This window comes from Nocardia implantans (assembly GCF_035544775.1).
Classification (GTDB): Bacteria; Actinomycetota; Actinomycetes; order Mycobacteriales; family Mycobacteriaceae; genus Nocardia; species Nocardia implantans.
The window spans coordinates 168845-225008 of sequence record NZ_JAYKYQ010000010.1 but is presented as its reverse complement, the minus strand read 5'-3'; the positions used below and the strand labels follow the sequence as shown (position 1 = coordinate 225008).

Genomic DNA, 56164 nt, shown 5'->3' with positions numbered 1-56164 from the left:
CTCCTTGATCGACACCAGTAGCGGAGTCGCGAAGAAGATCGAGGAGTACGTGCCGACCAGCAGACCGACCAACTGCACCAGCGCCAGGTCCTTCAGGGTGCCGACGCCCAGCATCCACACCGCGACCACCATCAGCCCGACGATCGGCAGGATGCCGATCAAAGCGGTGTTGATCGAGCGCATGAGCGTCTGGTTCACCGCGAGGTTGGCCTGTTCGCCGTAGGTGCGCCGAGTCAGGTGCAGAATACCGTGGGTGTTCTCCTCGACCTTGTCGAACACGACGACCGAGTCGTAGAGCGAGAAGCCGAGAATGGTCAGGATGCCGATCACGGTCGCCGGAGTGACCTCGAACCCGACCAGCGAATACACACCCGCGGTGACGGTGACGTCGAAGAACAGCGCCGCCAGCGCCGCGATCGCCATGTGCGTCTCGAAGCGGACCGCGATGTAGACCGCGACGAGCACGAGGAACACGGCCAGCGCGATGACCGCCTTGCGCGTGATCTGGCTGCCCCAGGTCTCGCTGACGTCCGAGGTGCTGATCGCGGCCCGGCTGGGATTGCCGGACTTGTCCTTGGGCTGGAACGTGGTGAACAGCGCGCTGTTGAGCGCCTCGACCTGCCTCTGGTCCAGCGCCTCGGAACGGATGAGCATGGTGGCCGAACCGCCGGTGCCGACGGTCTGCACCGAGACCGGATCGGTGCCGATCGCACCGCGGTAGACGTCCTCCACCGCGCTGGTGGTCGCGTTCCCCGCCGGGAACTGGATGCGCGAACCGCCCTCGAAATCGATGCCGAAGTTGAAGCTGCGGAAGAGGATGCTGCCCAGCGAGACCAGCACGATCACGGCGGTGATCAGGTACCACATCCGGCGCTTGCCGATCACGTCGATCGCGCCGGTGCCGGTGTAGAGGCGGTTGAAGAAGCCGTGCTTGGGCGTCTGCGGCTCGCCGACCGCGGCGAACACGTCGGTGATCTCGGTGGCGCTCGTCTTGTCCAGCGAGGGGGTGGTGTGGCTGTTGGTCATCGTCCTCACGCCTTCCCGAGTGCGGCCTCGGCCGCCTTCCGCTCGCGGGCGATCTGCTGGATCGCGCCGAGGCCGTTCACCGAGGGCTTGGACCAGAACGCCGTCCGCGAGGCCAGCAGCACCAGCGGCGAGGTGACCAGGAACACCACGACCACGTCGAGGATGGTGGTGAGGCCGAGGGTGAACGCGAAGCCCTTCACCTGGCCGACCGCCAGGATGTAGAGCACGGCCGCGGCGATGAAGCTGACGGCGTTGCCGGACAGGATGGTCCTGCGGGCGCGCTGCCAGCCGCGCGGAGCGGCGGAGCGGAAGCTGCGCCCCTCGCGCATCTCGTCCTTGATGCGTTCGAAGAACACCACGAAGGAGTCGGCGGTCATGCCGATACCGATGATCAGACCCGCGATACCGGCGAGGTCGAGAGTGAATCCGATCCAGCGTCCGAGCAGCACCATGATGCCGTACACCGCGAATCCCGAGGCCACCAGCGACAAGCCGGTGACGAAACCGAGCATCCGGTAGTAGGTGAGGCAGTACAGCAGCACCACCAGCAAGCCGACCGCTCCGGCGAGCAGGCCCGCCTTCAGCGAGGACAGGCCGAGCGTCGCGGACACGGTCTCGGCTTCCGAGGTCTGGAACGACAGCGGCAGCGAGCCGTACTTCAGCGTGTTCGCCAGTTCCTTCGCCGAGGTAGCGGTGAAGTTGCCGGAGATCTGGGTGCGGCCGCCCTGCTGCGGGCCCTGCTGCACGACGGGGGCGCTGACCACCTTCGAGTCGAGCACGAACGCGACGCGCTTGTAGACGTACTCGCCGGTCAGCGACGCCCATGCGTCGCTGCCGCCGGACTTGAAGTCCAAGTAGACCTCGTGCCTGGCCTGCTGCTGGTTCAGGCCCGAGCTGGCGTCCTTGATCTCCTGGCCGTCGATGCGGCTCTTGTCCAACAGGAACACCTCGTTGCCGTCGGTCGAGCAGGTCACCAGCGGCAGGGCCGGGTCGTCGTTGCCGGCGAGCGGATCGGCCTTGGTGCAGTCCAAGGCGGCCAGCGCGGCCTGCTGCACGGACGGGTCGGTGCTCTGTCGCACCGCTTTGGCCGCCTGGATCTCCTTGCTCGCCTCTTCGGTCGGCTCCAGGCCGGGAGCGGCGGGCGGCTGCGTCGGCTGCTGCGCGGGGAACACGCGCTGCTGCGGAGCGGGCTGGGTCGTCTCCGGCGCGGCGGGCTGCGTCGTCTCCGGCGCCGACGGCTGCGCGGCGGGCGCGGGCTCGGTGCCAGGCGCCGTCTGCGGGGTCGCGCCGCGTCCCGCCGCGGGCACGGCCTGCAGCACCGGTCGGATGTAGAGCTTGGCGGTGGTCGCCAGCGCGCGCGCCTGCTGCCCGTCGTCGCCGGGCACGGTGATCACGATGTTGTCGCCGTCGATGACGACCTCGGAGCCACCGACACCGAGGCCGTTGACCCGGTTCTCGATGATGTCCTGCGCCTTCTTCAGGCTGTCCTGGCTCGGCTTGCTGCCGTCGGGCGTGCGCGCGGACAGCGTGACGCGCGTACCGCCCTGCAGGTCGATACCGAGCTTGGGCGTCGGGGACTTGTCACCGGTGAAGAACACCAGCGCATAGATCACGGCCAGCAGCGCGGCATAGACACCGAGCAGCCGCAGCGGGTGCGCCGATCCCTGGGAAGGTGGCACAGTACGTCATCTCCTAGGCGGGAAGTCGAGGATGGAACATGCGGACGTGCACCAGCGACGCCGGGTGCGCGGACGGACGGCCGCGGCGACATCCGGCGAGCCGGGGCACAACCGCGGCGATCAGTCCTTGGTCAGGCGGGTCTCGGTCTGCTCGGCGGATTCCTCGACGGCGTCGGTGGTGTCCGAGCCGGTGGTCTCCGAGCCGGTCTCCTCGGTGCTCACCTGATCGTCGATGCGCACCTCACGGATGGCCTGGCGCAGCCACGTGGTGACCACGTCCTCGGCGATCTCGAGGTCGACCGTGGTGTCGTCGAGTTCGACCACGGTGCCGTACAGACCCGACGTGGTGACGACCTGATCGCCGATCTTCAGGCTGTCCTGCATCTGGGCGACCTTCTCGGCTTCCCGCTTCTGACGGCGGACACCGAGGAACATCGGCACGAGCAGGGCTACCAGTAGCAGCGGAAACAGCAGTTCCATCGTCGAAGTCAGTCCCTAGTTTCGTGGGTGGGATGGGCAAGTACCCCCACAGTCTGCCAGTTCGCCGCGCGGGCGCCACACCCGCACGCCGCTGGGCAGCCACAACTCCCTCATCGCACAACGGCTCGCCCGCCGGACACGCTCCTCGGGCGAGCCGCGCGACGGCCTCAGGCGGTCTTGCCGTAGACGTAGTCCTCCAGCGGGAAGCTCACCGCTTCGCGATGCGCGTTCAGCGTGCTGGTCGGCCGCAGCAGGGCGGCCTCGCCGTGCTGGTTGAAGTAGTAGCTGCGCGCGGTGGCGCAGTCGCCGCCGTAGAACACCGACGAGCCCAGCTTGTCGGTGACCCGGTCCAGGAACGCCGCGTTGGCCTGCTCGGTGACCTCGAAGGTGGTCTCGCCCCTACGGCGCAACTCGCCGAATAACCTGCCCATGTGCTTCATCTGGGCTTCGATGGTGGTGAAGTAGGACAGGCCGCTGTAGGAGTACGGGCTGTTGAGACTGAGGAAGTTGGGGAACTTCGGCACCGTGATGCCCTCATAGGCTTGGAACCGGTTGTCGCGCCAGAACTTTCCGAGATCCACCCCGTCCCGGCCGATAATCTCGATGGCCGGGAAGTTCACGTCCCACAGATTGAAGCCGGTGGCCAGGATCAGGGTGTCGATCTCGGTCTTGTGCCCGTCGGCGGTGACGATGCCGTCCGGCTCGATGTGATCGATCGAGTTCGTCTCCAGGCGCACGTGCGGCTGGTTGAACGTGGTGAAGTAGTGGTTGGAGAAGGTCGGCCGCTTGCACCCGAAGTCGTAGTGCGGTGTCAGCTGCCTGCGCGTCTGCTTGTCGCGCACCGACGCCCGCAGGTGCGCCTTGGCCAGCGCGCCCGCCCCCTTGTTCAGCAGCCGGGCCTGCTTGAAGTGCAGCACCCCCACCACCATCAGCGCCTCCAGCAGGCTGGTGTTGACCAGTCGCGCGGCCTTCTGCGTGGCGGGAACCCGCTCGAACAGCTTGCGCACCGGCGCGGGAATCGCGGTGTCGATCTTCGGGACCACCCAGATCGGGGTGCGCTGGAAGACCGTGAGCGCCCGCGCCTTCTTGGCCACCTCGGGAACCAGTTGCACGGCGGTGGCGCCGGTGCCGATGATCGCGGCCTTGCGGCCGGTGAGGTCGAAGTCGTCCTCCCACGCGGTGGTGTGGATGATCTTGCCCGCGAACGAGTCGATGCCGGGGAACGGCGGGGTGTAGGGCTGGGACAGGAATCCGGTCGCCGTGAGCAGGTACCGGCCGGTGACGGTTTCGCCGCCCGCGATCGAGACCGCCCAGTGCTGCTGCTCTTCGTCCCAGCGCGCGCCGTCGACGACGGTGCCGAAGCGCATGCGGCGGCGCAGGCCGTATTTGTCGGCGACGTGCGCGGCGTACTTCTTCAGCTCCTCGCCCGGCGCGAACAGCCGTGACCAGTGCGGATTCGGTTCGAACGAGTAGGAGTAGGTCACCGAGGCGATGTCGACCGCCAGACCGGGATAGTGATTGACGTGCCAGGTGCCGCCGAGATCGTCCTCCCGTTCCAGGATGACGTAATTGCTCAGGCCGAGCCGATCGAGCTGAATGCCAGCTCCCATGCCCCCGAACCCCGCACCGACTACGACCGCGTCGTATTGAGGCGCCACACCGAACCTCCTGCTATCTGAACCACATATCACGGAATGACACATCATTCCGTTTGTGATGACTGTATCATCGGGGAGGTGACGAAGCCATCCACGCGTGCCGAGCGACGCAAAGCCGAACTGCGCCAGGAGATCATCGACACCGCGTTCGTCTGTTTCGCGGAGAAGGGCTATCACGCCACCGGCATCGCCGACATCGCGGCACAGCTCGGCATCGGCCACGGCACCTTCTACCGCTACTTCAGCAACAAGCGCGACATCATCGACCACGTCATCGACGATCTGGCCGCGCGCATCATCGCCGCCCTCGGCACCGAGAACGCCCCGGACGCCGCCGCCTCCCTCGATGAATACCGCGCCCAGATCGACCGCATCGGCGTGGCCCTCACCGAGATCCTGCTCGCCGATCGCCGGGTGGCCCAGCTGCTGCTGTTCCATGCCACCGGCATCGACGACGAGCTCACGCAGCGGTTGTACGGACTGCTCGACACCGCCGACGCGCTCACCGCGGGCTATCTCGACCACGGCGTCGAGCAGGGCTACCTGCGCGCCGACCTGGACACGCTGAACACCGCGCGCGCGGTGACCGGCATGCTGATCGGGGGCATCGTCTACTCGCTGCGCGAACCCGACGAGGCCGCCATCGCCGGGCTGAACCAGGCCATCCGCCGCCTGCTCGTGGACGGCGTGCGCAAGGACTGAGCAACTCGGCAATCCCCCTGACATCGCCACCGGCGCTAGGGTGAGGCGCACTGATCCGACGCTCTCGCCAGGGGGACGGCCCTTGTTCGCAAAAGGCCATGCAATCGCGAAGTATTCCTTCCGAGCGGCCCGGGGCGGCGAGCCTGACAGAATGTCGCTCGTGACTCCGGAGGACGTGCGCAGCACCCGCTTCGCGACCCCGACGCTCGGGCATCGCGGCTACCACGCGGACGAGGTGGACGCCTTCCTCGAACTCATCGCCGCGACGCTGGCCGGACACGGCGATCTCGCCGCCGACGATCTGCGCCAGGTCCGTTTCGAAGCGCCCCGGCTCGGCCAGCGCGGCTACCGCGCCGATCAGGTGGACGAGTATCTCGACCAGCTGCGCGCCGAGCTGGAGTTCCGGCAACGCGGTGTCCGGCCGGTGCCCGCCGCGAACGGCGACGGCCAGGCCATGCTCACGTTCGACGACGTGCGGCGCATGCGATTCAGCCAGGCCCCGGTGGGCAGGCGCGGATACAACGAGGAAGAGGTCGGCGCGTTCCTCGATCTGGTCGCCGCGACCCTCGCGCACGGCGGGCCGGGCAGCCTCACCCTCGCCGATGTCGAGGCCGTTCGATTCACCGAGGCCCGGCGCGGCACTCGCGGATATCAGCGCGACGAAGTCGACGCCTTCCGCGATTTGGTCGCCGCCGCTCTGCGCCATCGCCGCTGACCGCGACCGCGATCCACCCCCGCGCGAATCATTCGAAGAGGTCGAGCGTGGGGTGCGGCTCGCGGCCGCGCACTTCGATGGAGCCGAACACCAGGTCGGGCGGCGGGACGAGACCGAGGTGCTCCCACGCGGCGGCGGTGGCGACCCGGCCGCGCGGTGTGCGCGCGACCATCCCGGCGCGCACCAGGAACGGTTCGCAGACCTCTTCCACGGTCGCGGCCTCCTCCCCGACCGCCACGGCCAAGGTGGACACGCCGACCGGACCACCGCCGAAACCACGGACCAGCGCGCCGAGCACCGCGCGGTCGAGCCGGTCGAGGCCGAGCACGTCCACGTCGTAGACCTCGAGCGCGGCCTGGGCGATGGGGCGAGTGATCCGGCCGTCGGCACGCACCTCCGCGTAGTCGCGGACGCGGCGCAGCAGGCGGTTGGCGATCCGGGGCGTGCCGCGCGAGCGGCCCGCGATCTCGGCCGCCGCCTCCTCCTCGATGACGACGCCGAGGATGTGCGCCGAGCGCTGCAGGATGCGCAGCAGCTCGCCGGGCTCGTAGAAGTCCATGTGGCCGGTGAAACCGAAACGGTCGCGCAGCGGGCCGGTCAGCGCTCCCGACCTGGTAGTGGCTCCGACCAGCGTGAACGGTGCGATGTCCAGGGGGATGGAGGTGGCCCCCGGCCCCTTGCCGACGACCACGTCCACCCGGAAGTCCTCCATCGCCAGGTAGAGCATTTCCTCGGCGGGCCGCGCCATCCGGTGGATCTCGTCGATGAACAGCACATCGCCCTCGACCAGATTGCTGAGCATGGCGGCCAGGTCGCCGGCTCGCTCCAGCGCCGGACCCGAGGTGATCCGCAGCGCGGTGCCGAGTTCGGCCGCGATGATCATCGCCATGCTGGTCTTGCCCAGGCCCGGCGGGCCGGACAGCAGGACGTGATCCGGTGTGCCGCCGCGCTGTTTGGCGCCGCGCAACACCAGCGCGAGCTGTTCGCGCACGCGGGGCTGACCGATGAAATCGTCCAGCGACTTCGGGCGCAGACTCGCCTCGATCTCGCCGTCGGACTTCAGATAGTTGGCGCTGACCTGCGACTCGCCGGGGTCCTCTGAATGATCCATGACGCCTTACCGGTTCTTGCCGAGCAGGCCGAGCGCGGCCCTGAGGGCGGCGGAGGTGTCGGCGGCGGGCTGTTCGGCCAGCACCGCGTCGATCGCCTGTTCGGCTTGTCTGGCCGCGAAGCCGAGGCCGACGAGCGCGTCGGTGACCTGCTCGCGCACGGGCGTGACGGCAGTGGGAGGTGCGGATCCGGGCGGACCGGACGGTACCGCAACCAGATTCACCTTGTCGCGCAGTTCCACCACCATGCGCTCGGCGCCGCGCTTGCCGATGCCGGGGACCCGGGTCAGCGCCGCCACGTTGCTCTCGGCCAGCGCTTTGCGCAGCGCCTCCGGCTCGAGCACGGCCAGCACCGCCATGGCCAGGCGGGGTCCCACGCCCGACACGGTCTGCAACAGGCCGAACAGGTCGCGGGCCTCGGTGTCGGCGAAACCGTAGAGGGTCATCGAGTCCTCGCGGACGATCATCGCGGTGTAGAGCCGGGTTTCCTCGCCCCGGGTGAGCCCGGCCAGGGTGGACGGGGTCGCGTTGAGCCGGTAGCCGACGCCGGCCGCCTCGATCACCGCGTGGTCGAGGGCGATTTCCAGCACTTCACCGCGTACCGACGCGATCACCCGTGCACCGCCTTCCGTTGTTCGGCCAGCCGCTCCTTGTATCGGCGCTGCGCCGCGGCCGCCTTGGCCTCCGCCGCCGCCATCCGCTCCAGCAGCGGCGCCCGCCAACAATGGCAGATCGCCAGCGCCAGCGCATCCGCCGCGTCGGCAGGTTTCGGCGCCGACGCCAGGCCGAGGATGCGCGTGACCATGGCGGTCACCTGCTTCTTGTCCGCGGCGCCGTTGCCGGTGACCGCGGCCTTCACCTCGCTGGGTGTGTGGAACGCGACCGGGATCCCCCGCCGAGCCGCGGCCAGGGCGATCACGCCGCCCGCCTGCGCGGTGCCCATGGCGGTACGGACATTGTGCTGGGCGAAGACGCGTTCGATGGCGACGGCCCCCGGTTCGTGGGTGTCCATCCAGCGTTCGGCGGCGTCGGCGACCGCGAGCAGGCGCTGCGCCAGCTCCATATCGCCGGGCGTGCGCACCACGCCGACGTCCACGGCGGTGACCTTCCGCCCCGATCCGCCGTCGACGATGCTGAGGCCGCATCGGGTGAGTCCGGGGTCGACGCCCATCACCCGCACGACAACCCCTCTCGCAGACACGAACAATTGTTCGAGAGTCTAGCGGAGGCTTCGCCTTTCACCCTCCAGCGACACAGCCCGGGCTATGCGCCGACGACCGTCGCCTCCCGCGCGGCGCCGGGCAATCCCAGCAACTCCGGACGGCTCGCGCGCGCCGCCCAGTGCCGCGCGGGATCGGCCACCATGCGCCGCGCCGTCAGATCCAGCAAGCCGCTGACGGTGGTCACCGTCGCGGCGACCACGCCGTCGGCGCGGGTCAGCACGTGCTCGACCCGGTAGGTCTTGCCCTCCCCCCACTGCCAGGCGCACGACACGTCCACGACGTCGCCACCGCGTAGTTCGCGCTGGAAACGCAGCACGGTCTCGAGGTTGACCGGGCCGAGGCCGGACGCGATCAGGTCCTCGACCGACACACCCGCCGCCTGCACACAGGCGAAACGCGCGTGATCGGCGTATTGGTGATAGGCCGCGCCGGTGACGTGCAACTGGGAATCCAGATCGGACACCCGGACTTCGATGCGGGTACTGAACGACACGCGCCGACTATGCCGGCGGGCACCGACAAGTTTCGCCCACCGGCGACGCGGCCGCCGGAGCCGAGGTGTCAGAGCCTGGAGACCTGCCGCGCGAACGCACCGTGCGCCCGCTCGTCGAAAAGGACGAACCGCACCTGCGAGACCTCCGTCTCGGTCGCGCGAACGGTTTCCACGGCGATCCGCGCCCCGTCGTCCATCGGCCAGCCGAAGATTCCGGTCGAGATCGCCGGGAACGCGACCGTGCGCGCCCCCAATTCGTCCGCGACACGAAGGGATTCGCGATAACAGGAGGCCAGCAGCGCGGAGCGGTCCTCGGTGTCCGACCACACCGGCCCGACGGTGTGGATCACCCACCGCGCGGGAAGCCGACCCGCCGTGGTCGCCACCGCCGCTCCGGTGGGCAGTCCCCTGCCGTAGTGCGACGCCCGCAATCGCCGGCATTCCGCCAGGATCTCCGGGCCGCCGCGCCGGTGGATCGCTCCGTCGACTCCCCCGCCGCCGAGCAGCGACGAGTTGGCCGCGTTGACCACCGCGTCGACCTCCTGTTCGGTGATGTCACCGCGCACCAGCATGAGTTCGACCATGGTCGCATTCTGCCTCGCACGCCACGCCGACGCCGAGGACCCCGCGCCGACGTCTCCGGCGCCACCGCAGGTTTCCCCGGCAGGCCCGGGGGCCGAACCAGCAGCACACCTTTCATCACGGGATCTCCCTGCTGCACGGCTGGCTGCCGGTGACCGTCGCGCTCTTGGCCGCGCCGATCATGCTGGTCGCCGTCGCCCGGCGCGGGAGACGATGGTGGCTGATCCAGCTGCCGCTCTGCGTCGTGGTCGGCGTCGCGGCGGCGCCGGCGGCCGAGTGGTACGTGGCCGACGAGGGATTCGCGTGTTCCCTGCCATGGCCGGCCGGTCGCGTGGGCCTGCCCGCGCCGGCCGCCGACTGAACGCCGGCCCGCGAGCGCACCGGCGTTCAGTTCGCCGCCAGGTCGGCTCGCGTGCGGAACGTGCGCCGATAGACCTGCGGTGACACGCCGATCGCGTCGGCCAGGTGTTGACGCAACGAGGTCCCGGTGGCGAACCCGACCTCGCCCGCGATGCGATCGACGGTCAAGTCGGTGGTCTCCAGCAGATGTCTGGCGCGGAAGACGCGCTGCTGGATCAGCCAGCGTCCCGGGCTCATGCCGACCTCGTCGCGGAAACGCCGGGCGAAGGTGCGCTTGCTCATCCGGGCGCGCACGGCCAGTTCGTCGACGGTCAGCGGATGACTGAGGTTCTCCAGTGCCCACTGCCTGGCCGCGGCGGTCCCGGCCGAGGTCTGCGGCGGCACGGGTTGCTCGATGTACTGCGCTTGACCGCCATCGCGCCACGGCGGTACGACGCAGCGGCGCGCGACCGCGTTCGCAACGGCACTGCCGTGATCGCGTCGCACCAGATGCAGGCACAGGTCGAGTCCCGCCGCCGCGCCGGCCGAGGTGAGGACGTCGCCGTCGTCCACATAGAGCACGTCCGGGTCGAGACGCACCCGCGGAAAGGCGCGCCGGAACAAACCGGCCTGATTCCAATGCGTGGTGGCCGGTCTCCCGTCGAGCAGGCCCACGGCCGCGGCGATGAAGGCGCCGGTGCAGATCGCGACGATCCTCGCCTGCTCCGGAATCCGCGCCAACGCGTCGAGCACCGGCTGCGGCAGCGTGCCGGTGACCGCCGTCGTGATGTCGCAGGCGGGCAGCACCACGGTGTCGGCGTCGCACAAGGCGCGGCTGTCGTGGGCCACCGCGATGTCGAAGTCGGCGGCGCTGCGCACCGGACGACCGTCCACCGTGCAGGTGATCACCTCGTATCTACCTGCGGCACTGCCGAACACGCGATTCGGGATACCCAGTTCGAAGGGGTAGACCCCTTCCAACGCCAGCACCACCACCCGATGGGGCGCGGTCGAAGTCATGGCACGATCATATCGAAGAATGGCAATCGTGCCATTTTCTTCGCCGCCGGGTCCCGGCAGGCTGACAGCCGTGACCGAAATCGACAGCACCGCGACCATGCGCGCGATCAGCCAGCAGACCCTTGGCGGACCCGAGGTGCTCACCGAAGTGAAACTGCCGCAGCCGGTGGCGGGCCCCGGCCAGATCCTCGTCCGGGTCCGCGCCGCCGGACTCAACCCGACCGATTGGCGCCACCGCGCCACCGCCGGACTTTTCCTCCCCGAACCGCCGTTCGTCCTCGGCTGGGACGTCTCCGGCGAGGTCGCGGCCACCGGCATCGGCGTGACCCTCTTCCGCCCGGGCGACGAGGTGTTCGGCATGCTCCCGTATCCGCACGGCCACGGCGCCTGCGCCGAATACGTCGTCGGTCCTGCGCGTGCTTTCGCCCCCAAACCGGGCACGCTCGACCACACCCAGGCCGCGGCGATCCCGCTCGCGGCGCTCACCGCATGGCAGGCGCTGGTCGACACCGCCGGGCTCGGCGCAGGACAGCGCGTCCTGATCCACGCGGCGGCGGGCGGCGTCGGCCACTTCGCGGTCCAGATCGCCAAAGCGCGCGGGGCGTACGTCATCGGCACCGCCAGCGCGCCGAACCACGCGTTCCTGCGCGGCATCGGCGCCGACGAGGTGATCGACTATCGCGACACCGACGTCGCCGAGGCCGTGCGCGACGTCGACGTGGTGCTCGACTCGATCGACGACGACAACAGCATCCGGTCGCTGCGCACCCTGCGGCCCGGCGGGCTGCTGGTGACGCTGCGGGCCTTCGGCGCGGTCGACTTGGCCGCCGAGGCGGAGGCGCTGGGCGTGCGTGCGATCCGGATGCTGGTGGAACACGATCACTCCGGCATGCTCGCCCTCGCCGGACTGGTCGAATCCGGCGCGCTGCGCCCGACGATCGCCCGGTCGTTCCCGCTGTCGGCGGCCGCCGAGGCACACGCGCTGGGCGACACCGGGCGAACCGTCGGCAAATTGGTACTCACTGTCCCATGAAATGTGCCACGATCAGGGCGTTCGCGCTTCTACCATCCGAGGATGAGCAAAGGCGCAAAAGCAGTCCTCGAAGGCGGGCCGCAAGATCTGCCCGCGCGCATCGTCCCGATCACCCCGCCGGGGGTGGAATTGAAGGTGCCGTTCCGCGGCGGATACGAGCACTTCAAGGTCACCCAGCGGGAACAGGACACGCCCGAAGGGCGGCTGCGCGTGTACGAGTGGTGCGATCGCACCAGGATCGCGGAGTGAGTCCGGCCCCACCTTCCCGGCGGCGGTGAAGCGCCGACCGGAAGGTGGCGGCGCGATCGCCGAACTACTCGGGGCGGCCCGTGCATGGACCGGCCGCCCCGATTTCGCGCACCCTCATCCCGCGGTGCGGGGATGCCGCGCGAGGTGGATCGCTCAGTCCTCGAGTTGGGCGAGCACGTCGTCCGGGATGTCGACGTTGGTGTAGACGTTCTGCACGTCGTCGCTGTCTTCGAGGGCGTCGACGAGCTTGATCACCTTGCGGGCGCCGTCGAGGTCCACCGCGACCGACACCGACGGCTGGAAACCGGACTCGGCGGAGTCGTAGTCGATGCCCGCGCTCTGCAGGGCGGTGCGCACCGCGATGAGATCGCCGGGCTCGCTGATGATTTCGAACGAATCACCGAGATCGTTGACCTCCTCGGCGCCCGCGTCGAGCACGGCCAGCAACACGTCGTCCTCGGACAGGCCGTTCTTCTCCAGGGTGACGATGCCCTTGCGATGGAACAGGTAGGCCACCGAGCCCGGGTCGGCCATATTGCCGCCGTTGCGCGTCATCGCGACCCTGACCTCGCCCGCGGCCCGGTTGCGATTGTCGGTGAGGCATTCGATCAGCACCGCGACGCCGTTGGGGCCGTAACCCTCGTACATGATCGTCTGCCAGTCGGCGCCGCCGGCTTCCTCGCCGCCGCCGCGCTTGCGGGCGCGCTCGATGTTGTCGTTGGGTACCGACGACTTCTTCGCCTTCTGGATGGCGTCGTACAAGGTCGGGTTGCCATCCGGGTCACCGCCACCGGTCCGGGCCGCCACCTCGATGTTCTTGATCAACTTCGCGAACAGCTTGCCGCGCTTCGCGTCGATCGCAGCCTTCTTGTGCTTGGTGGTGGCCCATTTGGAGTGGCCGCTCATTCCCTACTTCCTTCAGGTCGGTGGCACGTCTGGTCGTGTGTACGGTACCGGCACGGCCGGGCGGACAACTTCCCCAGCCTACTCGGGCCGCCGCCGCGGCCGTGCAGAGCGGCCCCGACTACGCGGCGGCCGAGCGGACCATCTCCACGAACATGTCGTGCACCCGCAGATCACCGGTGACCTCGGGATGGAACGACGTCGCCAGCACGTTGCCCTGCCGCACCGCGACAATCCGGCCCGCGGCGGGACCGTCCGGCACGGTGGCCAGCACGTCGACGCCCGCGCCTGCCCGCTCGACCCAGGGCGCGCGGATGAACACCGCGCGCACCGGCCCTCCGGTCAGCCCGGCGAACGGCAGGTCGGTTTCGAACGAGTCGACCTGACGGCCGAACGCGTTGCGCCGCACCGTCATATCGATGCCGGACAGATGCTCGGCGTCCGGGCGGGTGTCGAGCACCTCCGAGGCGAGCAGGATCATGCCCGCACAGGAACCGAACGCGGGCATGCCGTCGCGCAGGCGCGCGCGCAGCGGCTCCAGCAGTTCGAAGACCTGCAGCAGCTTGCTGATCGCGGTCGACTCGCCGCCGGGCAGTACGAGCGCGTCCACGGCCGCGAGTTCCGCCTCCCGCCGGACCAGCACGGGTTCGGCGCCGCATTGCGCGAGTGCGGCGACGTGCTCCCGGACGTCGCCTTGCAACGCGAGCACGCCGATCGTGGGACGGGACTGCTTCTGTCCGGCGCCCGCGGCGGGTGCGGCGACCGAGGTAGCGTTCACGCCGGAAAGTTTACGAGCCCTGCCGATGTGGGCCCGCTCACGGTCGGCTGCGTGCTGGTTCAGTCCCGCAGCGTGCGGATGAGGCCTTCCTGCACCACGGCCGCGACGAGCGTGCCCTCGCGGGTGAAGATTTTGCCGCCGGTCAGTCCACGGCCGAAGGCGGCCGACGGCGAGGACTGGTCGTAGAGCAGCCATTCGTCGGCGCGGAAGGGGCGCAGAAACCACATCGCGTGGTCGAGCGAGGCGTTCTGGGTCGGCTCGTCGGGATGGATGACCTTCGAGGAACCCAGCAGCGTCATGTCGCTCATGTAGGCGAGGGTGCACACGTGCACCAGCGGGTCGTCGGGTAGCAGGTGCCGGTAGCGGAACCACACCTGCTGCTGGGAGACCACGCCGTCGCGGCGGGAGACGTTCTCCTGCGGGACCATGCGGATGTCCCAGTGCTCCCACTCGCGCATCGCCCACAGGCGTTCGGGGGACATCGTGGTGCTGGCGTCGGGCAGATCGTCCGGCATCGGGACATCGGGCATGACGTCCTGATGCTCGGGGCCCTCGTCACCGACGTGGAACGACGCCGACATGGTGAAGATCGCGGCGCCGTCCTGGATGCCGGTCACCCGCCTGGTGCAGAACGACCGCCCGTCCCGGATGCGTTCGACCTGGTAGACCGTCGGCTCCTGCGGATTGCCCGGACGCAGGAAGTATCCGTGCAGCGAGTGCACCTGGAATCGCGGTTCCACCGTCCGGACCGCGGACACGAGCGCCTGGCCGGCAACCTGGCCGCCGAACGTGCGCTGCAGCTGGGTCTTGGTGGACGCGCCACGGAAGATGTCCCGCTCCAGCCGCTCTATCTCCAGCGCCTCTTCGATTGTCGCCATGCGCTGAGATTATCCCGGCCGCTGCCCGCGGCGCCGCTCGGCCGCCGGTGAACGCCCGGCAACGCCCACGCCGCACCGGCCGTGACGCTTTTGCTGAGATGGACGAGTGCCGCGCTTCCTGCCCATCACCCCCGACGCACTCGTCGAGCAGGTGATCCAGCCTGTGCTGTCCACGACGTCGCACACGGTGATCACCGTCGACGGGGCGGATGCCGCCCAGCCGGTGGCCCTCGCGGAGCGGATCACCGAGGCGCTGCGCGCGGCCGGCCGATCGGCCGACGTGGTCTCCGTGCACGACTACGTGCGGCCTGCGTCCCTGCGCATGGAGTTCGGCCGCACCGACGAGATGTCCTATCGCACCGCGTGGTTCGACTACGCCGCGCTGCGCCGGGAAGTGGTGGACGCGCTGCGCGAGCACGGCCGGTGGCTGCCCGCGCTGTGGGACGAAGCGACCGACCGCTCCGCACGCGCCGCGATCCGCACGGCGCCACCCGCCACCACCATCGTGGTCGCGGGCCCGATGCTCGCAGGCCGCCATATCGACCCCGATCTGAGCCTCCGGCTGGACCTGTCCGAGGCCGCGCTCCGCCGCCGCACCCCGGCCGACGCGCAGTGGACCGTTCCCGCCCTGCTGCGCCACGATGCCGAGAACCCATGTACACCGACATTCTTCGTGCGGTGGGACCATCCCGATCGCCCGGCGCTGCGGGTCGGTGAGGACCGGGCGGACTGAGTTCCGCCCGTCCTTGCCGATTCCCGTTCGTCACGGTGCGGGATGTTTCTCGGGACTTCTCATGTTTTGATGCGCATAGTCGCGTACCTATATGTGCGTCTCGACCACCGTCGCCCCGCGATCAGACCAACCGATGCCCGCCGTCCACGTGCAGGACCGTGCCGGTGATGAAGGGATTGCGCATCACGCCCAGCATCGCCTGCGCGATGTCGGAAGGGCGGCCGATGCGGCCGACGGGCAGCCGCGCGGCGAGCTGCTGATGACGTTCGGTTTTCGCGGGCCCGGCGATGGCGTCCCAGATCGGTGTGTCGACCCACCCCGGCGAGACCACGTTGACGCGGACCGGGCCGAGTTCGAGGGCCAGCGCGTAGGCCAGCGAGGCGAGGGCGCCGTTGACGGCCGCCACCATGGCGCCGCCCGGGGCGGGGCGATAGGCCGCGATGCCGGAAGTGAACGTCAGCGAGCCGCCGGGGGCCACCCGGGCGTGTTTGGCCAGCAGCATGGGCCCGATCAACTTGGCGGAGACGAGGTTTCGCGCCAGATCGGCGTCGAACCGGTCCAGCTGCTGATAGGCGCCGGTGACGTCGGCGGCGGTGGTGACGACATGATCGGCCGGTTCCGATCCGGCGAACAAGCGCTCGAGGTCGGCTTCGCGGGTGACGTCCGCGACGACCGAGCGCACCGTGCCCGGTCCCCCGGACAGAGTGCGCTCGGCCGCGGCCAGTCGTTCGGCGGAACGGCCCGCGATGGTGACCTGTGCGCCTTCGTCGATCAGCGACGCGGCCAGCGCCAGTCCCATGCCGGAGCCGCCGCCGACGATGACGACGCGTTCGGGTGTTGTACTGCTTGCTGTCATGACTCCACCCGACCATCGCCATGGTCGGGTGTCCATGTCGCGCTGCCGAATACGCCTTAGGCTCGGACTAACATCGCGGGTCCGTGGACCGATTCGGCCCAAGGATCTCGGTGGACGGCCACCGCGAAGCGACCCGTCAGGCGGCGCAAGCCGGGGATTGCTGGTTCAGGTTGGCCAGCGCCTGGCAGGCCCAGGCCTTCTGGACCTTCCACTTGCCGTCTTCGAGGACGAACGGAACGTCGACCTGGTTCGGCTGCCCGTTGATGGTGAACGTGGCCTGGGCGGTGACAGTGTCACCGAAGGCCGTCACACCCGTTACCACTGCCGTGGCGTTGGCCTGCTGAAACGCCTGGGCCAAGCGGTTGGGCAGGCTCGGGTCGGCCTGGATGCCCTGCACGAGGTCGAGCTTCTCCTCGTTCGGCACCGAGGGGTCGAGCGCGCGCTGCAGGTTGGCGTTGAGTTCCTCTTTGGTGGGCGGGGCGGGTACGTTCGCGGTCGCCGACGCGGCGGCGGTGGTGGTGGTGTGGCTGGAGCTGTGCGAGTCGCTCTTGTCGTCGCTGCCGCAGGCGGCCAGGCTCAGGGCGGCCGCAAGGGCCAGGCCCGCCGCTGCGATGCGTCCGGTCTCGAGAAGCTTCAACTGTTCGTCCTTTGCACTCGGATCGATCCGACGGTGGTGGGGCGCGATGTGGCCGGGGGGCCATCGAATGGCGAAGCTACTGAGCGTGATTGTGAGAACCATGAGACGACCTTCTGGCCGCCGTAAGAAGTGAACCTAGCATCGGAAGCGTCCCCGGCGGGCTCATTCCGGCGACAGTTCGGCCGTCAGTGCCGTGAGCAGCGCCGCCACGGCCGGATCGCGCACCGTGGCGCGCCAGGCGATCGCATAGGTCACCATCAGGGGCGCACCCCGCAACGGCCGCCAAACCAGACCGGGCAGTCCGTCAGCGCGCGCGGAGCTGAGCCCGATCGCGTCAGGGCGCGACGGCAGCACGGCCAGCATCTGGGCATGCCCCATCGCGCTGTCGCTGAGCCGTACCGCGGCGCCGTGGCCCGCGAGCGTCCGCAACAGCGAATCATGCAGCCCCGCAGCGGATTCCCGGGCGAACAAGATCAATTCCTGCCCGCTCAGCTCGGTGGGGTCCAGCGGCATGGCACCGGCGAGGGGATGCCGCTCGGACATCACGACGCCCAGTTCCTCGCGGGCCACCGGACGTTGCGCGAAGCGGTCGGGCAGGTCCACCGGGGCGCGCACCAAGGCGAGATCGACTTCGTCGTCGTCGAGAAAGCGAACCTGGTCGGCGGTGGTCCCCCCGGTGAGCACCATCCGCGCGCCGGGCAGCGCCGCGGCGAGCAGACTACCAATACGGGTGGGCAGCCAGGGCGGGACGCCGTTGAGCAGTCCCAGGCGCAGTACCGGGGCGCCTCCTACGGCGGCACGCCTGGTCGCGCGCATCGCCTCGTCCATCGCGCGCAGAACGTCGCGGCCGGAACGCAGCAGCACCGCGCCCGCGGGCGTCAATTCCACCCGCGGCTCCCGGACCAGCAGGGGACCGCCCACCTCCCGTTCCAGCACCTTGATCTGCTGGCTGAGCGTCGGCGTCGAGATGAACAATCGCTGCGCGGCCCGGCGGAAGTGCAATTCCTCCGCCAGAACCACGAAGTACCGCAACTGCCGCAACTCCACGCGGCAGACGCTACCGGCCGCGGATCACCAGCCGCGCTCGGCCAGGCGATGCGGCTGGGCGATCTCCTCGACGTTGATGCCGACCATGGCCTCACCCAGACCACGCGACACCTTCGCCAGCACATCCGGATCGTCGTAGAAGGTGGTGGCCTTGACGATGGCGGCGGCGCGCTGCGCCGGGTTGCCGGACTTGAAGATGCCCGACCCCACGAACACGCCCTCGGCCCCGAGCTGCATCATCATCGCGGCGTCGGCCGGAGTGGCGATGCCGCCCGCGGTGAACAGCACGACAGGCAGCTTGCCCGTCTCGGCGATCTCACGGACCAGCTCGTAGGGCGCCTGCAGCTCCTTGGCGGCGACGAACAGCTCGTCCTCGGGCAGGGACGACAGCCTGCGGATCTCCTGGCGGATCTTGCGCATGTGCGTGGTCGCGTTGGACACGTCACCGGTGCCCGCCTCGCCCTTGGACCGAATCATGGCCGCGCCCTCGGTGATCCGGCGCAGCGCCTCGCCGAGGTTGGTGGCGCCGCAGACGAACGGCACGGTGAAGTTCCACTTGTCGATGTGGTTGGCGTAGTCGGCGGGGGTGAGCACCTCGGACTCATCGATGTAGTCGACGCCGAGGCTCTGCAGGATCTGCGCCTCCACGAAGTGGCCGATGCGGGCCTTCGCCATGACCGGGATGGAGACCGCGTTGATGATGCCGTCGATCATGTCCGGGTCGCTCATCCGGGAGACACCGCCCTGGGCCCGGATGTCGGCGGGGACGCGCTCCAGCGCCATCACCGCGACCGCACCGGCGTCCTCGGCGATCTTGGCCTGCTCCGGCGTGACGACGTCCATGATCACCCCGCCCTTGAGCATCTCGGCCATGCCGCGCTTCACGCGGGCGGTACCGACGGTCTGGGTGGTCTCGGGGGTGGTCACAGCAAACTCCTCCAGGCATCGCGCCAATCGATCACTCGCATTCGAACGCCACGATTCTAGGTGGCCGCAAAAGGCCACCTGATAGCCAGTTGGAGCGCACTGGCCTGGTGCGATCCCGGTACGGACGCTTTACGCCGGGAAGGCTCGGCTGCCCAGCCGTCCCGGCGCCGCACCGGCCTTCCCGGTCCGCGCCCGGCGTCCGATCACAGCGGGCCGACCACCAGCAATTGCGCCCAGTACTCCGCGGCCGCGGGGCCGATCAGCGGCAACAGGAAATCGAACAGCAGGTACGACATGAATCAACTACCTCCACGACCGAACAGGAACAGCACCGCCGACGGCGGGACCACGACACCGAAATCACATGCGTCCCTGACATCGATACCCTCCGGCGCCCTGGATCATCGCGACGCTATCACGATCGTGAAGCACATCACATTCGTTCCCGGACCGGTCAGCGGATGGAGCGGACCTCCGGATCGCCGGTCCCCGACGCCGCCTCGGCCGCTCCGGCCAGCAGCTCGTCCAGGTGATACGGGTAGACCGTTTCGCCGGAGCGGTCCAGCGCGACGATGTCGGCGGCGGTGCACCATTTGTGCCCGGTGATGGAGCGGCGTTCGATGAGGGTCCGATTCGCCGCGTGCGGTTGGAATCCCCGCGTGCGCAGCGCGAAGAACAGCTCTTCGGAGCGGATCAGCTCACCGTCGAACGGAAAGACCGCGACCCGCCGCCAGATCGGGCCACGCAGGTCGGCCGGGTCCGCGCGATACCCGGTCTCTTCGTACAGTTCCCGGACCGCCGCCGCGCGCAGGGTCTCCCCCGGCTCGACGCCGCCGCCGACGGTGAACCAGAACGACACCTCGGGCGTCTTCGGATCGTTCCCACGCATCAGCAGGGTCCGGTCGTTCTCGTCGAACAGCACGACACGGGCAGTGGTACGGATGGTGTCCACCGCGAGACCCGTGGACGCGGCGGGTGTCGCGCGCTCGGTGATCTCGAAGTAGGACGGTAAGGGGGCGGTACCCCCGAGGTGCAGCATGCGGACCGGGCGGCGCGTGCGCAGCGCCAGCGTGTCGCGCACGGCGTCGTTGTGGAAGCGGCGGGCGATCAGCACCCTGGCCTCGGCGTCGGCCAGCTCGGCGACCAGTTGCGGGCGCAGCGTGCCGATGTCGACCGCCGACAGCGCCGTGGACAACCGGTTCTCCACCGTCTCCCGCTCGGCGCGGCCCGCGCGCTCGGCCCGGTCCGCCAGCGCCGCCAGTTGAGCGGCCTGCTCCGCCATGGCCGGATCGGACACCGGACCCGCGATCGCCATCGCGACCGACCTGGCCACCACCGCGCGCCGCGCCAGCGCCGCGTCGAGCGCCTGCCAGGACTGGTCGGAGCGCACGTGCAGCCGGTCGAGCCGGTTGGCGGTGGAATACGCCCACAAGCCGATCGCGACGACCACAGCGGCGATCAGCGCGAGGACGAGAACGGTGGTCGCGGAGAAGGTGATCATCCTGCGGCCCGCACTCTCGTGTCGCCCACGGTCACCGTCTCGTAGACGCGCAGGATCTGTTCGGCCACCACCGGCCAGTCGTACTCGCCGACGACCTGGGTGGCGGTACGCACCAAAGCCTCTCGGCGCACTTCGTCGGTGAGCACGGTGTGCAGCGCGGAGGCCAGGGCCGCGGAGTCGCCGACCGGGACCAGCATGCCCGCCGTTCCGTCCCGCAGCACCCGGCGGAAGGCGTCCAGTTCGCTGGCCACGACCGCGGTGCCCGCCGCCATCGCCTCGATCAGGATGATGCCGAAGCTCTCGCCGCCCAGGTTCGGCGCGACATACACGTCCGCGCTCCGCATCGCCGAAGCCTTCTCCTCGTCGGACACCTGCCCGAGGAAGCGCAGATGGCCGGCCAGCTCGCCGGCTTCGCGGCGCAACCGGTCCTCCTCGCCGCGGCCGACGATCAGGATCTCGACGTCGGGGTGCTCGCGCACCAGTTCGGGCAGCGCGCCGAGCAGCACCTGCATGCCCTTGCGCGGCTCGTCGTAGCGCCCCAGGAACAGCACCGTCCCGCCGGGCCGCGGATAGCCCGGCAGCATCGGCGCGCGAGCGAAGGCCGGGACGTCGACACCGTTGGGAATCTCGACGGCGTCCGAGCCGAGCGCTTCGACCTGCCAGCGGCGCGCGAGTTCGGACACCGCGATACGACCGAGGATCTTCTCGTGATACGGCCGCAGCACCCCCTGAAAAGTACTGAGCACCAGGGATTTCGTCGTCGAGGTGTGGAAGGTCGCCACGATCGGGCCCTCGGCGATCTTCAGCGCGAGCATGGACAGGCTGGGCGCGTTCGGCTCGTGGATGTGCAGCACGTCGAAGTCGTTGCCGTCGATCCATCGGCGAATCCTGGTGTAGGCCATGGGCCCGAACGACAGTCGCGCCACCGACCCGTTGTACGGGATGGCCACCGCGCGCCCCGCCGACACCACGAATTCCGGCAGTGGAGTGCCCTCCGAGGCGGGCGCCAGAACACTCACCTTGTGCCCGCGTTCGATGAGCACCCGCGCCAGTTCGACCACATGCGCCTGCACCCCACCGGGGACGTCGAACGAATAGGGGCAGACCATGCCGATCTTCATGGCGATACGTCTCCCTGCTCGGCTTTGATGCTCGCCTGCGCGGCGCCGATTCTGGCACGCCGCTGCGGCGAGAGATCGCTCTCCCACAATGGTTGCAGCATGTGCCAATCCGCGGGGTGCTCGGCGATATTCGCCGCGAAACGGTCGGCGAGCGCCTGGGTGGCCGCGGCCACGCCACCGGAAATATCCAGCGGCGCTTCGGTTTTCAGTCCCCAGTTCTCGCGGCCGTCGGCGTCCACCTCGAACCACGCGTGCACCGGCAGCAACGCCGCGCCGGTCTCGATGGCGAGTTTCGCCGCGCCCGCGGGCATCCAGGTGCGCTCACCGAAGAAGTCCACGGGCACACCCTTGCCGGTGAGGTCGCGTTCGCCCATCAGGCACACGATCTTGTTCTGCCGTAGGCGGTCGGCCAACCGGCCGAACGGCGGCTGCTCGCCGCCGGTCAGCGGGAACACCTCGAAGCCGAGGCTCTCCCGGTAGGCGACGAACCGCTCGAACAGCGACTCCGGCTTCAACCGCTCGGCGACGGTGGTGAAGCCGCCGTAGTGCTGCACCAGCCAGACGCCCGCCATGTCCCAGTTGCCGGAGTGCGGCAGCACCAGGATCACGCCCCGGCCGTTCGCGAGCCCGGCATCCAGGTGCTCGAGCCCGCCGACGTAGTAGTCGATCGCGGTGTGGTCCATCGTGGGCAGCCGGAACGCCTCCCGCCAATACCGTGCGTAGGAGCGCATACTGGCGACGATCAGTTCGTCGGGCACATCGGCGGGAAGGACGCCGAGCACGCGCGCCAGATTGCGCCGCAACTGGTCCGGCGCGCCGCCCGCGTGGAATTCCCGATTGGCGCGCCGGGCGATCCGGTCGGCGCCCCACTCGAACAGCCGCCGCGCCGTCGGCTCCGGCAGCGCACGCACCACCCGCCAGCCCGCCGCGTATCCGGCGGCGCCGAGTTGTTCCCCGATCGTCATCCCCGCTCCCGAGCCGCTGGTCCGCACGTGATCGTCGCGAATACCCGGGCGCCACCGTCGATCGGTTCGCGCCCGGCACCGAGTGCGGTCACGACGGAAGTCCCGAAGTGCCTGCGCTGCCCGCGCCGGGTCGCTGCACCTGCGCGGCCGGGATCACGGTGCGCGCCCCGGGCGAGTTGCGCACGGCCAGCACACGCTGCACCACGGTGACGATGCTCAGCACGGCGAGAATCCACATGGCCACATGCACGGCGTAGGTGAGCCACTCGATGCCCCAGTAGCCGCCGATCCCGGTGAGTCCGGCGCCAACCAGCACGATGATCAGCCGGTCCGGCCGCTCGATGATGCCGCCGTCCGCGGAAAGGCCGCTGGCTTCGGCACGCGCCTTGGCATAGGAGATCACCTGCGAGGTCACCAAGACGACGAGCGTCGCGGCGAACAACGGCCTGTGCTGCTCGTGGTACACCGCCCACCAGGCCAGCCCGCCGAAGATGGCGCCGTCGGCCAGCCGGTCACAGGTGGCGTCCAGCACCGCGCCGTATTTCGTGCCACCGCCACGCGCCCGCGCCATCGCCCCGTCGAGCATGTCGAACATGACGAACAGCCAGATCACCATGGTTCCCCAGAACAGGTGTCCGGTCGGGAAGAGGGTGACGGCGGCGAGGATGGAGGCGGTGGTGCCGATCAGCGTCATGCTGTCCGGTGTCAATCCGGTGGCGACGAGCGCGCGGCCCAGCGGAGCCGTCGCCTTGGCGAACGTCTCGCGGCCGAAGAAACTCAGCACGGCCGATCCGCTCGGTCGCTCATCTACGCCTCCTTCCAGGCCGCCGACAGCAGCGCCCTGGTCTCCCGCAGCAGTTGCGGCATCACCTTCGCCCCGCCGATGACCGTGATGAAGTTCGCGTCGCCGCCCCAGCGCGGGACGATGTGCTGGTGCAGGTGGTCGGCCAGCGATCCGCCTGCCACCCCGCCGAGATTCAGCCCCACGTTGAAGCCGTGCGGCCGGGACACCTTCTTCATCACCCGGATCGCCTGCTGGGTGAACGCCATCAGCTCGGCGCTCTCCGCCTCGGTGAGGTCCTCCAGGTTCGCCACCTTGCGGTACGGCACCACCATCATGTGTCCCGGGTTGTACGGGTACAGGTTCAGCACCGCGTACACCAGCTCACCCCTGGCGACGACCAATCCGTCCTCGTCCGACATCTTCGGGATGTCGGTGAAGGGATGGCCGGTCGAATCCTTGGGACCCGTGGCCGCCTCGGCGATGTAGGACATGCGATACGGCGTCCACAAGCGCAGCAGCCGATCCGGTTCCCCGGCGCCGGTGTCCACGATGCTGCCCGGATCGGCCGAGGCCGCGGTCCCGTCCAGATCCGCCAGCCCCTCCGGCACCGTCCGCTCGGTCATGCCCCACCCTTGTTCGCTGCTCGGATCTCGAAACCGTCGGCCGTCGGCGAGGCGTTCTCCCGATGGGCGATCCACTCGACGACGGTGGCCACCGCGTCGTCGACGGGCACGCCGTTGACCTGGGTGCCGTCGCGGAAGCGGAAGCTCACGGCGTTCGCGTTCACGTCGCGCTCACCGGCCAGCAGCATGAACGGCACCTTCTGGGCGGTGTTGTTGAAGATCTTCTTCTGCATCCGGTCGTCGCTGCGGTCCACCTGCGCACGGACGCCCTCGTCGCGCAACCGCTCGATCACCCCGTCCAGATGCGGCGCGAAAGCCTCCGCGACCGGAATGCCGACGACCTGCACCGGCGACAGCCAGGCCGGGAACGCGCCCGCGTAGTGCTCGGTGAGCACACCGAAGAAGCGCTCGATCGAGCCGAACAGCGCGCGGTGGATCATGACCGGCCGCTGCTTGGTGCCGTCGGAGGCGGTGTACTCCAGGTCGAAGCGCTCGGGCAGGTTGAAGTCCAGTTGGATGGTCGACATCTGCCAGGTGCGGCCGAGCGCGTCCTTGGCTTGCACGGAGATCTTCGGGCCGTAGAAGGCGGCGCCGCCCGGATCCGGCACCAGCTCCAGGCCGGAGGCCGAGGCGACCTTGGACAAGGTCTCGGTGGCCTCCTCCCAGATCTCGTCGGAACCGACGAACTTCTTCGGGTCCTTGGTGGACAGCTCGAGGTAGAAGTCGTCGAGGCCGTAGTCCTTCAGCAGGTCGAGCACGAACCGCAGCGTGTCGGTCAGTTCGCCGTGCATCTGCTCTTTGGTGCAGTAGATGTGCGCGTCGTCCTGGGTCATGCCGCGCACTCGGGTCAGGCCGTGCACCACGCCGGACTTCTCGTACCGGTAGACCGAGCCGAACTCGAACAGTCGCAGCGGAAGCTCCCGGTACGACCGGCCGCGGGCGCGGAAGATCAGGTTGTGCATCGGGCAGTTCATCGGCTTGACGTAGTAGTCCTGGCCGGGCTTGCGGACGGTGCCGTCCTCGTTGAACTCCGCGTCCAGGTGCATCGCCGGGAACATGCCGTCGCGATACCAGTCCAGGTGACCGGAGACTTCGAACAGATGGCCCTTGGTGATGTGCGGGGTGTTGACGAACTCGTAGCCGGCCGCGACATGCCTGCGACGCGAGTACTCCTCCAGCTCCTTGCGGATGATGCCGCCCTTGGGGTGGAACACCGGAAGACCGGAACCGAGCTCGTCGGGGAAGCTGAACAGGTCCAGCTCCAGGCCGAGCTTGCGGTGGTCACGCCGCTCCGCTTCCGCGAGCAGGTGCAGGTGCTCGTCGAGCGCCTCCTGCGACTCCCACGCGGTGCCGTAGATGCGCTGCAGGTCCTCGCGGCTCTGATCGCCGCGCCAGTAGGCGGCCGAGCTGCGGGTCAGTTTGAAGGCCGGGATGAATTTGGTGGTCGGGATGTGCGGGCCGCGGCACAGATCGCCCCAGATCTTCTCGCCGGTGCGCGGATCCAGGTTGTCGTAGATGGTCAGCTCTTTGCCGCCGACCTCCATGACCTCCGGGTCATCGATGCCGGACTTGTCGCTGATCAGCTCCAGTTTGAACGGCTCACCGGCCAGCTCGACCCTGGCCTCGTCCACCTCGACCACCCGGCGGGAGAACCGCTGCGCACCCTTGACGATCTTCTTCATCCGGGATTCCAGCTTGGCCAAGTCCTCCGGGGTGAACGGGCGCTCGACGCGGAAGTCGTAGTAGAACCCGTCCTTGATGTAGGGGCCGATGCCCAGCTTGGCCTCGGGGAATTCCTGCTGCACCGCCTGGGCGAGCACATGCGCGGCGGAGTGCCGGATGACGTTGCGGCCGTCGGGGGTGTTCGCCGCGACCGGCTCCACTTCGACGTCCTTGTCCGGAGTCCAGGACAGGTCTTTGAGCTCGCCGTCGGCCCGGACGACGACCACGGTGTCGGGCCCCTTGGTGGGCAACCCCGCCTCGCGCACCGCGGCGCCCGCCGTCGTCCCGGCCGGCACCCGGACGAGGGCGACTGGGCTGATGGCGGCTGAGGTGGTCACGGCTGCGCTCTCCTTGGCGTTTCGTGTGCGGGCGGAGGCCCGCTGGATGGTGGCCGACCGCATGTTCGTCCGGCGCGACCATGCTACTGTCCCGCCGCTTCGGCCCGTCCCTCCGGGTTTTGCGCCGTAGCGGCCGGGTGGCGATCGGGTTCCCGGTGGGCGCGCCGCGGTGCCGCGCGGCGGGCGGTCAGCCTTCGGCGGCCAGGTCCGCCAGCAGTGCGATGCGTTCGGCGGCCGGGCGTTTCGGGCAGCTGGTGCACATGTCGCAGCCCGGGACCTCGAACACCAGGCAGCAGGAGATGCGCCGCACGAAGGTGCGTCCGCCGATCTCCACGAAACGCGGAACCGGAAGTTTGCCGCCGATCGCGGCGGCCAGCCGCGCGCCCGCCTCCGGCGACCCGGCGTCCAGGGCGCGGTTGCCGATCGCGTCGGCCACGATCGCCCACAACGCGGGGACCCCCGCGCTCGAGACCCGGGCCACCGGTGGGATGACGGTCGCCAGCGTCTCGTGCAGCGCCGCCGCGCTTCCGGCGGCCCGGCCGCCGTCCGCCGGGATGCGCACCCGTTCGATGCCGCCGTCGGGGCGCACTTCGCACTCCAGCCGCTCCAGCGTGGCTTCGGGGGCCTCCTCGTCGTGCGCGTACGCCCGCGCGATCTGCTCCACCAGCGCGGACGCGACCATGCACCACCACAGCGTGCCCGCGATGCGCAGCGACGTGGTCCCCCAGGAATGGCCCATCTCCGCGATGCGCGCGGCCAGCCATTCCGGTCGGGTGAGCATGCGCCCGGGAACGGTGGTCACCGTTACAGGGGGCTGCGCAGCCATTCCCATTCGACTCCGATCCAACTACCCACAAGCCCGAAGGTTCCCAACACCCACAGCGTCGCCACCACCAGCGCGGCGGTGGCGACCGCCCCGGCCACCTGCACGACGCGGCCCTGCCGCGAGTACCAGTCCATCAATTGCCGGTACCGGTCCCGCAGCCAGGTCAAAACTCTGCGCGCCCAAGCGAATTCCGTGGCGAGGATACCCAATCCGGCGAACACGATCGCCCAGCCGGGACCGGGATAGGGGATCGCGAGCACGCCTGCCGCGAGCACGGCCACACCGACCACCGCGACCACGATGCGGTAGCCGAAGTACAGCGTAGGTCGGCGCTCGAGCCCGGCGCGGAAGGCGCGCCAGCGGGTCGGCCGATCGGTCGAACTCGTCTCCGGGTCTGCGGTCACGCCCCCAGGGTACGAGCGTTCGGCCTATCGGAGCCGCTCCCACGTGCCCGGATACGATGATCCCGCCCCGGGCGGGCTGCCCGGGGCGGGATCATCCATCCCCGTCGGTCAGACGAGTTCGCGAGCGGGCCGCTGGCCCGCGTCATCGATGTGCGCGATGCCGTTCTCGGTCACCTCGACCACGCGGGCGCTGGCGATGTCGAAGAACAGGCCCGACACCTTGACGCCGCGTTCGGCGACCGCCTTGCGCACCGCCGGGTGCCGGTGCAGCAGCTCGAGCTGCACCGCCACGTTCACCATGCTCAGCTGATCGACCTCGCCGAAACCGGCCTCCCGCGCCGCACCGGCCACCGGATGCCCGGCGCGGAAGCGCTCCAGGCTGGGTCGGGCATGGGAGAGCCAGGCGTCCACGCCGGGAACCTTCGCGCCGGTGTGCAACGCCGTCATCGCACCGCAGGACGAATGCCCGCAGACCACGATCGAGCGGACGTTCAGCTGTTCGAGCGCGAACACCAGCGCGGCCTCCACCGAGGCGTCACCGTCGGCGGGTGCGAGATTGCCCACGTTGCGCACGGTGAACAGGTCCCCCGGGCCGCTGTTGGTGATGATGTTCGGCACGATCCGCGAGTCCGAGCAGGTCAGGAAGAACGAATCCGGGTCCTGCTTGTCGCGCAGCTCGTCCAGGTGCGGCCGGACGACGTGCGCGTGGCTGCGGTGGTAGGCCGCGACGCCCGCCGCCACCGGGTTCTCGTGCCGCTCGTCATGCCGCCAAGGGCCGAGGATCTCGTCCCAGACCGAGCGCGCGAAGCTACGCGCGGGCGGCTTGGCCGCGGCGTGGGCCATCCTGGCGCCGCCGATCTCCACGAAATCGACGCAGCCGCCGTTGTTCACCTGCTGGCGGGCGAATTCCTCGATGGCCTCGAAAGCGGCGTGATCGAGGAAGTCGACGGTCATCTCCACCGTGACATCGGCTCCCGGCGGGATCTTCGCCAACTGCGCCGACAGCTTCGGCAACGCGAGGAAGGTGGCCGAACCGTCGATGGTGACCAACCAGCGCTGGGTGCCGGGGAGCTGGTCGGCCTTGATCGCCACGCGGACCACCCGCCACAGCAGCAGGCCGAACGCGAGGCCCAGACCGATCAGCACGCCCTCGAGCAGGTTCGCGAACACCACGCCGAGCACCGTCACCGCGTAGATCAGGAGGTCGCCGGTCCGCCGAGCCAGTTTGATGTGGGCCAGCTTCACCAGCTGGATGCCGATGACGATGAGCAGACCGGCCAGCGCGGCCTTCGGGATCTGCTCCACCACCGAGACCAGCGCCACCGAGAACACCAGCACCCAGACGCCGTGCAGGATCGCGGAGGCGCGGCTGTGCGCGCCCGCCTGCACGTTGGTGGCGCTGCGGACGATCACGCCGGTGACCGGCAGGCCGCCGAGCAGGCCCGACAGCACGTTCGCCGAGCCCTGGCCGATCAGCTCCCGGTCGAAGTCGGTGCGCTTGCGCGAGTGCATCTTGTCCACGGCCACCGCCGACAGCAGGCTCTCCACGCTGGCGATCAGCGCGATGGTGAGGATGGCCAGCGCCAGACCCGACCAGTCGCCGCGCGGCAGAGCGGGCAGGCCGATGGCGTCGAACAGCGATCCGTTGAGCACGATGCGCTCGGCGTTCAGCGGCAACACCAGCGACAACACCGTGCCCACCAGCACCGCGACCAACGGGCCCGGCACGACCCTGATGCGCGCGGGCAGGTACTTCCAGCCGAGCATGATCGCGATCACGACCGCGCCGATCAGCGTGCCGCCGCCCTCCAGCGACAGCAGCTGTCCCGGCAGTTCGATGATGTTGCGCCAGGCCGAGCTGTGCGAGGAACCGCCGAGCAGCACATGGATCTGCTGCAGGGCGATGGTGATGCCGATACCGGCGAGCATGGCGTGCACCACCACGGGCGCGACGGCGAGCGCCGCCCTGGCCACGCGGCTGAGGCCGAGCAGGATTTGCAGCACGCCGGCCGCGAAGACGATGAAACACGTGGTACGCCAACCGAATTGGTTGATCGTCTCGGCGACCACGACGGTGAGGCCCGCGGCGGGGCCGCTGACCTGCAGGACCGAGCCGCCGAGCGATCCGACGACGATGCCGCCGATCACGGCGGCGATGAGCCCGGCGGCGACAGGGGCTCCGGAAGCGATCGCGATGCCGAGCGAAAGCGGCAGGGCGACAAGGAAAACCACGATCGAAGAGGGCACGTCGTGGCGGAGGATATCGGTGAAGCGGTCGGACAACTGTCCGGAACTGCGGCCCGATCCCGCCGGTGCGGGCATGGACGGTGGCGGGGCTAAATCTTGATCGATAGCCATGACTCTCCTTCGCCGACTCGGCTGTCTCGCCGAGGTCGGTTGACGATCAACATGTCCAGCAGGGCACAAGACCGCGAACCGGCATCTCGCGGTGAAGCAGTCCCGACGCAGCGATGAGTCGAGATGTAAACGAGTGCAAGTGTATTGGTAAAGACTTAGCAAAGCCTGAGAAGTTCGCGGATTGTGTGTCATTCCCCACTGCCCTGCTGTCGCCGATCATCGTGATCCACCCCACAAGCCCGTTCAGACGGGCTCCGGCGCGATCCGGCGGCGGGGTTCGTCGCCGAACTCCGCGATGCCGTCCACCATGATCTCGATCACCCGCGCCGTGGCGAGGTCGAAGAACAGACCCGACACCGCCACGCCCCGCTGCTCGATAGCCCGGCGCACGACCGGGTGCGCGTGCAACGTCTCCAGCTGCACCGCGACGTTCACCATGCCCAGTTGGTCCACCGGCCCGAATCCCGCCTCGGCCGCCGCGGCGGCCACCGGATGTCCGAGCCGGTAGCGCTCCAGGCTCGGCCGCGCGTGCTCCAGCCAGTCGCCGAGCCCGGCCCCTGCCATGACCTCGCGGTGCAGCGCCTCCATCGCACCGCAGCCGGAGTGACCGCACACCACGACCGCGCGCACGTCCAGCCGCTCGAGCGCGTAGCTCAGCGCCGCCTCCACCGAGACGTCCCCACCGCGCGTCGGCACCAGGTTGCCCACATTGCGCACGGTGAACAGGTCGCCGGGGCCGCTGTTGGTGATGACGTTCGGCACGATCCTGGCGTCCGCGCAGGTGAGGAAGAACGAGTCGGCGGCGTGCCGATGCCGCAACCTGTCCAGATGCGGGCGCAGCAGGTGGGCGTGGCCGCGGTGGTAGGCGGCGATGCCTGCCGCGATGCGGTTGTCCCGGTCGCCCGTGGGCCGCCACGGGCCGATGACCTGCTCGACGACCTGCCTGAAGTGCCCGCGTTCGGGCGGTCCGGCCAATGTGGTGCTCATCCGTTCGCCACCGAGTTCGGCGAATTCGACCGTGCCGCCGCCGGTTTCGCGCTCGCGAGCCCACTCGGTGAGGAACTCGTGCGTGGCGTGGTCCAGGAAGTCGACGGCCATCTCGACGGTCACATCGGCGTCGGCCGGCACCTTCGCCAGCTCCGCGGTGAGCTTCGGCAAGGCCAGGAAGGTGCAGGTGCCGTCGATGGCGACCACCCAGCGACGCGAACCGGGAACCGGCGCCGCGACGATCATCACGCGCACCACCCGCCACAGCAGCAGCGCGAATGCCAGCACCAGACCGATCAGCATGCCCTGCAGCAGATTCAGGAACACCACGCCCAGCACCGTCGCCAGGTAGACGTACACCTCACCGGCCCGCCGGGCCAGCCGGATGTGCGCCAGCTTGATCAGCTGCACACCGACGAAGATGAGCAATCCGGCCAGCGCGGCGGTCGGGATCTGGCGCACGAGTCCGGCGAGGGCCACCGCGAACAGCAGGATCCACACCCCGTGCAGCACGGTCGCCGCCCGGCTGCGCGCGCCCGCGTTCGCGTTGGTGATGCTGCGCACGATGACGGCCGCGATCGGCAGGCCGCCGAGCAAGCCGGACACGACGTTGGCCGACCCCTGCCCGATCAGCTCCCGGTCGAAATCGGTGCGGTGCCCCGGCCGCATCTTGTCCACCGCGACGGCCGACAGCAGGCTCTCGATGCTGGCGATGAGGGCGATCGTGACCATGGTCGTGGCGATGGCCGTCAGGCCGCCGGAGGGGATGGCGGGCAGGCCCAAGGAGTCCGGCAACGAGCCGTCCAGCACGAGGCGTTCGACGTGCGTGGGCAGCACGAACGCCAGCAGGGTGGCGGTGACCACCGCGACGAGCGGTCCGGGGATCACGCGTATCCGCCCCGGCACGAAGCGCCACGCGATCAAGATGACGATGACGACCAGGCCGGCACACAGGTCGCCTGCGCGCACCGACAGCAGCTGCCTCGGCAGCTCGGCCAGCGCGGCGAACGACGAACTCAGCGAGTTGCCGCCGAGCAGCACGTGTACCTGTTGCAGCGCGATCACCACGCCGATGCCCGCCAGCATCCCGTGCACGACCACCGGTGCGATGGCAAGCGCGGCCCGCGCGACGCGACTGAGCCCGAAGAGGATCTGCAGCACGCCCGCGCCGACGGTGATGAAGCACGTTGCGGCCCAGCCGAATTGGTGCACGCTCGCGGCGACGACCACGGTGAGGCTCGCGGTGGGCCCGCTGACCTGGATCGAGGAACCGCCGAGCAGCCCGGCCACCACACCGCCCACGGCGGCGGCGATCAGGCCGGCGGCCACCGGAGCGCCGGAGGCCACCGCCACACCGAGCGAGAGAGGAAGCGCGACGAGGAAGACCACGATCGAAGCGGGCAGATCGGCACGTCCGATACTGGTCAGACGACCGGCAATGCCTGCGTGCGGCGACGTCCGTGGTGCGGAATCGGTGTCGGTGGACATATTTTCTCCTTCGCCGGGTGGACCCGGTTCATCGGTCAAACATGTTCTTGGCATCGAAAGCGAGCAGCGGGCGAAGCTCGGGCCTTCATTCGGTCGAGTGAAGCGCGACCCGTGAAGCGGTGGTCGAGATGGTTGATGGAAACGATAGTAAAGAGTTCACAAAGCGTGTGAAAAGGTTTCCGATCCGGCTGACCGCAACCGCTACCATAATGTGACTCAGGTCACAGCGCAACACGGTATGCCGCCAACCGGCCGGAAGGCAGCCCGATCATCGCCGCACGACGTCGAAGAGCAACCCCTCGATAGTGACGCCCGGCGCGAACGAGAACGCCACACCCGTCGAGATCGGCTTGTTCACGGCGGTCTCACCGGCGATGCGTTCCAGCACGAAGATCAGCGAGACGCTCGACATGTTTCCGTACCGGCCGAGAACCTTCCAGCTCGCCGAGGCGGCTTCCGGCGGAAGGCCCAGCGATCGCGCGGATTCGAGCAAGATCTTCGGGCCACCCGGATGGATCGCCCACACATCGATGTCCTGCTGCCGTAATCGGTTGCGGCGCAGCACGTCAGCGACCACAGGAGCGACGCCGTTGTAGATGTATCGAGGGACGTTCTCGGACAGCTCGCACGTGATGCCGTCGTGATTGACGCCGACCGCGATGCCGTCTTCGGTGGCCTCGAACAGGTGGGTGAAGGTGTCCCGCAGGACGATCATCCCGGGTTCGGCCCGTTCCGTGCCGCGTTTCGCTCCGATGACGACCGCGCCGCAACCGTCTCCGAACAAACTGTGGGTCACCGCGTCGCCGATGTCCCGGACGGGGACGGCATGCACCGAGTTGAGCTCGATGCACAGGACCATCGCCTTCTTGCCGGGGTTGGCCCGGACGAAATCGGAGGCGGCGCGGATTCCGTTCATCGCCGCAGCGCAGCCCATGAAGTTGACGACCAGGCGCGCGACCGACCGAGGCAGTCCGAGATTGTCCACGACCGCGACATCGACGCCGGGCGCGATGACGCCGGTGCTCGTCGCGAACACCAGGAGCCCGAGGTCGGCCGGATCGGTTCCGTCGAGCGCGCGCCGCGCCACGTCGACGGCCAGTGGAACGGCGTGGCGGTAGAACAAGCGCATGCGATCCTGGATCGTCGCCGGTTCGCCGTTCGGGGCATGGATCCGAGGGTCCAGCGGGTCGACCGCGAAGCGCCTGCTGCCGATCATGGTCTTGCGAAAGATCCGCCTGACCTGGGCCTGCCGCGCCGGATCGGTGAATTGCCCGGCCATCCACTCCGCCGCGACGGCCTGGTCGAGAACCAGACCGGGCGTACCGGTGGCAATTGCTTCGATGACGGGTACGGCCGGCGGAATCGCGTACTCGCGCGCGTGCGCAGCCCTGTGAATGCGAGGTGCCTGGTCGAGAACGATGGACATAGAGCCGTTTTTCCTCACTCGAGCGATGGAGAATGCGTCCTCCAATCGTCGAAGAGCTAACACTCGGCAACCAGACACCCCAGGGGTAGGGATCCCCCACCCCACAACTCCGCGACAGGATTCCGTGGCACACGCGGCCGAAGACGGCCCGACTCGAGCCGGAACGACCGGAAAGATAAAAATCCCCCCGACCAGGTAATTCGTCGAGGGGATGAAGTGGTCCCAGCTGGGATCGAACCAGCGACCTTCCGCGTGTGAGGCGGACGCTCTCCCGCTGAGCTATGAGACCTGACGGGCTTCCGAAGGCTCGCGAGGCGCCCTCCGGACGAGACGAAACATTAGCACGCGGCACCGGCGGTTCACCAAATCGCCCTCCGGACAGGGGTCGTTCAGCGCGGAACCACCGGCCGGGGCAGCCATTCCGCACGGTCGCGCTGTGGCGGTATGTCCGGTCGTTCCCGGTCGCCGACTGGACGCGCTTCGGGGATCGCGGGGACGACCGACGTCTCTGCTCCCCCACCCACCACAGAGGCCACGGGTGTCACAGTCGGCCACCTTCCGGATTTCTGCCGTTCTACCAGCGGATTTGTACCTTTCACCGAGCGTCGGCTAATGTTCTGTCTCGCACCACGGAGGCCGGAAACGAGCCCCGGGGAGGCAGAATGCGGATGTAGCGCAGCTGGTAGCGCATCACCTTGCCAAGGTGAGGGTCGCGGGTTCGAATCCCGTCATCCGCTCGAGAGGTAGGGCCAGGCAACTTTACGCCGTCCCCCTTTGCGCGGTGGAGTGGCCGAGTGGTGAGGCAACGGCCTGCAAAGCCGTGCACACGGGTTCGATTCCCGTCTCCACCTCGCGCGATTAGCTCAGCGGGAGAGCGCTTCCCTGACACGGAAGAGGTCACTGGTTCAATCCCAGTATCGCGCACCACCGTCTCACAACTCGGGCCCGGTTCTCACCGGGCCTTTGTTGTATTCCGGGACGGGGAGCGGGCGTCCCCTTCCCCGACCTTCCTGCAGCTGACCGATCGGCGTGCCTGCCGCGCCGCATCGGCGATTTGCCCGAGCTGACCATCGTTGCCGTGGCAAGGACTGCGGCGGGTGTCGGTAGGTGCGGATACGCTGTGGCGCACAGTGCCGGAGCCGAGTCAGGGGGTTGTCGCGTGACGATCAGTGCGGAGGTCGCGCGGGGTGCGGCGCCGGATGACGACGATCCCGAGTCGCTCGACCTGCGCGAGGACATCTCGTTCGAACTCGAAGAGGTCAACGAGGTGCTCGGCGAGTTGATCGCGCTGCGCGCCGACCGGAAGGCCAAGGACGGCGATCTGCTGACGGCTCGGCTTGGGGTCGGCGGCGAGAAGCCCGAGACGCTGGCCCGCATCGGCGCTCGCTACGACCTCTCCCGCGACCGGGTGCGCCAACTGCACACCAAAGCGGTCGGGCAGATGATCCGGATGGCGCAGCTGTCCGGGCATCGCGCCGCCGCCGTGCTGTCCGCGCGCTATCCGCTCGACGCCATGGACCGGCAGCTGACGCGGGCGCTGCTGGTGGAGACGTACGCGACCGACACCGATATCGCCGCGACCGAGCTGTCCTACCTCAAGCTGCGGCTGGCCGGGCACGCGGCCGAGGACGCCAAGCGGATCGCCGGTTTCGTCACCCAGCGCATCGCGGCGTGGCAGAAGAAGACCAACCGGCGCCTGGCGAAACTGCACGACGCCGAGCCGCGCGCGACGAGTCAGCTGAATCCCTGGCTGGGCCAGGTCGACTGGCCACGCGCCGGCGCGGCGGCGTCGATCCCGGCCGCCTCAGCGCGCACCGTGGACAGCGACGACGACGGACGCGGACGCTTCTACCTGGACAAAGTCGGTCGCGACGTACCGTTCGACTCCGGTTTGGAAGCCAGGCTGCTGTGGATTCTCAACGCCAGCGACCTGGTCGAGACCTTCCTGGAACAACCCGCGGCGGTCGTCTACGAGCTCGACGGCGCGCAGCGGGTGCACTACCCGAGCATCGTCGCGCGGCTCACCGACGGCCGCACGGTGCTGATCGACGTCGCGCCACTGGGCCATGTCGGCTTTCACGTCAACGTCGTGAAGTCCGCCGCCGCTCGGGCGCACGCGCACGCCAACGGTTGGGGCTGGCTGGTCTGGACGGGCAGCCGCATCGGCATCCCCGATCTCCTCGCACGCCCTGTCGACACCGCCGCCGAACGGATGCTGCGCGACCTCGTCGAGCGCGGCCCCGTGCAGTGGGCCGCGCTCGGCGAGGTACGCGCGAAGACCGGCCTGGAACTGCTGGACTTCCTCGCGCTGGTGCTGCGTCACCGATGGCGGTGGGACCGAGCGCCGTTCCGGCTCAGCGCACCACCATCGCCGCCGCCAGGAACGTGACGATCAGCAGCATCGCGCAGATGGTGATCAGCTGCCAGCGGCCGATGGTCACCTCCAGCTTCGCGATGGTGTTGCGCAGGGCCTTGTCGAGCCGGTCGTGATCGGCGATGGTGCGCTGAGCGGAGGCCAGGGCGTCGGCCCGTTCCTGCGCGGCCTGCTCCGCGCGCTCCAACCGCGTGGTGAGCTTCAGCAGGTGTTTCTGCTTGTCCCGCAGCGCCTTCCGGGTCACCGCCAGCGACGTGCGCTGGTTGACCAGCTCCTGGCGTTGCCGGGCGATGACCGTGGCCTGCGTCTTCGTGTGGTACTCCCAGTCGGTCACCGTGGCCCAGCCTCCCGTCTTCTCATCCCGATAGCCCCAGACGTACTCACCGCGTACCCAGCCCGCGATGAACTCGCGCAATTCGACCGGCTCGCGCCGCGGCGCCGCCATCGCGTGCTCGGTGTCCAGCACGCCGGTGACCGCGCGGTAGTCACAGGCGGCGGGCGCGAAGTCCGCGATGCCCAGAGCATGCAGGTACGGCACCCAGTAGCCGGGCGGGCACAGCCACAACACATCCGTACAGCCCTCGGCGCGTAACCGCTCGGTGTGCTCCTGGGCGAGTCCACGCTCCAGCGGTCCGCTGCGCACCTCGATCGCGTAGACACGGTCGCCTTTGCGCCAGACCACATCCACCGGCAAAGTCCCGATACGCCCATCCACTTCGGCTTCGTCGGCTCCGTAGGCGAGCAGCCTGCCGCACAACCAGTATTTGAGCCGCCGCATATCCCACTGGGCGGCGGAACATTCCGGACACCCACAGGCGTAACCGCGCTTCGATCCACGGACCCGGCCCGGAGCCTCTCCGATACCCAACTCGGCGAGCATCGCTCGGCGCCCGCAGGCGATCTCCGCCCGCTGCTTCGTTCTCACGCGACCACTCCCCTGCACAAACCACCGCAGGCCCGGCGACCTACGCCATAGATCAAGAGTGCGTCAGACTCGGCTACCTCGCCAGCCCCGTTCACCCCGCGCTCGGGTGTGCCACCCAGGTGGCCGGTCCGCGGAATCGGCGTTGTTCTCTGCGGCACAAGGACTTTCATCATGCCACGGATTGATGACCGGCACTGCGGGAACGATGGATTGACAGTTGCCGCCATCCCGCGACGCGCCCGGTGTCCCGGCCGCGCGGCAACCGGCGCGCGCTTCGCGGCGCCGGAGCGTGGACTCGCGGGGGAGGCGATTCCGGCGGATAATGACCGATCAGATGCGCCGGCCCGGTTCCGGACAAACCGGGTCGCCGCGTAATCCGCCCGCAGGGGGCCGATTCCGGGGGCCTAGGCTGCTTCGATCAGGTCATGGGTCGGCGCACCACCGAATCTTCGCGAGCCGCGGATGTCCAACTGGCGGATAGAATCGTCCGGCCGAGTGCGAGCTGGGCCGATACGGGGAAGTGGGTACTGGATGGAGCACGGTCAGCAGACCGGCGAGTCGATCGGCGCGATGTTGGCGAGTATCGCGTCGGCTCTCCGAGAGGTCAGTGAGAAGCTCGACGCGGTGGCGGCCCGGATCGATGGTGCGCAGCCCGTGGCGAGCGAACCGAGCGTCGAGGGGCGGTTGGCCAAGCTCGAGGCGTGGGCTTTCCGTGCCGGACAAGACATCTCGGGCCTCGATGCCAGGGTGGAGCGCCTGGAATCCGAGGACGACCCGGCGCGGGAGGATCGGCGAACGGCCGCCCAACGCCCGCTACCCCGGGCAGCCGCGGGCCGATCGAACGCGCGCCGGGCGGAGCCCGAGGGCGAATCGGCGGCGCAGAAGAGCGATTCCGGTGAACCGGCCGGTGGCAGGAACGGCGCGCGCCTCCAGGGCACACCGCGCGAGCCGGTGCACGCGGCCGCTGAACCGGGTTCGGCCGCGCAGACGAGCTTCACCCCGCCGCGCGAGCCAACGCTCGATCCGAGCGCCACGGCCGCGCAGAGCCTGACCGCGCCCCGCGACCCGGCATCGAGCTTCACCGCCCCGCCCGCGCGTGAGCCGGCTTTCACCGCTCCGGTCCAGCGGGAGCCCACATCGTCGTTCACCGCGCCGACCCCGCGCGACCCGGGCACGGAACGGCAGGAGGGGTTCACCGCCCCGCGCGAACCCGCCACCCCGTACGCCTCCGGTGAGAACGCCGCATACGAGAGCATCGTCGCCTCCGCATCCGCCCACACCGGCTCGGAGAACGGGACGGCTCCCGACGCGGGCGCCGGACCGGCCGGAGCGCATCGCGCCGGGGACGACGACCGCACCCCGGTCGAGAACACGCACGTGGACAAGCTGCAAGCCATGCTGGACGAACTCAAGCGCACGGCGGCGGCTCCGCTGAGCCGCTCCGACGTCTTCGGGCCCACACCGGGTGAATCGACCACGAACGGATATCAGTCCGAGCGCACCGAGGCGCAGCGCAGGCCCGCCGACTACCGGCTGTCCAGCCCGCCCCCGCTGTCCTGAAGCACCTTGGCCGGTCGCCGCTTCGGCGGACCCGCCGCCGCGAACGCACGCAGCAGGGTCTGCTGGACGAGATCGCGCAGCCAGCGATGGCCCCCGTCGGCGGTGTTGCGTGGATGCCACGCCATCCCGATGGCGACCTCGGGCAACGGCAGGGGTATCTCGAACGCGCGCAAGCCGATCGCGGGTAGCGTGGCGGCGCTCAGCAGGGCGGGCGCGGGGCACACCAGATCGCTGCCGCGCACCGCGAACAGCGCGCTGGTCAGCGTCGGCACGGTGGCCACCACCCGCCGGGTGCGGCCGTGCAGGGCGAGGCGGTCGTCGATCGGTCCGTGCGAACGTCCGGCGCGCGAGATGCTCAGGTGCGGCGCGGCGGCGTATGCGGCGACGGTGACGCGATCGGTGACCAGCGGATGGTCGGCGGCGGCGACTCCGATCACGCGATCGGTGAGCACTCGGCGCACGGTGGTCTCCGGATCGGTGTGATCGATCGGGCCGACCTCGAGGTCGACGCGTCCATCCCGCAGTGCGCCGGTGCCCTCGACGTTGTCGGGCAGGAAGCGCAGCGTCACGCCCGGCGCTCGGGCGCGCACCGCGGACAGCAGGGGCCCGGCCAGCTCGGTGAGCACCATGTCGTCCGCCTGCACCGCGAACGTCCGGCGCAGCGCCGCCGGGTCGAGATCCGCGCGCGGCGTCAGCAGCGCGCGTCCCTGCTCGACCAGCGTGCTGACCTCGTAACGCAATTCCAGCGCGCGGGGCGTCGGCACCAGATTGCGACCGGCGCGGACGAGCAGTGGGTCGCCGAGCACGTCGCGGAGTTTCGCGAGCGTCCGGCTCATCGCGGGCGGCGAGGTGTGTAGGCGCTCCGCGGCCAGGGTGACGCTGTTGGTGTCCAGCAGTGCGTCGAGGGCCACGAGGAGATTCATGTCCAGCGCTTCCACCCTTGGATTATCGCCAACGCAAACCGCGGCTCCCCGCATTGCGCACGCGATAACCGGGGCGAGTCCGCGCCGAATGTGCGCCGCCGGGTGATCGTCGACGGAACGGCCCCTGATCGAGGAGGTCCCCCGCCGCGGGTGGGTCACCGTCGCGAGCACCCGACCCGCTGGTGAGCAGGGGAAACGGCCTTGGACACGTCGGCTGCGGAGCCGCCGGACGGTCGTTGTCGAGACATCAGGCATCGCCGGGGACAGGACGGCCGACGGACGGCCCGGCACGATTTGCCGAACGTCATCCGCCGATTCGGCAGTCGATGCAAGTGTGCGCAGACAGTCGCCGAGCCGCGCCCGGCCGGGCCGCGCAAGCCGATCTCGCGGTGGCCCGCCGTGGGTTGCCGCTCCATGACGCGGATCTGACGCCGGTATCGGAGAGATCGCCACCCGGCGGGTCCTCGGCGCGCGAGACTCCAGCAGCCCGTTCCGAACCAGCCCATCCGGAAGCGGCCGGGCCGCCATCGGAACGGCCCGGAAGTCCTCAGTGGCTGACCCGGCCGCTGTCACCCTCGTACGGAAGCAGCTCCGCTTCGATCGGCTCCGGCGGGGTTGCCACCGGCCTTTGCCCTGATTTGCGACGACCGGCCAATCCCCGGTAGGACTCCGGTCTGATCCGGCGGAACACCTGGGCCGCGCGCGTGTGCAGCGGCAGCCGCCACTTCAGGTCGGCGAGCATCTCATCGATGTTCTGGATGGAGAACGGGACGACCGACGTGCCGTGCGCATGGTGGCCGTGCGTGCGTTCCTCCATCCAGCGCAGGCGGGCGTCGATCTCCTCCCGCATTTCGTCGGTGGGCGGCAGAACGAGCCCGCCGGTGAGCAGTGCAACGGTCCAATGTGCGGCGACCTCGGCGTTCAGTGTGCTGATCGCCGAGGAGTTGTAGCCGGCGAAGGTCAGATTGGGGACCTCCAACGGCAGGATGTTGCGGTGCAGGCGGAAGTTGCCGCGCTCGTCGGTCAGCCTGCGCTGGATGTACGGCGTGAGGAAGGGCACCCGCTGCTGGAAACCGGTCGCGCAGATCACGACGTCGGCCTGCAGCACCTGTCCGGTGGACAGCCGGACCCCGGGCGCCGACTTCTGGCCGCCGCCCAGCTCGGAGATCGTGGTGTCCCGGTGCACCGTGATGCGCCCGTTGGCGACCTGCTCGTAGAAGCCTTCGCTGACCAGGCTGACGGTGCTCTCGGCGATCTGCTCGAACCGCCCGCCGGGCACCAGGCCGAGTTCGCGCAGGTTCGAGTGCTTGGTGACAAGTTCCTGGATCAGATCGAAGTTGCTGATCCGCACCGACTCGCCGGGGCCGTCCAGGAACCGGTCCATCCAGCGCGCCCGCGGATGGTGGAAGTGGGCCTCGCCGAAGCGGGTCAGCATCAGCCGCTCGTAGTCGATCACCCGCGCCAGCTTGCGCGGCATCTTCCACAACAGCCTCCGGGCCACCACGGAGGTGGACGCCGCGACCTCGCTCACCGCGGTGGCGATGTCACAGGCGGACTTGCCGTAGCCGACCACGACGACCGACTTGCCGCGCACCGACTCCAGATCGGTGAACTCCGAGGAATGGCACAACTGCCCGCCCGCGGCGCGGAACCAGTCGGCGCCGTGGTACTCCGGCATCGCCGGGTCGCTGAAGACACCGTTGGCGATCACCAGGTGGTCGTAGGAGGCCCGATGGATTCCGCTCTCATCGCGAATTTCCAGCAACCAGCCGCTGTCCACCGGGTCGGCGGCGACCACCTCGGTGCGCAACCGCAGGTGCTCGGTCAGCCCGAAGTGTTCGGCGTAGGCGGCCAGATAGGCCTGCATGTGCTGTCCGTCGAGGACCCGCGGGTAGTCGGCGGGCATCGGGAAGTCGGAGAAGTGATACGTGTCCTTGGAGTTCTGCGTCTGCAGTCCCGGGTATCGCCGGGTCGCGCTCCACACACCACCGACATCGGGTGCACGGTCGAATACCTCGACCGGAAAACCCGCCTGTTTCAGCACTTTCGCGCAGGCGAGACCTGCGATACCCGCACCGACGATCCCGACGCGGCTTCCGCTTGTCATGCGCAGGAGATTACGTCGCCAGCGGCGCACAGCAAAGTCGGTCGACCGAATCCGCTCTTCAGCGCACCGCGGGCGTACCCACCGCAACGACGGGGAGCTCGAGCAGCCCGCGGATCAGGATGCTCTCTCGCCAGCGCAGGTCCGCGTCGTCGAACGCGGGGCGCAGCAGCGGATAGCGCCCGACCAGCCGGGTCAGCGCGATCCTGGCCTCCAGCCTGGCCAGGGCCGCCCCCAGGCAGTAGTGGATGCCGTGGCCGAAGGCCAGATGGCCGTTCGCGCCGCGGTCCGGGTCGAACGCCGCGGGCGCGGCGAAGTGCCGTTCGTCACGGTTGGCCGACGCCACCGAGACCAGCACCAGCTCCCCTGCCGGAATGACGTCGCCGCCCAGGTGGACCGGCGCGGTGGTGTAGCGCAGCGTCGCCACGTTGACCGGGCCGTTGTGGCGCAGCGTCTCCTCCACCAGCGGTGTGACGCCGGCCGGGTCCTCGCGCAGGGCCTGGTAGCGGTCCGGATCGGCCAGCAGTGCCAGCACGGCGTTGCCGATCAGGTTCACCGTGGTCTCGTGGCCCGCGACCAGGATCAGGAAGGCCATGGAGATCAGCTCGTCATGGCTGAGCCGGTCTCCGTCCTCGGTGGCGGGCAGCAGCTGGGAGATCAGATCCTCGCCCGGTGTCTCCGCGCGCCGCCGCGCGATCAGTTCGTCGAAGTAGGCGACGATGGCGTCGGTCGCGGCGCGCATGCCCTCCGGGGTGGACAGGGGGGAGTCGACCACGGCCGCCGACCACTCCCGGAAGCGGGCGCGGTCCTCGACCGGCACGCCGAGCAGTTCGCAGATCACCGTGATCGGCAGCGGGAACGCGTACTCAGCGAGCAGGTCGACCGGACCCGCACCCGCCGCACGGTCGATCGCGTCGAGCAGATCGTCCGCGATCGCCACGATCCGGGGGGCGATGGCCTCCATCCGGGCGGGCGCGAACGCCGGGGTGACGAGTTTGCGCAGCCGCGCGTGCCGCGGCGGGTCCGAGTTCAGCAGATGGTGGCTCAGGCGCTGGTTGACCGCGGTGAGGCCGCTGTCGCCCGCCGCTGAGCGCCGGGCATCGACGCCCAGGGGAGCGTGCGGATCCTTGCGGACGTCGGGATGGCGAAGCACCTCCTTGGCGGCGTCGTAGTCGACGACCAGCCAGGCGCGAACACCGGTGCGCAACCGGATCCGATGCACCGGCCCCTCGGCCCGCAACTGCTGGTAGAAGGCATACGGCGTGCGAAAGAAATCCGCGGGCAGCTCTCTCATCCGTTCGATTCCCCCTTGGTTCGCGAGTGTCGTTGCGGCCCTTCGATGGTGACACCGATCACGGATGGCGACCAGCCGCGCGACCGAACCCGTTCGCGCGATAGGCGTTCGCCCCGCCGTCGCGGCCCGGCACGCATCGTCGTCCGCTTCGGGCTACCCTGCACCGATGAGTTCGATCGCGCCGGTCCTGCGGCGTGCCCGGATCGCCAACTCGTTCGCGTTCGGCGCACAGGGTTTCTTCCTCGCCGTCGTGCTGACCGAATTGCCTCAGCAGAAGCAGCGTTTCGGGCTCTCGGACGGGATGATCGCGGTCTCGGTGGTGCTGATCTCGTTGCTGGCCGGTGGCGGCAGCGTCCTGGCGGAACGGCTGGCGCTGCGCTGGTCCAGCCGCGCGGCGGTGCGGATCGGGCTGCTGCTCGTGGCCGTCACCGGCTCGGCGGCGGCGTTCGCGCCGGACACGCCGCTGCTGGTGGCCGCGCTCGGCTGCTATGGGATCGCGGTCGGCATCGTGGACGCGAGCACCAACATGCAGGCGGTCTTCATCCAGCACGGGTACGGGACGTTCATCCTGTCGTCGTTCTATGCCGCGTGGAGCGCCGGAACGATAGCCGGGGCACTGTTCGTCTCCGGGTGTGAGGCGCTGGAGGTGACGCTGCGCGAATCGCTGCTCGCGGCCGCGGCGATCGTGTTGCTGCTCGGCTGGGCGCTCGGACGTGGGCTGCTCGGCGTGCGGGACGCGGAGACCGGTCCCGCCGAGACCACCGCGCCCGGCTCCATCGTCGCGCTGCGCGCGTATCTCGGGATCGGGATCGCGATGGCGTTCGTCTTCGCCGTCGACCTCGCGGTGGGCAACTGGTCGGCCCTGTACCTCACCGACGACCTGCTCGCCGGTTCGGCGACCGCGGCGCTCGCCTACGCCGCCTACCAGGGGGCGTCGCTGGCCGCTCGGATGGCCGGTGATTCGCTGGTGCGCCGTTTCGGTCCGCGTGGTGTGGTGCGGGCGGCGGCGGGCACGGGCGTCCTCGGCCTGGCGCTGGTGGTGGTCGCGCCGAGTCCGGCGGTCGCGATCGCCGGCTTCCTGGTCGCGGGCGCGGGCCTGCCCGTGATCGCGCCGCTGTGTTTCAGCGCGGCCGGACAACTCGCGACCGGACGGGAACTGGACGCGCTCATCGCGCGTCTCAACCTGTTCAACTACGCGGGGACGCTGCTCGGCGGCGGTGTGGTCGGCGTGGTCGCGGCGAGCGCCGGGCACCGTGTGGGCTTCGTGGTCCCGCTGCTCTTCGCCGGAGCCCTGATCGCGCTCTCCCGCGTCTTCCGCTCCCATCGGGTCGCGAGCGCGCCCGCCTCACTCCGTCCACAGAAGCAGCCGACGGAGTTCGGCCCCGCCGACGGGTAGGTCACGCCCGGCATCGCCCGTTGCGGTCGGTGTCCCGGCACGGCGATCAGCGGAGAGGTCCGTCCAGCGGATGGGCCAGGAAGAACTCCCACATGATCCGGTCGGCGCTGATGGAGGTGGTGGTGGCGCCGACCAGAGGCGCGGGCGATACCACGGACGGATTGCCGGGCCAGGTGTGCCCACCGTCGATGATCGAGTAGAACTCGACGGCGCCCGTGGCCGGGCACGGGTAGCTCGACAGCGTCACGTCGGCAGCGATCTGCCGCTGCACCGGCTCGCCAGCGCAACCGTTGCGGCGCGCCCAGGCCGCCGCCTGCGCCGGGATGCTCTCCGGGCCCGGCCCCTGGATCACCGGTCGGCCGGTACCTGCGTCCGGCTGCACCACCGAACCCGAGCCGTCCGGGGACGGCAGGAACCGAGCGTTCGGCCCCGCGCCGCCGGTGTAGGCGATGATCGGGTCCGCGGTGCCGTGGAAGGCGATCACGGGCACGGGACGTTCGGTGCGGCACCACGGGAAATCCTGCAGGCCCCCACCGGGGCTATCGCCGCGATCCGGTCCGACAGCTGACATGCCAGCGAGGACGTGGTGAAGGCGCCCATCGACAGGCCGGTGACGTAGATCCGGCGCCGGTCGACGCACAGCGAAGACTCGACGTGCGAGATCAGGTCGGACAGATAGGCGATGTCGGCGCTGCCCTCGCCGAAATCCCACCGGGGCAAGCCCGGTTGCTCGAGCTGCGGGGTGATCGTCACGAAGCGCTCGGCGGCGCCGAGCGAACTGATCCCGCTGCCGGCCCGCTCGAGTTCCGCCGGCTCGAGGTAACCGTGCAGATCGAACACCACGGGTATCGGCCTCCCCGTCTCGGTGACGGGGAGGTCTTGGATGTACGTGCCCGCTCTGTCTCCGGCGGCGAATCGCAGGGTCGATCGCCCCGGTCCGGCGGCGGGCGCCGCGCAGCCGGCGGAGGCGACGGGGTCGGACGATGCCGCCTGTTCGTCCGCCCCTGCCGTGCCCGCGCTAGACGCGAGCGTGCAGGCTGTCGCGACAGCGGCCGCGATGGCGCGCACGCCGATCCTCCGCCGAGACGCACCGGGAGCGCGCCCCGCCCGTGCGACGAAGAAGATAACCATGTTCCGAAGCATGAGAAGCATATTTACATCCGACTGAAGGCCGTGTCGGCCTTTCGGATCGATCCGCTGGCGACGCCTGCGCGAGTTCCGCCGTCGGCGTCCGCGCGAAGTCCTCGGCATGCGGAGCATGACATTCTCCGTCGCTCGTATGCTCTGATGGAGCCATGAGCGACCTCCCAGTCATCGTCGAGCGGGCCGGGCTCTGGGACGCGGAAGCGCTCAGTGACGTCGCGGCGGCAACCTTTCCGCTCGCGTGCCCGCCCGGGGCGACGCCCGACGACATCGAAATCTTCATCGGCGAGATGCTGTCGAGCGAGCGGTTCGGCGAATACCTGAGCGATCCGGACCGGATCGTGCTCAAGGCGGTCGTGGACGGCGACATCGTCGGCTACGCGATGCTGGTCACGGGCGTCCCTGCGCCGGTAGAGCCGGCCGAGCCGAGCCCGATGGCGGAGATCAGCAAGATGTACGTGCTGCCCGGCCTGCACGGCAGCGGAGTGTCCACCGCACTGATGAACGCCGCGCTGGACCGGGCGCGCGCCGCGGGCTGTCAGGGCGTCTGGCTGGGCGTCAACCAGGAGAACGTCCGCGCTCGGCGCTTCTACGCCAAACACGGCTTCACCGAAGTCGGCACCCGGACGTTCACCGTCGGCAACCAGGTGCATCACGACTACGTGCTGCGCCTGGTCTTCTAGCGCAGGAAGTCGACGAGCGCGGTGTGGAACGCCGGATTCACCACCGCCATCAGGTGATCGCCCGGCACGACGGCGAGCGCGCCGTTCGGCAGGGCGGCGGCGAGTCGCTCCGGTTCGGCGGCGAAGGGGTCGTCCTCGCCGGCCAGCACCAGCGCGGGCACGGTGATGTCCGCCAGCGTCTCGATGGGACGATCGTCCAGGCCGGTCGCCACGGCGTGGATGGCAGCCACGTCGGCATGGACCGCGTCGGCGAGCACCCGGAACATCTTCGCGGTCGGCGACGCTCCCGCGCCGTCTCCGGTCATCGCGGCCTGCAGATCGGGTAGGTCGATCACGCGGCGATCGACGCCGCCGCAGTCCAGCACCCCCGATCCGATGCCGCCGACGGCCAGCCGACGCACCCGCTGGTCGGCGGCGGCCACCAGCAGCGAGATCACCCCGCCCATCGAGTACCCCACCTGCACGACTTCCTCGAAACCCAGCTCGTCGTAGAGCGCGCGCACATCGCGCGCCATGGCCTGCCACGAGTACTTCGCCGGGTCGTGCGGCTTGCCGGAACGACCGTGGCCGCGCGCGTCCAGCGACACCACGGTGTGCCCGGCGGCCTGCAAGGCGGCGACCACCCCGGTGCTCATCCAGTTCGCGTTGGTGTCCGCGACCACCCCGTGCTGCAGGACGACCGGGACGCCCTCGCCCTCCCACACCCGGTAATTGAGTTCCAGGCCGTCCCATGTCTCAAACTTCGCCATGCCGGGATCGTAATGCACGGCGCGGCCCCGGACCGCCGAAGCGGACATTCGGTGCGGACGCCGCGCTCAGCCCAGCAGGCGTGCCCGCAAGGCGGCGATATCGCCGTCGGTGAGCCCCAAGCCGTCCCGGACATAGGCGTCGAAATTTCCGTAGCTCCGGTCGACCTGGTCGAAGGCGGCGTCGAGCCAGGCTCCCTGGACGCCGTTGAGCGGGTCGTGCTCGCTCGCGTGGCGAAAACGGTTGGACAGCAGATAGTCCTCGGTGACCGTGGCTCGATCGACGCCGAGCAGCGTGAGCAGCACCGCGGCCGTCCAGCCGGTGCGGTCCTTGCCCGCGGTGCAGTGGAACAGCACCGCGCCGTCGGCGCCGATGATGTCGCGCAGCACGGAAGCGAACGCCTCGTCGGCGCCGGGTGCGGTGATGAACGCCCGGTAGAGCCCGTCGCCTCCGGTGAGGGTGGTGGCGACGACCTCCGGCGAAGCCTGGCCGATCACGTCGGCCCAGTGCGCCGTCGCGCCCGCGGGGACCCGATCCGGCCCGAGCGCGCGTTCGTAGACCGTGCGCAGGTCGTGCACGGACCGCACCCGGCGGTCGGTCAGCGCGGCCAGATCCTCCGGCGTCGCGTTGTTCAGCTGCCCGGTCCGATACACGAGACCGGTGCGCACGGTCCTGCCGTCGGTCGTGCGATACCCGCCGATGTCCCTGGCGTTCTGCACCCCTTGCAAGTGCAGGGATGGATCGGCGACGACGGCCGCGGGCGGGTCGGCCTGCGCGATGGCGGATACCGGCCCGAAGGCGACCGCCAGGCCGGCCGCCATCGCGACCGGGGCGCGGAAACGAGTGGCCATTCGGCTGCTCCTGTCATCGGGACTGCACGGCTTGCTTACTCGTAGACCGGATCGGCCTTGGTCAGGCCGCGACCTCGAATCGCGACAGCGCGAGCAAACGGGAGATGGCGCGCAGGTACTTCTTGCGGTAGCCGCCCTCGAGCATCTCGGCGGAGAAGATCTCGTCGAGCTTCGCGCCGGATACCGTCACCGGCACGCTCGCGTCGTAGAGCCGGTCGGCCAGCACCACGATGCGCAGCGCCACGGCCTGATCGGTGACCGGATGAACGCCGGAGACGAACACCGACGACACCCCGGAGATGAGCGCGCCGTACTTCGACGGATGCAGGGTGCTGAGGTGCTTCAGCAGCGCGTCGAACTCGTCGAGCGTGGAACCCGGCGTGCTCGCCGCCCGTTCGGCCAGCACCTCGGGGGCGGTCGGCTCCGGCGCAGGCGGCAGGTCGCGGTGGCGGTAGTCGGGACCGTCCACGCGCACCGCCTCGAAGATGGCGCCCAGCTTCTTGATCTCGCGCATGAAATCCTGTGCCGCGAAACGTCCTTCCCCGAGCTGCCCCGGCAACGTGTTCGACGTGGCCGCGATCGAGACACCGGCCGCCGACAGCTCGGTCAGCAGGCGCGAGACCAGCATGGTGTCGCCGGGATCGTCGAGTTCGAACTCGTCGATGCACAGCACGCTGTTGCCCGACAGCCGTTCCAGGGCGTTGGCGAAGCCGAGCGCGCCGACCAGGTTGGTCAGCTCGCCGAACGTGCCGAACGACTTGGGCGCGGGCGAGCTGTGGAAGATCGAGGCCAGCAGGTGGGTCTTGCCCACGCCGAAACCGCCGTCCAGGTACAGGCCCGCGCCGCTGACCTGCTTCTTCTTGCCGAACAGGCTCTTCTTGCGCGCGGCCTTGCTGATCTTGGCGACCTGCCCGGCGAACTCCTCGGCCTTGCTCACCGCGGCCGCCTGGCTCGGTTCCTTCGGATCGGGGATGTAGGAGGCGAAGCTCACCTCGTCGAACATGGGCGGCGGCACCATCTGGGCGACGAGCTGATCGGCCGGGACCTCCGGGTGACGATCGACGAGGCGTTCTTGCATGGACGAAGCCTAAAGACGTGGTGAGATCTGATTTCATGCAGCGTAGCCAGAATGCGATCCAGCTCACAGCGCTCGGCCCGGACGACCTCGCGGGAATGTACGCGTTCCCCGCCGCGCTCGACGCGCCTTATGTCCGCGCCAATTTCGTCTCCAGCATCGACGGCGCCGCCACCAGCGGCAACCTGACCGAAGGGCTCGGCACGCCCGCCGACCGGACGGTGTTCATGTTGCTGCGCGAACTGGCGGAGGTGATCGTGGTCGGCGCGGGCACGGCGCGCGCGGAGAACTACGGCGGGGCGCGCACCGACCCGGCGCGGCGCCGCGCGTTCCACGAGCGCGGGATCGGCGGGCATCCCGACGGCGCGCCGCCGCCGATCGCCGTGGTGACCGCGAGCGCGGCGATCGACCCCGGCGCGCGTCTGTTCACCGATACCCGGGTGCCGCCGCTGATCATCACCACGGCCACCGCGCCCGCCGACCGCAAGCAGCGATTGGCGGACGCGGGCGCCGAGGTGATCGAAGCGGGTGACATCGCGGTGACACCGGCGGGCCTGCTGCGGGTGCTCACCGAGCGCGGCCTGCTGCGGGTGCTCACCGAGGGCGGCCCGCACCTGTTCGGCGAACTGCTGGAGGCCGACGTGGTCGACGAGCTGTGCCTGACCACGGCGCCGCTGCTGGTCGGCGGCGCGGCGCGGCGAATCTCGCTGTCCGCGCACGAGTTCCGCGTCCGCATGACGCGCGCGCACGTGCTGCTGGACGACGACGGCACGATGCTCACCCGGTGGGCCCGTCGATGAAAGAACCGCCCGAACCTGGCAGGCTGTAGCAATGCGCTGGACTCGGGCCGCCGTGCTTGCCGCCACCCTCTCGATCGTGACCGCAGGTTGCGGCGCGGGACCGTCGGATCGTCCCGGCGTCGCGGTGCAGCGTCCTCCGGTCGCGGGCACCGCGACCACCTCCGCCGCGCCCGCTCCCCCGCCGAACGCCGAGCTGCCCAGAACCGACCTCAGCTGGCGCGAGTGCACCCAGCCCACGTTGGATCAGCTCGGACTCGGCCCAGCGCCGGCCGGGCTGGTGCTCGACTGCGCCGAGTACTCCACCCCGATCGACTCGACGGGCGCGGTGCTTGGCAGCTTCCGCGCCGGCGCGTTGCGGGCCAGGCTGGCGCAGACCCCGGCCGACGCGCCGCCGCTGGTGCTCACCTCGGGTTCGGATCGCTCCTCGTCCGCCACCCTGGCCGGGCTGGCCGCGGGCCCGGCCTCGGCACTGCTGGCCGCGCGACCGATCGTCGCGGTGGACCGGCGCGGCATCGGCAGCTCGCAGCCGATCGACTGCCTGCCGCCGGAGATCCGCCGCGGCCTGGCCGACAACGCCCAGTCCGGGCCCGGCGCGGGCGACGCGGTGGCGCGGATGACGAAGCTGAGCCAGGACGGCACCATCGCCTGCCGCGACTTCCTGCAGCCCTACGAAGGCACCTTCGACGCGCCGCACGCCGCCGACGACATCGAGCAGTTGCGCAGGCAGTGGCAGGTGGACCACATCGCGCTGCTCGGCACGGGCAACGGCGCGAAGGTCGCGCTCAGTTACGCCCGCAAGTACGGCGACCACGTCGCCCGGCTCGTGCTCGACTCCCCCGAGCCGGTCGGCACCGATGCCGTCACCCGCGCCGAACAGGCCGTGCAGGGCGCCGAGGCCGCGCTGACGGCGTTCGCGCAGCGCTGTGTCGGCGTCGGGTGCTCGCTGGGGGCCGATCCGCGCGCCGCCGTCACCGATCTGGTGAACCGGGCCGCGACCGGCGAATTGGGCGACATCTCGGCGAACGCGTTGCTGACCGCGGTGTCGGGCTTCCTCGGCAGCCCGCGCGCCGACCAGGCCACCCGGGTCACCGAGCTGTCCGACGCGCTGGCCGCGGCCGGACGCGGCGACCGAGGACCGCTGAACACCCTGATCACCCGGGAGGCCGCGGCCACCGAGAGCGACGGCCAGTTCGTCAACCGGTGCACCGATACGCAGCTGCCGCCAACGCCGGACAAAGCCAACGAGCTCGCGGGCACATGGGCGGGCAAGTACCCCGTCTTCGGCAAAGCCGCGGCCATCGCGCTGATGGAATGCGCGGCCTGGCCGGTGTCGGCTGCGCCCGCGCTGCCGGAAAAGCTGGGTATTCCGGTGCTCGTGCTGGGCGGGGTCGCCGATCCGGTTGTCGGCAACGGCGGTCAGTCGTCGGTGACCGGCGCGATCGGTTCGGCGGGCGCCAGGCACGCGGCGGTGTCGTGGCAGGGCTTCGGGCATCCGGTGTCCACGCATTCCGGCTGCGCGCAGCGGGCGGTGCTCGACTATCTGAAGGATGGCAAACTTCCCGCAGACGGTACCGCCTGCCCGGCGTAGCCCGGCGGGAAGAGCCGCTCGAGCGGCGCGCCGGGCAGGTCCGGCCAACCACCGGTAACCCGTCCGGTGTACCGTGCCCCAGTGTTCCTTCGACAGCTCGAGCCCCGGACCGCTCGCACCACCGCCGAGGTGATCAAGTTCGCACTCTGGCCCCTTGCGGTCATGACCGTGCTGAACCGGGTTTTCATCAAGGCTGTCAACGGCTTCATCACCGACGACTACAAGCCGGTTTACCAGGCGTCCTTCGACTTCCTGAACGGACGGCCGGTCTACACCGCCAACTTCGACTCGGTGGACCCGCACTACCTGTACCCGCCCAGCGGCACCCTGCTGATCGCGCCGATCGCGGCGATCGACTACGAGAAGTCGCGCTGGCTGTTCATCGCCCTGAACGCGATCGCGATCCTCATCGCCTGGTATCTGCTGCTGCGGCTGTTCCGGTACACGCTGAACTCGGTCGCCGCGCCCGCGCTGTTGCTGGCGATGTTCTCCTCCGAGACCGTGATCAACACGCTGGTGTTCACCAACGTCAACGGCTGCGTGCTGCTGGCGGAGCTGATCTTCATCCACCTGCTGCTGAAACGACGCGACCTGTGGGCGGGCGCCGCGCTCGGATTGAGTATCGCGGTCAAACCGACGCTGGCTCCCTTGCTGTTGATCGCGCTCGCGCGGAGGCAGTGGAAGGTGTTCGTGACGGCGCTCGGCGTGCCGCTGGCGATGAACGCGATCGCCTGGCCGCTGGTGAAGGATCCCGAGAAGTTCATCACCCGCACGGCGCCCTACATCTTCGAATCCCGCGACTACTTCAACAGCGCGATCGTCGGCAACGGCGAGTACTACGGCTTGCCCGCGTGGCTGACCTGGGGGATGCGCGTGGCGCTCGGCGTGCTCGTGCTGATCTCGCTGTGGTTGCTGTATCGCTACTACCGCGAGGACGAACTGTTCTTCGTCAGCACCGCCTCCGGCGTGCTGCTGACGGCGTCCTTCCTGCTCAGCTCGCTGGGGCAGATGTACTACTCGATGATGCTGTTCCCCTTCCTTATGACCGTGGTGCTGCGCAATTCGGTGTTGCGCAACTGGCCGGCCTGGCTGGCGATCTTCGGGTTCATGAGCTACGACAAGTGGCTGTCGGATCGCTGGCAGCACATCGGTCGCAACCTGGAGTACCTGCGCATCACCTTCGGCTGGGGCCTGCTGCTCATCGTCGTGTTCTGCGTGCTGGGCGACCGCTATCTGGCCGCACGGCGGGCGGGCAGGCTGCCGTTCGGGATTGATCCCGCGTGGATGAGTTCCGCACCGGACCCGCGCGGTGAAGAACCGCAGCCGCCGGTCCCCGCGGCCGTCCCGGCCGGAACCCCCGGACCGCAGAACGGTCCGGCGCCCGCGGAGCAGAATCGTATTAGCGTGGAGCCATGAGTTCCGAAGCCGATACGTCCCTGCCCGCGCCGCGCATCCAGCTCTCGCCGCAGGAATGGCGATCGAAGCTGAACCCCGAGGAGTACGCGGTGTTGCGCGAGGCCGCCACCGAGCGGCCGTTCACCGGCGAGTACACCGACACCAAGACCGAAGGCGTCTACGTGTGCCGGGCCTGCGGCACCGAACTGTTCCGCAGCACCGAGAAGTTCGACTCGCACTGCGGCTGGCCGTCGTTCTTCGATCCGGCGGCGTCCGACGCGGTGATCCTCCGCTCGGACGACTCGCTCGGCATGCACCGGGTCGAAGTGCTGTGCGCGAATTGCCACAGCCACCTCGGCCACGTGTTCGAGGGCGAGGGGTACAACACGCCCACCGACAAGCGCTACTGCATCAACTCCATCGCCCTGCGACTGCACCCCTCGGACAGCGCAGCGGAGTAACCAGCCCGACGCTCACCGGCAGCGTACGAAGCCCCGGCGCTGGGCGCATGCCCCGAAAACTCTGGGCAAGCGTTTGCCTGCGCCGAGGCGGGACGCGTCAGGGCAGGGCGGCGATCAGCTTCTCGATCTCCACGCGAGGACCGGTGAAGAACGGGATCTCTTCGCGCACGTGCCTGCGGGCGTCGGTGGCCCGCAGGTCGCGCATCAAATCCACGATCCGGTGCAATTCCGGCGCCTCGAAGGCCAGGATCCACTCGTAGTCGCCGAGCGCGAACGAACTGACCGTGTTCGCCCGCACATCCGGGTAGCCGCGCGCCGCCTTACCGTGCTCGGCCAGCATCCGGCGGCGCTCGTCGTCGGGCAGCAGGTACCACTCGTAGGACCGGACGAACGGGTACACGCAGATGTAGGCGCCCGGCTCCTCACCGGCCAGGAACGCCGGAATGTGGCTCTTGTTGAACTCGGCGGGACGGTGCAGCGCCACATTGCTCCAGACCGGCGCACTGGCCCGGCCCAGTTCGGTGGTGCGGCGGAAGTCGGCGTAGGCGGCTTGCAGGTCCTCGACGCGCTCGGCGTGCGTCCAGATCATGAAGTCGGCGTCGGCGCGCATCCCGGCCACGTCGTAGACGCCGCGGACCACGACCTCGCGGTCGGCCAGACCGTCGAAGAACGCCGTGGCCTCCTTGGTCGCCGCGTCCCGGTCCTCGCCCAGCACTCCTGGCTGCACCTGGAAGACCGAGAACATCAGGTAGCGAATGGTGGAGTTGAGAGCCTGATAGTCGAGTCGCGCCATAGCACTATCGTGCCACTCGCTCGGGAGCGCCCGCGTCGCCGGGCGTGAACTGCTCGATGTGCACGCGGGCGTCGGGGATGTCGAGGGCGCTCAGTTGGCGTCGCATATCGCGCAGGAACCCGGTCGGGCCGCAGACATAGACGTCGGCGTCCTCCGGCATGGCCAGCACCGAGAGGTCGGCCCGGCCGTGCCGAGCGCCCGCGGTCTGTTCCTCGTACCAGATCTCGACCTCGGCCTGCTCGAGCCGGGCGGTGAGCTCCGAGAGCCGATCGCGCAGCGGGTGGGTGCGCGGCGCGCGGTCGGCGTGCACGATCAGCGTGCGACGGCATGGAGCATGGGCGGCGAGATAATCCAGAACGCCGATCGTCGGGGTCACACCGATGCCCGCGGAGATCAGCACCAGTGGCGTCTGCGCCGCGGTATCGAGGACGACGTCACCGAACGGAAGGGTGACCTGCAGCGGATCGCCAGGGCGTAGGTGCTCGTGCAGCCAGGAGGACACCTCGCCCTCGGGGCAACCGCCGGCCGCGTCGACCCGCTTGACGGCGAACGACAACGCGCCGTCGCGCGGCCTGCCCACCAGGGTGTACTGACGCAACTGGCGCGCACCGTCGGGCAGCCGCACACCGACCGAAACGTACTGGCCCGGCGCGAATCCCGGCAGCTCCACGCTCGGGTCCGCGGATTCGACGGTGAAGACCGCGACGCCGGAGGGGTCGTCCCGGCGGGTCACGACGCGGGCATCCCGGAACACATCGCCGGAATCCACACCCGCCTCGGCGTAGAGCCCTTTCTCCTGGTCCATGAGCGTGTCGGCCATCATCCAGTAGACCCGATCCCACGCCGCCGCGACCGCGTCGTCGACCACGTCGGCGCCGAGCACTTCCACGATGGCCGCGAACAGATTCTCGTGCACGATCCGGTACTGCTGCGGAGTCACCCCGAGCGAGGCGTGCTTGTGCGCGATGCGCGACAGCATCGTGGCCGGGTGCGGCAGCGCGGGGTCGACCAGGTAGGCGGCGAAGGTGGCGATGGACGCGGCCAGCGCCCGCTGCTGACTGCCCTGTGCCTGATTGCCCCGGTTGAACGTGTCGCGCAGCAGCTGCGGGTGCGCGCCGAACATGGTGCGGTAGAACACGGTCGTGATGCGATCGATGTTCGCCGCCACCAGCGGCAGGGTCGCGCGGACGACCTCGGCGTGCCGCGGTTCGAGTTCCGGTTCGGCGCGGACAACGCTGTCCAGGTTCATGAAACTTCCTTCATCTCAGGGGTGACACCCGCCGTGGAGCGGACGAGTAAATGCAGCAACCCGGTCGCCTGCGAGGTGACCAATTCCTCTATCGAATAGCGGTCGAGTTCGGTATAGAAGGCTTTCTTGGCGTCGGCGAGAATTCGACGCAGCTTGCACGCGCCGACCAACGGACACGGATCAGGTTCTCCGCACTCCACCACGTCGCGGTCGCCTTCCAATTCCCGGACGAGCGCACCGACCGACACCGCGCGCCCGGCCGCGGTGATGAACAATCCGCCGGACCGTCCGCGGTGCGCCTCGACGAGGCCCAGCTCGACCAAGCGCGAAACGGATTTGGCCACATGCTTTTCCGATGCGCCGACCTGTCGCGCGATCAGTTTTGTGGTGACCCGGGAATTGTTCTCGTCCTCCACCGCGAGCCGCATGATGGTGCGCAAACCGATATCGGTGAAGTGCGAGAGCTGCATGGTTATCACGCTACCGGCGAATTCCGCCGATCCCGCACGTCTGACGAGTGTGCTTAATTACGCCGATTCGTGCGTAATTTCAGTGCGTTGCGCACGAATCGACTAGGACCGTCGAAAATCGGCCCGATCGGGGCGACGCGGCAATTGCGCGATCGGTATCGCATCGCGCTTGCGCGAGGACCACCGACAAGTGGGGCGGACCGGTCAGCGTGCGGCGCCCGCGCCGACCTCGGTCGCGATGCGTTGCGCGGCGGCCGTGCCGGACGCGACGCAGGCGGGCACGCCGACGCCGTGCAGGTACGCGCCTGCCACCGCGAGCCCGTCCAGCGACGTGACCTCGGCTTCGACGGCCGCGATGCGGGCCGGATGGCCGGGCGCGTACTGGGCGAGGCCACCCGGCCAACGCTGGACGACGGCCGCGACCGGCTCGATCGCGGCCCCGGTGACGGTGGCCAGATCCGCGGTGGCGGCGGCGACGAGATCGGAGTCGGGCCACGAGAGTGGTGAGTCGTCGCCGAACTTGCCGAAAGAGACGCGCACGAGCGCCGTCTCACGGTGCGCGAGATGGGTCCATTTGCGGCTGGAGAGCGTAAAGGCTTTGGCGCGCAACGGCTCTCCGGTGGCCACCAGGATGCCGGAGTTGCGCGGCAGAGCGGTCGCGCGGGGTAGCGCCAGCGCGACCACGGCCGAGGATGAGAGTTCGACGCCCGCCAGTTCCGCCGA

The 56164-nt window shown here is 69.5% G+C and carries 55 protein-coding genes and 4 tRNA genes (2 of these 59 cut by a window edge); 17 read left to right on the top strand and 42 right to left on the bottom strand.

Features of this window, described 5'->3' with window-relative positions:
- From secF to U3653_RS24015, 4 genes are all read right to left on the bottom strand, one after another.
- Positions 1-1026, bottom strand: the 5' portion of a protein-coding gene (secF, locus tag U3653_RS24030; RefSeq protein ID WP_195082284.1) for a protein translocase subunit SecF. 210 nt of this gene lie to the left of the window's left edge; the window shows 1026 of its 1236 coding nt (coding positions 1-1026); it begins with the start codon at positions 1024-1026; the stop codon falls past the left edge of the window.
- Positions 1027-1031: 5 nt separating this feature from the next.
- Positions 1032-2705, bottom strand: coding sequence for a protein translocase subunit SecD (gene secD / locus U3653_RS24025; protein WP_195082283.1), 1674 nt, complete (start codon positions 2703-2705; stop codon positions 1032-1034).
- Between the two features lie 120 nt (positions 2706-2825).
- Positions 2826-3185, bottom strand: a complete 360-nt coding sequence (gene yajC / locus U3653_RS24020) for a preprotein translocase subunit YajC (protein ID WP_195082282.1) — start codon at positions 3183-3185, stop codon at positions 2826-2828.
- 167 nt (positions 3186-3352) lie between these two features.
- Positions 3353-4843 (bottom strand): flavin-containing monooxygenase, encoded by a 1491-nt coding sequence (locus U3653_RS24015; RefSeq protein ID WP_195082281.1) that lies wholly within the window; start codon positions 4841-4843, stop codon positions 3353-3355.
- A gap of 36 nt (positions 4844-4879) precedes the next feature.
- On the opposite strand from U3653_RS24015, the gene U3653_RS24010 reads away from it, so the two are divergent.
- Complete coding sequence (locus U3653_RS24010) at positions 4880-5545, top strand: TetR/AcrR family transcriptional regulator (RefSeq protein ID WP_195082280.1); 666 nt, start codon at positions 4880-4882, stop codon at positions 5543-5545.
- 151 nt (positions 5546-5696) lie between these two features.
- Positions 5697-6260, top strand: coding sequence for a DivIVA domain-containing protein (locus U3653_RS24005; protein WP_195082279.1), 564 nt, complete (start codon positions 5697-5699; stop codon positions 6258-6260).
- A 28-nt stretch (positions 6261-6288) separates the two neighbouring features.
- Here U3653_RS24005 and ruvB read toward each other — a convergent pair whose 3' ends face one another.
- From ruvB to U3653_RS23980, 5 genes are all read right to left on the bottom strand, one after another.
- Positions 6289-7371 carry a Holliday junction branch migration DNA helicase RuvB gene (ruvB, locus tag U3653_RS24000; protein ID WP_195082278.1) on the bottom strand — a complete coding sequence of 361 codons (1083 nt, stop codon included), beginning with the start codon at positions 7369-7371 and terminating at the stop codon, positions 6289-6291.
- Positions 7372-7377: 6 nt separating this feature from the next.
- Entirely contained in the window at positions 7378-7983 is a 606-nt protein-coding gene (ruvA, locus tag U3653_RS23995; protein ID WP_195082277.1) for a Holliday junction branch migration protein RuvA, read from the bottom strand.
- Positions 7980-8549 carry a crossover junction endodeoxyribonuclease RuvC gene (ruvC, locus tag U3653_RS23990; protein ID WP_195082404.1) on the bottom strand — a complete coding sequence of 190 codons (570 nt, stop codon included), beginning with the start codon at positions 8547-8549 and terminating at the stop codon, positions 7980-7982. The genes ruvA and ruvC overlap by 4 nt, the downstream gene beginning before the upstream one ends.
- Before the next feature lie 83 nt (positions 8550-8632).
- Positions 8633-9085 carry an acyl-CoA thioesterase gene (locus U3653_RS23985; RefSeq protein ID WP_195082276.1) on the bottom strand — a complete coding sequence of 151 codons (453 nt, stop codon included), beginning with the start codon at positions 9083-9085 and terminating at the stop codon, positions 8633-8635.
- Between the two features lie 68 nt (positions 9086-9153).
- On the bottom strand, positions 9154-9669 hold the full coding sequence (locus tag U3653_RS23980; protein ID WP_195082275.1) for an O-acetyl-ADP-ribose deacetylase: 516 nt from the start codon (positions 9667-9669) through the stop codon (positions 9154-9156).
- A 149-nt stretch (positions 9670-9818) separates the two neighbouring features.
- Here U3653_RS23980 and U3653_RS23975 point away from each other — a divergent pair, with 149 nt between their 5' ends.
- Positions 9819-10028, top strand: a complete 210-nt coding sequence (locus tag U3653_RS23975) for a hypothetical protein (RefSeq protein ID WP_195082274.1) — start codon at positions 9819-9821, stop codon at positions 10026-10028.
- 26 nt (positions 10029-10054) lie between these two features.
- Here the strand turns inward: U3653_RS23975 and U3653_RS23970 are convergent, their stop codons facing one another.
- Complete coding sequence (locus tag U3653_RS23970) at positions 10055-11026, bottom strand: GlxA family transcriptional regulator (RefSeq protein WP_195082273.1); 972 nt, start codon at positions 11024-11026, stop codon at positions 10055-10057.
- 97 nt (positions 11027-11123) lie between these two features.
- Here U3653_RS23970 and U3653_RS23965 point away from each other — a divergent pair, with 97 nt between their 5' ends.
- The gene (locus U3653_RS23965; protein WP_195082403.1) at positions 11124-12059 is read left to right on the top strand and encodes an NADP-dependent oxidoreductase; all 936 of its coding nucleotides are present in this window, start codon (positions 11124-11126) and stop codon (positions 12057-12059) included.
- Between the two features lie 42 nt (positions 12060-12101).
- Positions 12102-12308: a DUF5988 family protein gene (locus U3653_RS23960; RefSeq protein WP_195082272.1), complete on the top strand. Its 207-nt coding sequence runs from the start codon at positions 12102-12104 to the stop codon at positions 12306-12308.
- 153 nt (positions 12309-12461) lie between these two features.
- Here U3653_RS23960 and U3653_RS23955 read toward each other — a convergent pair whose 3' ends face one another.
- The 3 genes from U3653_RS23955 to U3653_RS23945 form a co-directional block, all read right to left on the bottom strand.
- Complete coding sequence (locus tag U3653_RS23955) at positions 12462-13214, bottom strand: YebC/PmpR family DNA-binding transcriptional regulator (protein WP_195082271.1); 753 nt, start codon at positions 13212-13214, stop codon at positions 12462-12464.
- A gap of 118 nt (positions 13215-13332) precedes the next feature.
- Positions 13333-13989 (bottom strand): pyridoxal 5'-phosphate synthase glutaminase subunit PdxT, encoded by a 657-nt coding sequence (pdxT, locus tag U3653_RS23950; RefSeq protein WP_195082270.1) that lies wholly within the window; start codon positions 13987-13989, stop codon positions 13333-13335.
- Between the two features lie 59 nt (positions 13990-14048).
- A complete protein-coding gene (locus U3653_RS23945) occupies positions 14049-14867 on the bottom strand; it encodes an acyl-CoA thioesterase (RefSeq protein ID WP_195082269.1) in 819 nt (272 codons plus the stop codon).
- Between the two features lie 106 nt (positions 14868-14973).
- On the opposite strand from U3653_RS23945, the gene U3653_RS23940 reads away from it, so the two are divergent.
- The gene (locus tag U3653_RS23940; protein WP_195082268.1) at positions 14974-15600 is read left to right on the top strand and encodes a nucleoside/nucleotide kinase family protein; all 627 of its coding nucleotides are present in this window, start codon (positions 14974-14976) and stop codon (positions 15598-15600) included.
- A gap of 121 nt (positions 15601-15721) precedes the next feature.
- Here the strand turns inward: U3653_RS23940 and U3653_RS23935 are convergent, their stop codons facing one another.
- The 16 genes from U3653_RS23935 to U3653_RS23860 form a co-directional block, all read right to left on the bottom strand.
- Positions 15722-16456, bottom strand: coding sequence for an SDR family oxidoreductase (locus U3653_RS23935; RefSeq protein WP_195082267.1), 735 nt, complete (start codon positions 16454-16456; stop codon positions 15722-15724).
- Between the two features lie 136 nt (positions 16457-16592).
- Positions 16593-17093, bottom strand: a complete 501-nt coding sequence (locus U3653_RS23930; protein WP_195082266.1) for a WKL family lipoprotein — start codon at positions 17091-17093, stop codon at positions 16593-16595.
- A 162-nt stretch (positions 17094-17255) separates the two neighbouring features.
- Positions 17256-18140: a LysR family transcriptional regulator gene (locus tag U3653_RS23925; RefSeq protein WP_195082265.1), complete on the bottom strand. Its 885-nt coding sequence runs from the start codon at positions 18138-18140 to the stop codon at positions 17256-17258.
- 24 nt (positions 18141-18164) lie between these two features.
- Positions 18165-19067 carry a pyridoxal 5'-phosphate synthase lyase subunit PdxS gene (gene pdxS / locus U3653_RS23920; RefSeq protein WP_195042546.1) on the bottom strand — a complete coding sequence of 301 codons (903 nt, stop codon included), beginning with the start codon at positions 19065-19067 and terminating at the stop codon, positions 18165-18167.
- A gap of 454 nt (positions 19068-19521) precedes the next feature.
- Complete coding sequence (locus tag U3653_RS23915; RefSeq protein WP_195082402.1) at positions 19522-20565, bottom strand: NUDIX hydrolase; 1044 nt, start codon at positions 20563-20565, stop codon at positions 19522-19524.
- Positions 20565-21689, bottom strand: a complete 1125-nt coding sequence (locus U3653_RS23910) for a glycosyltransferase family 4 protein (protein WP_195082264.1) — start codon at positions 21687-21689, stop codon at positions 20565-20567. Before U3653_RS23910 ends, U3653_RS23915 begins: the two co-directional genes overlap by 1 nt.
- Positions 21686-22654 carry a phosphatidylinositol mannoside acyltransferase gene (locus tag U3653_RS23905; RefSeq protein WP_195082263.1) on the bottom strand — a complete coding sequence of 323 codons (969 nt, stop codon included), beginning with the start codon at positions 22652-22654 and terminating at the stop codon, positions 21686-21688. The genes U3653_RS23910 and U3653_RS23905 overlap by 4 nt, the downstream gene beginning before the upstream one ends.
- 88 nt (positions 22655-22742) lie before the next feature.
- The gene (gene pgsA, locus U3653_RS23900) at positions 22743-23438 is read right to left on the bottom strand and encodes a phosphatidylinositol phosphate synthase (protein WP_195082262.1); all 696 of its coding nucleotides are present in this window, start codon (positions 23436-23438) and stop codon (positions 22743-22745) included.
- Between the two features lie 23 nt (positions 23439-23461).
- On the bottom strand, positions 23462-24061 hold the full coding sequence (locus tag U3653_RS23895; RefSeq protein WP_067809841.1) for an ATP adenylyltransferase: 600 nt from the start codon (positions 24059-24061) through the stop codon (positions 23462-23464).
- Positions 24058-26121: a threonine--tRNA ligase gene (thrS, locus tag U3653_RS23890; RefSeq protein WP_195082261.1), complete on the bottom strand. Its 2064-nt coding sequence runs from the start codon at positions 26119-26121 to the stop codon at positions 24058-24060. The genes U3653_RS23895 and thrS overlap by 4 nt, the downstream gene beginning before the upstream one ends.
- A 187-nt stretch (positions 26122-26308) precedes the next feature.
- A complete protein-coding gene (locus tag U3653_RS23885; RefSeq protein ID WP_323124421.1) occupies positions 26309-26923 on the bottom strand; it encodes a (2Fe-2S)-binding protein in 615 nt (204 codons plus the stop codon).
- 2 nt (positions 26924-26925) lie between these two features.
- Positions 26926-27351 carry a TIGR02611 family protein gene (locus U3653_RS23880; RefSeq protein ID WP_195082259.1) on the bottom strand — a complete coding sequence of 142 codons (426 nt, stop codon included), beginning with the start codon at positions 27349-27351 and terminating at the stop codon, positions 26926-26928.
- A gap of 108 nt (positions 27352-27459) precedes the next feature.
- Complete coding sequence (locus U3653_RS23875; protein WP_195082258.1) at positions 27460-29709, bottom strand: solute carrier family 23 protein; 2250 nt, start codon at positions 29707-29709, stop codon at positions 27460-27462.
- A 243-nt stretch (positions 29710-29952) separates the two neighbouring features.
- Positions 29953-32184, bottom strand: coding sequence for a SulP family inorganic anion transporter (locus tag U3653_RS23870; protein ID WP_195082257.1), 2232 nt, complete (start codon positions 32182-32184; stop codon positions 29953-29955).
- Between the two features lie 268 nt (positions 32185-32452).
- Positions 32453-33688 carry a type III polyketide synthase gene (locus U3653_RS23865; protein ID WP_195082256.1) on the bottom strand — a complete coding sequence of 412 codons (1236 nt, stop codon included), beginning with the start codon at positions 33686-33688 and terminating at the stop codon, positions 32453-32455.
- Between the two features lie 139 nt (positions 33689-33827).
- Positions 33828-33899, bottom strand: a tRNA-Val gene (locus U3653_RS23860).
- A gap of 375 nt (positions 33900-34274) precedes the next feature.
- Between U3653_RS23860 and U3653_RS23855 the strand changes: the two genes are divergently transcribed.
- From U3653_RS23855 to U3653_RS23840, 4 genes are all read left to right on the top strand, one after another.
- A tRNA-Gly gene (locus tag U3653_RS23855) sits at positions 34275-34347 on the top strand.
- A 43-nt stretch (positions 34348-34390) separates the two neighbouring features.
- Positions 34391-34461 (top strand) — tRNA-Cys (locus tag U3653_RS23850).
- 1 nt (position 34462) lies between these two features.
- Positions 34463-34537 (top strand) — tRNA-Val (locus U3653_RS23845).
- A gap of 232 nt (positions 34538-34769) precedes the next feature.
- Entirely contained in the window at positions 34770-35999 is a 1230-nt protein-coding gene (locus tag U3653_RS23840; RefSeq protein WP_323124422.1) for a sigma factor-like helix-turn-helix DNA-binding protein, read from the top strand.
- Here the strand turns inward: U3653_RS23840 and U3653_RS23835 are convergent.
- Complete coding sequence (locus U3653_RS23835; RefSeq protein ID WP_323124423.1) at positions 35965-36909, bottom strand: hypothetical protein; 945 nt, start codon at positions 36907-36909, stop codon at positions 35965-35967. The genes U3653_RS23840 and U3653_RS23835 overlap by 35 nt on opposite strands.
- A gap of 531 nt (positions 36910-37440) precedes the next feature.
- Here U3653_RS23835 and U3653_RS23830 point away from each other — a divergent pair.
- Complete coding sequence (locus tag U3653_RS23830) at positions 37441-38469, top strand: hypothetical protein (protein WP_195082255.1); 1029 nt, start codon at positions 37441-37443, stop codon at positions 38467-38469.
- Here the strand turns inward: U3653_RS23830 and U3653_RS23825 are convergent.
- The 3 genes from U3653_RS23825 to U3653_RS23815 all read right to left on the bottom strand — a co-directional run bounded on the left by U3653_RS23825 (position 38436) and on the right by U3653_RS23815 (position 42790).
- Positions 38436-39398, bottom strand: a complete 963-nt coding sequence (locus tag U3653_RS23825) for a LysR family transcriptional regulator (protein ID WP_323124445.1) — start codon at positions 39396-39398, stop codon at positions 38436-38438. The genes U3653_RS23830 and U3653_RS23825 overlap by 34 nt on opposite strands.
- 541 nt (positions 39399-39939) lie before the next feature.
- Positions 39940-41499 (bottom strand): flavin-containing monooxygenase, encoded by a 1560-nt coding sequence (locus U3653_RS23820; protein WP_195082253.1) that lies wholly within the window; start codon positions 41497-41499, stop codon positions 39940-39942.
- Between the two features lie 58 nt (positions 41500-41557).
- Entirely contained in the window at positions 41558-42790 is a 1233-nt protein-coding gene (locus U3653_RS23815) for a cytochrome P450 family protein (RefSeq protein ID WP_195082252.1), read from the bottom strand.
- A gap of 166 nt (positions 42791-42956) precedes the next feature.
- On the opposite strand from U3653_RS23815, the gene U3653_RS23810 reads away from it, so the two are divergent.
- Positions 42957-44186, top strand: coding sequence for an MFS transporter (locus tag U3653_RS23810; protein WP_195082251.1), 1230 nt, complete (start codon positions 42957-42959; stop codon positions 44184-44186).
- A gap of 46 nt (positions 44187-44232) precedes the next feature.
- Here the strand turns inward: U3653_RS23810 and U3653_RS23805 are convergent, their stop codons facing one another.
- Both U3653_RS23805 and U3653_RS23800 read right to left on the bottom strand, forming a co-directional pair.
- Positions 44233-44676 carry an alpha/beta hydrolase family protein gene (locus U3653_RS23805; RefSeq protein WP_195082250.1) on the bottom strand — a complete coding sequence of 148 codons (444 nt, stop codon included), beginning with the start codon at positions 44674-44676 and terminating at the stop codon, positions 44233-44235.
- Positions 44667-45317, bottom strand: a complete 651-nt coding sequence (locus tag U3653_RS23800; protein WP_195082249.1) for a CE1 family esterase — start codon at positions 45315-45317, stop codon at positions 44667-44669. Before U3653_RS23800 ends, U3653_RS23805 begins: the two co-directional genes overlap by 10 nt.
- Before the next feature lie 164 nt (positions 45318-45481).
- Between U3653_RS23800 and U3653_RS23795 the strand changes: the two genes are divergently transcribed.
- On the top strand, positions 45482-46012 hold the full coding sequence (locus tag U3653_RS23795; protein WP_195082248.1) for a GNAT family N-acetyltransferase: 531 nt from the start codon (positions 45482-45484) through the stop codon (positions 46010-46012).
- On the opposite strand, the gene U3653_RS23790 is transcribed toward U3653_RS23795, so the two are convergent.
- The 3 genes from U3653_RS23790 to zapE form a co-directional block, all read right to left on the bottom strand.
- Entirely contained in the window at positions 46009-46761 is a 753-nt protein-coding gene (locus tag U3653_RS23790; RefSeq protein ID WP_195082247.1) for an alpha/beta fold hydrolase, read from the bottom strand. The two genes, U3653_RS23795 and U3653_RS23790, sit on opposite strands and share 4 nt — an antisense overlap.
- A 66-nt stretch (positions 46762-46827) precedes the next feature.
- Positions 46828-47610, bottom strand: a complete 783-nt coding sequence (locus tag U3653_RS23785; protein ID WP_195082246.1) for a tyrosine-protein phosphatase — start codon at positions 47608-47610, stop codon at positions 46828-46830.
- 61 nt (positions 47611-47671) lie between these two features.
- A complete protein-coding gene (gene zapE, locus U3653_RS23780) occupies positions 47672-48688 on the bottom strand; it encodes a cell division protein ZapE (RefSeq protein ID WP_195082245.1) in 1017 nt (338 codons plus the stop codon).
- A 17-nt stretch (positions 48689-48705) separates the two neighbouring features.
- On the opposite strand from zapE, the gene U3653_RS23775 reads away from it, so the two are divergent.
- The 4 genes from U3653_RS23775 to msrB all read left to right on the top strand — a co-directional run bounded on the left by U3653_RS23775 (position 48706) and on the right by msrB (position 52929).
- Positions 48706-49485, top strand: coding sequence for a pyrimidine reductase family protein (locus U3653_RS23775; protein WP_323124424.1), 780 nt, complete (start codon positions 48706-48708; stop codon positions 49483-49485).
- A 31-nt stretch (positions 49486-49516) separates the two neighbouring features.
- Entirely contained in the window at positions 49517-51073 is a 1557-nt protein-coding gene (locus U3653_RS23770) for an alpha/beta hydrolase (RefSeq protein WP_195082244.1), read from the top strand.
- A gap of 81 nt (positions 51074-51154) precedes the next feature.
- Entirely contained in the window at positions 51155-52489 is a 1335-nt protein-coding gene (locus U3653_RS23765; protein ID WP_323124425.1) for a glycosyltransferase family 87 protein, read from the top strand.
- The gene (gene msrB, locus U3653_RS23760; RefSeq protein WP_195082243.1) at positions 52486-52929 is read left to right on the top strand and encodes a peptide-methionine (R)-S-oxide reductase MsrB; all 444 of its coding nucleotides are present in this window, start codon (positions 52486-52488) and stop codon (positions 52927-52929) included. The genes U3653_RS23765 and msrB overlap by 4 nt, the downstream gene beginning before the upstream one ends.
- Before the next feature lie 97 nt (positions 52930-53026).
- Here the strand turns inward: msrB and hemQ are convergent, their stop codons facing one another.
- The 4 genes from hemQ to U3653_RS23740 all read right to left on the bottom strand — a co-directional run.
- On the bottom strand, positions 53027-53722 hold the full coding sequence (hemQ, locus tag U3653_RS23755) for a hydrogen peroxide-dependent heme synthase (RefSeq protein WP_195082242.1): 696 nt from the start codon (positions 53720-53722) through the stop codon (positions 53027-53029).
- Positions 53723-53726: 4 nt separating this feature from the next.
- On the bottom strand, positions 53727-54971 hold the full coding sequence (locus U3653_RS23750; protein ID WP_195082241.1) for a globin domain-containing protein: 1245 nt from the start codon (positions 54969-54971) through the stop codon (positions 53727-53729).
- Positions 54968-55441, bottom strand: coding sequence for an RrF2 family transcriptional regulator (locus U3653_RS23745; RefSeq protein WP_195082240.1), 474 nt, complete (start codon positions 55439-55441; stop codon positions 54968-54970). The genes U3653_RS23750 and U3653_RS23745 overlap by 4 nt, the downstream gene beginning before the upstream one ends.
- 204 nt (positions 55442-55645) lie before the next feature.
- Positions 55646-56164 carry the 3' portion of a protoporphyrinogen oxidase gene (locus U3653_RS23740; protein WP_195082239.1) on the bottom strand. The gene runs 843 nt beyond the window's last position, so the window shows 519 of its 1362 coding nt (coding positions 844-1362); its start codon lies off the right edge, out of view — the gene reads right to left on this strand; its stop codon occupies positions 55646-55648.

What these genes read in the sequence shown, in the direction of transcription:
- yajC (WP_195082282.1), bottom strand. Translation starts at nt 3,185, where the DNA reads ATGGAACTGCTGTTTCCGCTGCTACTGGTAGCCCTGCTCGTGCCGATG.
- U3653_RS24010 (WP_195082280.1), top strand. Translation starts at nt 4,880, where the DNA reads ATGACACATCATTCCGTTTGTGATGACTGTATCATCGGGGAGGTGACG.
- U3653_RS24005 (WP_195082279.1), top strand. Translation starts at nt 5,697, where the DNA reads ATGTCGCTCGTGACTCCGGAGGACGTGCGCAGCACCCGCTTCGCGACC.
- ruvB (WP_195082278.1), bottom strand. Translation starts at nt 7,371, where the DNA reads ATGGATCATTCAGAGGACCCCGGCGAGTCGCAGGTCAGCGCCAACTAT.
- U3653_RS23980 (WP_195082275.1), bottom strand. Translation starts at nt 9,669, where the DNA reads ATGGTCGAACTCATGCTGGTGCGCGGTGACATCACCGAACAGGAGGTC.
- U3653_RS23970 (WP_195082273.1), bottom strand. Translation starts at nt 11,026, where the DNA reads ATGACTTCGACCGCGCCCCATCGGGTGGTGGTGCTGGCGTTGGAAGGG.
- U3653_RS23965 (WP_195082403.1), top strand. Translation starts at nt 11,124, where the DNA reads ATGCGCGCGATCAGCCAGCAGACCCTTGGCGGACCCGAGGTGCTCACC.
- U3653_RS23960 (WP_195082272.1), top strand. Translation starts at nt 12,102, where the DNA reads ATGAGCAAAGGCGCAAAAGCAGTCCTCGAAGGCGGGCCGCAAGATCTG.
- U3653_RS23955 (WP_195082271.1), bottom strand. Translation starts at nt 13,214, where the DNA reads ATGAGCGGCCACTCCAAATGGGCCACCACCAAGCACAAGAAGGCTGCG.
- U3653_RS23945 (WP_195082269.1), bottom strand. Translation starts at nt 14,867, where the DNA reads ATGGCGACAATCGAAGAGGCGCTGGAGATAGAGCGGCTGGAGCGGGAC.
- U3653_RS23935 (WP_195082267.1), bottom strand. Translation starts at nt 16,456, where the DNA reads ATGACAGCAAGCAGTACAACACCCGAACGCGTCGTCATCGTCGGCGGC.
- U3653_RS23910 (WP_195082264.1), bottom strand. Translation starts at nt 21,689, where the DNA reads ATGAAGATCGGCATGGTCTGCCCCTATTCGTTCGACGTCCCCGGTGGG.
- U3653_RS23905 (WP_195082263.1), bottom strand. Translation starts at nt 22,654, where the DNA reads ATGACGATCGGGGAACAACTCGGCGCCGCCGGATACGCGGCGGGCTGG.
- U3653_RS23895 (WP_067809841.1), bottom strand. Translation starts at nt 24,061, where the DNA reads ATGACCGAGCGGACGGTGCCGGAGGGGCTGGCGGATCTGGACGGGACC.
- U3653_RS23875 (WP_195082258.1), bottom strand. Translation starts at nt 29,709, where the DNA reads ATGGCTATCGATCAAGATTTAGCCCCGCCACCGTCCATGCCCGCACCG.
- U3653_RS23870 (WP_195082257.1), bottom strand. Translation starts at nt 32,184, where the DNA reads ATGTCCACCGACACCGATTCCGCACCACGGACGTCGCCGCACGCAGGC.
- U3653_RS23830 (WP_195082255.1), top strand. Translation starts at nt 37,441, where the DNA reads ATGGAGCACGGTCAGCAGACCGGCGAGTCGATCGGCGCGATGTTGGCG.
- U3653_RS23820 (WP_195082253.1), bottom strand. Translation starts at nt 41,499, where the DNA reads ATGACAAGCGGAAGCCGCGTCGGGATCGTCGGTGCGGGTATCGCAGGT.
- U3653_RS23815 (WP_195082252.1), bottom strand. Translation starts at nt 42,790, where the DNA reads ATGAGAGAGCTGCCCGCGGATTTCTTTCGCACGCCGTATGCCTTCTAC.
- U3653_RS23810 (WP_195082251.1), top strand. Translation starts at nt 42,957, where the DNA reads ATGAGTTCGATCGCGCCGGTCCTGCGGCGTGCCCGGATCGCCAACTCG.
- U3653_RS23800 (WP_195082249.1), bottom strand. Translation starts at nt 45,317, where the DNA reads ATGGTTATCTTCTTCGTCGCACGGGCGGGGCGCGCTCCCGGTGCGTCT.
- U3653_RS23795 (WP_195082248.1), top strand. Translation starts at nt 45,482, where the DNA reads ATGAGCGACCTCCCAGTCATCGTCGAGCGGGCCGGGCTCTGGGACGCG.
- U3653_RS23790 (WP_195082247.1), bottom strand. Translation starts at nt 46,761, where the DNA reads ATGGCGAAGTTTGAGACATGGGACGGCCTGGAACTCAATTACCGGGTG.
- U3653_RS23785 (WP_195082246.1), bottom strand. Translation starts at nt 47,610, where the DNA reads ATGGCCACTCGTTTCCGCGCCCCGGTCGCGATGGCGGCCGGCCTGGCG.
- zapE (WP_195082245.1), bottom strand. Translation starts at nt 48,688, where the DNA reads ATGCAAGAACGCCTCGTCGATCGTCACCCGGAGGTCCCGGCCGATCAG.
- U3653_RS23770 (WP_195082244.1), top strand. Translation starts at nt 49,517, where the DNA reads ATGCGCTGGACTCGGGCCGCCGTGCTTGCCGCCACCCTCTCGATCGTG.
- msrB (WP_195082243.1), top strand. Translation starts at nt 52,486, where the DNA reads ATGAGTTCCGAAGCCGATACGTCCCTGCCCGCGCCGCGCATCCAGCTC.
- hemQ (WP_195082242.1), bottom strand. Translation starts at nt 53,722, where the DNA reads ATGGCGCGACTCGACTATCAGGCTCTCAACTCCACCATTCGCTACCTG.
- U3653_RS23750 (WP_195082241.1), bottom strand. Translation starts at nt 54,971, where the DNA reads ATGAACCTGGACAGCGTTGTCCGCGCCGAACCGGAACTCGAACCGCGG.
- U3653_RS23745 (WP_195082240.1), bottom strand. Translation starts at nt 55,441, where the DNA reads ATGCAGCTCTCGCACTTCACCGATATCGGTTTGCGCACCATCATGCGG.